This is a genomic window from Streptomyces sp. NPDC096310, from assembly GCF_044763125.1.
In the GTDB taxonomy this organism is placed as follows: Bacteria; Actinomycetota; Actinomycetes; order Streptomycetales; family Streptomycetaceae; genus Streptomyces.
The window spans coordinates 57672-115342 of sequence record NZ_JBIWFO010000003.1 but is presented as its reverse complement, the minus strand read 5'-3'; the positions used below and the strand labels follow the sequence as shown (position 1 = coordinate 115342).

The following is a 57671-nucleotide window of genomic DNA, read 5'->3' as shown; positions in this document are numbered from 1 at the left end:
CGAGCAGCAGGACGACCGCGCGCTCGAAATTCGGGTCCGCCAGGGAGGGTGTCGCGACAAGCAGCCGCCCTGTGAGCGAGGACACCTCGGTCATGCGAGACATGATCCCGCATATTCGCCGTCCGCGGGGCGCGCCCGGCACAGTGGGCGTGCGCGCAGCTCAGGGCGCACGGCGGCAACGGGAGCGCACGGGCGGCGGGGAGCCGTGGCGGTGACCCTGCGCGAGGGACGTTCCACCGTACGTATCAAGGGTGTTCCCTTACGTGTCCATTACGTATCCGCCGCCGCCCGGGCCTTACGGCACAGGGGGTGCGGAGCCGTACCCTTTTCCTTGGCCACCCGCCCGCCCACTCCGGAACGCGAGATTCATGACCGGCACTGACGATGTAATGCTTGTTCACGGCGGCACCCCGCTGGAGGGCGAGATCCGGGTCCGCGGCGCGAAGAACCTGGTGCCGAAGGCCATGGTCGCCGCCCTTCTCGGCAGCGGCCCGAGCCGGCTGCGCAATGTGCCCGACATCCGCGACGTGCGGGTGGTGCGGGGACTGCTCCAGCTCCACGGTGTGACCGTGCGCCCGGGCGACGAACCGGGCGAGCTGATCCTCGACCCGACGCATGTCGAGAGTGCCAACGTCGCCGACATCGACGCGCACGCGGGTTCGTCCCGTATCCCGATCCTCTTCTGCGGACCGCTGCTGCACCGGCTCGGTCACGCGTTCATCCCCGGTCTCGGCGGCTGCGACATCGGCGGCCGGCCGATCGACTTCCACTTCGACGTGCTGCGCCAGTTCGGCGCGACGATCGAGAAGCGCGCGGACGGACAGTATCTGGAGGCCCCGCAGCGGCTGCGCGGCACGAAGATCCGGCTGCCGTACCCGTCGGTCGGCTCGACGGAGCAGGTGCTGCTGACGGCCGTGCTGGCCGAGGGCGTCACGGAGCTGTCGAACGCCGCGGTGGAGCCGGAGATCGAGGATCTGATCTGCGTGCTCCAGAAGATGGGCGCGATCATCTCGATGGACACCGACCGGACGATCCGGATCACCGGGGTCGACCGGCTGGACGGTTACACGCACCGGGCGCTGCCGGACCGTCTGGAGGCCGCGTCCTGGGCGTCGGCCGCGCTGGCCACCGAGGGGAACATCTACGTACGCGGCGCGCAGCAGCGGTCGATGATGACGTTCCTCAACACCTACCGCAAGGTGGGCGGCGCGTTCGAGATCGACGACGAGGGCATCCGCTTCTGGCATCCGGGCGGCTCGCTCAACGCGATCGCGCTGGAGACGGACGTGCACCCCGGTTTCCAGACCGACTGGCAGCAGCCGCTGGTGGTGGCGCTGACGCAGGCGTCGGGGCTCTCCATCGTCCACGAGACGGTGTACGAGTCGCGGCTCGGGTTCACCTCGGCGCTCAACCAGATGGGCGCGCACATCCAGCTCTACCGGGAGTGCCTGGGCGGCTCGGACTGCCGCTTCGGGCAGCGGAACTTCCTGCACTCCGCGGTCGTGTCGGGCCCCACGCGGCTCCAGGGCGCCGATCTGGTCATCCCCGACCTGCGGGGCGGTTTCTCGTATCTGATCGCGGCTCTGGCGGCACAGGGCACGTCCCGGGTGCACGGGATCGATCTGATCAACCGCGGTTACGAGAACTTCATGGACAAGCTGGTGGAGCTGGGCGCGAAGGTCGAGCTGCCGGGCGGCGCGCTCGTCTGACCGTCCCGTCCCGCGCCGCTGTGGCCCCCGCTCCCCGGAGCGGGGGCCACCGGCGTTCGCGGGTGGCGCCCGGGGCCCTCTGACGGGAGACCAGGGCCCGGGGGCGGCCGCGGGGGCCGGGAGGACGGACACAACACAGCGGAGGCGGCTCCCCGGTCGGGGAGCCGCCTCCGTGCGTCGCCTGGGGCCGGGGTGCCGTTACGTGCTCCCCGTGGCGCTTACTTGCCCTTGGCGGCTTCCTTGAGCTTGGAGCCCGCGGAGACCTTCACGCTGTAGCCGGCCGGGATCTGGATCGGGTCGCCGGTCTGCGGGTTACGAGCGGTGCGAGCGGCACGGTGGGTGCGCTCGAAGGTCAGGAAGCCGGGGATGGTGACCTTCTCGTCGCCCTTGGCGACGACCTCGCCGACCGTCTCGGCGAGAGCGGCCAGCACAGCGTCGGCGTCCTTGCGGGTCACCTCGGCGCGGTCGGCCAGGGCGGCCACCAGCTCACTGCGGTTCATGTTTGTACTCCCGTGTTCTTCTTGCCTGTGAGGCGTGAGATCGAAGCCGATGCTGCCAGGGCCCTCGGACAGTCCCCGGACCCGGGTCTGCTGACAGACCCTCGCGCCCGAATACGCATCCTGCCCCCACCAGCGGCGGGAAAGCCAATCCGGCACCCTCCGGAGCCGGACGAAGAGCGCCACTGCCTCGTCGTCGTGACGTTCCGTCGACTCTGTGGAGACTCCTTGGAGCCTTGGGGGCCCATGAGCCCGCCGGAGGCCCTGAAACCTCCCTGGAGCCGCGGGGCTCATGGTCCGCCACCCTAGAGGGGCCCGCCTGGCCCGGCGAATCGCGACGCGCCGGGCACCGGACGGACGTGAGATGTACCGCAGTGGCCGCTACCGTGACCGGCCCGGGGTGGGCATGGTCACACCGACGGGGCCGCGCCGGCCTCGGCGGTCTTCGCCGCCGCGTCACGCACCGCGCCCGCGACCGCACCGGCGACCTTGTCGTTGAAGACGGACGGCACGATGTAGTTCGGGTTCAGCTCGTCCTCGGTGACGACGTCCGCGAGGGCGGTCGCCGCGGCGAGCATCATCTCCGTGTTGACCGTACGGGACTGGGCGTCCAGGAGGCCGCGGAAGACGCCGGGGAAGACCAGCACGTTGTTGATCTGGTTGGGGAAGTCGGAGCGGCCCGTGGCCACCACGGCCGCGGTCTCGCGGGCGATCGCCGGGTCGACCTCGGGGTCCGGGTTGGCCAGCGCGAAGACGACCGCGTCGTCCGCCATGGCGGCGACGTCGGCGCCGTCCAGGACGTTCGGGGCGGAGACGCCGATGAAGACGTCGGCGCCGACCACGGCCTCCTTGAGGGTGCCCGTGACGGCCTCGGGGTTGGTGTTGTCGGCGATCCAGCGCAGCGGCGACTCGGGGGCCGCCTCGACCAGGTCCGCGCGGCCCGCGTGCACCACGCCGTGGATGTCGGCGACGACCGCGTGCTTGACGCCGGCCGCGATCAGCAGCTTGAGGATGGCCGTACCGGCGGCGCCGGCCCCGGACATGACGACCCGTACGTCGCCGACGGACTTGCCGACGACGCGCAGCGCGTTGGTCAGCGCGGCGAGCACCACGATCGCGGTGCCGTGCTGGTCGTCGTGGAAGACCGGGATGTCCAGCGCCTCGCGCAGCCGCGCCTCGATCTCGAAGCAGCGGGGCGCGGAGATGTCCTCCAGGTTGATGCCCGCGAAGCCGGGGGCGATCGCCTTGACGATCGCGACGATCTCGTCGGTGTCCTGGGTGTCCAGGCAGAGCGGCCAGGCGTCGATGCCGGCGAAGCGCTTGAACAGGGCCGCCTTGCCCTCCATGACCGGCAGCGCGGCCTTGGGGCCGATGTTGCCGAGCCCGAGCACGGCGGAGCCGTCCGTGACGACCGCCACGGAGTTGCGCTTGATGGTGAGCCTGCGGGCGTCCTCGGGGTTCTCCGCGATCGCCATGCAGACCCGGGCCACGCCCGGCGTGTAGATCATCGAGAGATCGTCACGGTTACGGATGGGGTGCTTCGACTGCATCTCGATCTTGCCGCCGAGGTGCATCAGGAACGTACGGTCGGAGACCTTGCCGAGGGTCACCCCCTCGATCCCCCGCAGTTCCTCCACGATCTGGTCCGCGTGGCCCGTGGAGGTCGCGGCGATGGTGACATCGATCCGCAGCTTCTCGTGGCCGGAGGCGGTCACGTCCAGGCCGGTCACCGAGCCACCGGAGGACTCCACGGCCGTGGTGAGCTGGGAGACCGCGGTACCGCTCGCGGGGACCTCCAGCCGGACCGTCATCGAGTACGAGACGCTGGGCGCCGTTGCCATGACCGAGTTCCTCTTCTTTCCCTAGCCGCATTGCCGCCCCGCGGGAACGCACGTTCCGACGCGGCCTACAGATGGTCGCACCTACCCGCAGGTAACGGGTAAAGACCTTTATCTACGGAACCCGCGCCCCCGGCCCGCGACAGGGTCCCGGGACACCGTGGGGCCGGGTCCGCCGCACGGCGGCGCGAAAGACCTTAACAGTGGGCGCGCCCAACAGAAGCAGGCCCCCACCGTTCGCCGGTGAAGGCCTGCTGACACGCGGGTGAAACTCCAGGGTGTACTCCACGATGTAAGTGACACCGGCCCGCCATGCTCGCCTCGCGGCAAGTGGTCGCTCGAAGCGACGAAGGTTGGGCCCGGGGGCTTGGATCGGGCCGGTGTCACACCCAGGCTAACAAACCACCCCGGTAAGCGATTCCCTCCGTACGAGTTGACCGGAAGTCAATGCGTACGGTCACTCCCTGAGCAGGTCGGGAACGCCCTCGGCGTCCGGCTCGTCGCGGGCCGCCGAGACCACCGTGAGCTGCTGCGTCGCCCGGGTCAGCGCCACGTACAGGACCCGCAGGCCGGCCGGGGACTCGTCGGCGATCTCCGCGGGCGAGACCACCACCGTCGCGTCGTACTCCAGCCCCTTGGCCTCCAGACTGCCCAGCGCGACCACCCGGTCCCCGAGCGCGGCCAGCCAGCGCGCCGCCTGCTCGCGCCGGTGCATCGCGACGACGACGCCCACCGTGCCGTCGACCCGGTCCAGCAGCGCCTGGGCCTCCGCCCGCACGACGCGGGCGAGGTCCCCGTCCTCGACGACCGCGAAGCGCGGCCGGACGCCCGTGGAGCGCACCGCGCGCGGCGCCTCCATCCCGGGCATCGCGAGCGCCAGGACCTTGGTGGCCAGTTCGGCGATCTCGGCCGGGTTGCGGTAGTTGACCGTCAGGGTGAAGCGGCGGCGCGGCCGGGTGCCGAGGGCCTCGTCCCTGGCCTCCGCCGCCTCGTCCGGGTCCGACCAGGAGGACTGGGCGGCGTCGCCGACGACCGTCCAGGTGGCGTGCCGGCCGCGGCGGCCGACCATCCGCCACTGGAGGGGGGTCAGGTCCTGCGCCTCGTCGACGATGACATGCGCGTACTCGGTACGTTCCGCCGCCAGCCGCTCGGCGCGCTCGCGCTGCGACTCCTCGCGCTGCGGCATCAGCTCCTGAAGACCGGTGAGCTGGTCCAGCGGGTCGAGTTCACGGCGCCTGCGCTGCCGCGGCGGCGCGCCGAGCAGGGTCTCCAGCTCGTCCAGGAGGGCCACGTCGTGCACGGAGAGCGGGCCCGTGCCGTCCGGGCCCAGCCGCTTCAGCGAGCGGGCCAGGCGCCGGGTCTCGCCCGGGTTGAGGACACGGCGGGACCAGCGGCCGAGGCGGCGCTCGTCGGCCATCGCGGCGAGCACCCCGCGCGGGGTCAGCTCGGGCCACCAGGCGTCCAGGAAGGCGGTGAAGGAGTCCTCCGAGGTGATGTCCTCGTCGAAGGACGAACGCAGTTCGGCCGCCAGTTCGGGGTCGGTGTGGCGGCCGGCGGAGCCGGAGCGCGACCAGAGGGCGTCCAGCAGGAGTCTTCGGGCCCTGGGTCTGAGCAGGTTGACGGGCGCGGTGCCGCCGAGCACGGTGTGCCGGATGCGCCGCAGCTCGTCCGCCTCCAGTTCGAGGCGGCGGCCGAAGGCGACGACCCGCAGCAGATCGGTCCGTACCGCCACGCCGGGCGTGTCGTCCTCGTCGGCGGCCTCCTCCCCCTCCGGGTCACCGAACGCGAGCTGGCCCACCGGACCGCCCGCCCGGGGCCGGGGTGCCGGGGCGGGCCCCGTACCGCCTTCCAGCGCCCCTCTGGCGGCCTTGTGCAGCACCTTCAGCATCCGCGCCGAGCCTTTGACGCGGGCGACGGCCGGTTCGTCGTACGCCGTGGCCTCCGCGCCGTCCACCAGCGAGCCGACCGCGCGGATCGCGACCTGCCCCTCCTCGCCCAGCGACGGCAGCACGCCCTCGGTGTACGCGACGAGCAGCGGCGTCGGCGAGACGATCAGGATGCCGCCCGCGTACCGCCGCCGGTCCTGGTAGAGCAGGTAGGCGGCGCGGTGCAGCGCCACGGCGGTCTTGCCGGTGCCGGGGCCGCCGGAGACCTCGGTGACGGAGGCGGCTGGCGCCCGGATCACCAGGTCCTGTTCGGCCTGGATGGACGAGACGATGTCCCGCATGGTGTGGCTGCGGGCCTGCCCGAGGGCCGCCATCAGCGCGCCGTCGCCGATCACGGCCAGCGTGTCGCCGCCGAGCGAGGCGGTCAGCTCGGGGCGCATCAGGTCGTCCTCGACCCCGAGGACCTGGCGGCCCTTGGAGCGGATGACCCGGCGCCGTACCACCCGGCCGGGGTCGACCGGGGTGGCGCGGTAGAACGGCGCGGCGGCGGGCGCGCGCCAGTCGATGACCAGCGGCGAGTAGTCGGAGTCGAGCACCCCGATCCGGCCGATGTGCAGGGTCTCGGCGATCGCGGCCGTACGGTCGGGCCCGATGGCGTCGTCGGCGGGCTCGACCGAGGTGTAGGCGCCGTCCGGGCCCTTCCGGCCGTCCTTGCCCTGGAGGAGGTCGATCCGGCCGAAGAGGAAATCCTCGAACTCGTTGTTGAGCCGGTTGAGGTGGATCCCGGCCCGGAAGACCTGGGCGTCCCGTTCGGCGAGGGCTCCCGGCGTACCGACCTGCCCCCGTTTGGCGGCGTCGTTCATCAGGAACTCCGCCTCGTGGATCTTCTCCTCCAGGCGTCGGTACACCTGGTCGAGATGGTGCTGTTCGACGCCGATCTCACGGGCGCGTACGGAGTCGTGCCCCGTGTCGCGTCCGGGATCGACGGCGGGTCCAGCGGATTCAACAGCGGCATCCTGCGCGGCCACCGAGGCCCCCTTCATGACGTGCGTCGGGCAGCCGTCAACCGTACGCGAAGGGGGCACGTATGTCAGGCGTCGATGTCCAGCAGTCGCTTGCCGTCGAAGCTCCGTACCTCGAAGTGATCGAACTCGCTGGGGCTCATGGACGTGCTGCCCTGGATGTAGAGCGGCTTCCTGGCGTCCTCGTTCGTGCTGTCGGGGATGCCGTACCCCCACTTGGGCACGGACCAGGACGTCGCGACCTCCTGCTCACCCGTCTTGGAGACGGCGATCAGGCTGCACTTCAGCGGCCCCTTGATGTTCTTCAGCTCCAGGGTCATCAGCGTGCCGTAGAGCTTCTCCTCCATGGCGACGGTCCCGCTGATCTTCGTGGTCGGGTCCGTGGCCCCGACCCTGTGGGTCATCTGGCCGAATTCCTTCGCCGGGGTGGAGCGCGCCTCGATGTTGGTGCTGCCGCTGCCGCCGCCCTGCGTGGCGACCCCGACCGCGACGGGACCGCCGACGATCAGCGCGGCCGCGGCAGCGACGAGGTAGAGCCCGCGGCGCTTGCGCTTGACGCGTTTCGCGGCCACCTCGTCGACCAGCTTGTCGAGAAGCTGGGGGCTGGGCCGTACGGAGACGGACGGTGTCGGGAGCTGGGAGAGCGGGACCGGCGGCGGGGCCTGCGGGCTGATGGAGGACACGGAGGCGAGGGAGCCCGGTGGCCCCATGGAGCCGAACGGGTCCGGGTTGTCCGCCAGCATGGCCAGCATCGGTTCCATCCCGGAGAACTCCTCCAGATGGACCGCGCAGATCCGGCACCCGGCCAGATGCGCTTCGAAGATGGAGGCGTCGACATCGTCCAGAATGCCGAGAACATACGCGCCGACGGTTTCATGCACAGTACTTTCGTCGCCCAGTCCGTACTGCTCGTGCGTGGTCATGCCGAGACCCCCCTTTCCTCCAACGCGAGCTTCATCGAACGCAGTGCGTAGAACACACGGGAACGCACGGTCCCGCTGGGTATGCCGAGTGTTTCGGCCGCCTCGTTGACGGTACGCCCCTTGAAGTACGTCTCCACGAGTACTTCCCGGTGGGCGGGGGTCAAATCCTCAAGGGCATCTGAGAGCGTCATAAGCCACAACGCCTTGTCGATCTCGTCCTCCGCGGGCATGACCTCCAGCGGCGACGGATCGACTTCCTGCGGCCGGGCCTGCCGGCTGCGGTGTCCGTCGATGACGATGCGCCGGGCGACCGTCACCAGCCAAGGTCGGACAGAGCCGGTCGCCCGGTTGAGCTGACCGGCGTTCTTCCAGGCACGGATGAGCGTCTCTTGCACGACGTCCTCGGCTCGCTGGCGGTCGCCCGCCACGAGACGCATGACGTAGGCGAGCAGCGGTCCGGCATGTTCCCGGTAGAGGGCTCGCATCAACTCCTCGTCTGGTGCGGGAGTGTTGGTGCGCGGTGTCGCGCTCCGGTGTCGGGCCCGGTGAGGGCGGTCATCGGCCACGGCCGCATCCTTGCGCACCTAAACCTCCCGGTCGATACCTTCATGGCTGCTTCTCCCTCATCACTACGGAAGCCCGACCAGCGGTGCTCAACCGTTCCGAAAAATCTTTCAAGATCTTTTGGGCGCGCTCCCACGCCCTCTGGGCGGCTCGCACACCGATCGTTGCCGCACCCCGGGATTCGTGCAGAACTCGTGGAGGAGATGTCCATGACTCGCAAAGAGGGCGCGCAGAGTTGGCTTGAAATAGCGCAAGAACCCTATGGAATCGGCCGGAGAGGCCCCCTTGTCCGGCCACCCGGAGTGTGCCGAACCGCCGTCTGTGCCGCCTTTGGGCGTTACGGGGCTCCCGGGGACACCGGGATGCTCATGCCTCGGTCAGGGCCGTCCTGCGCCGGTGCCGGGCGACCCGTTCGCGGTTCCCGCAGACCTCGCTGGAGCACCAGCGGCGGCGCCGCCCCCGCGAGGTGTCGAGATAGACGCGCCGGCAGCGGTCGCCCTCGCACCGCCGCAGCCGGGCCCGCGCCTCCTGGTCGGTGAGGAGTTCCACGGCGTCCCTGGCCACGGCGGCGAGCAGCGCGGCACACTCCGGCTCGGGGATCGGGGCGCGTACGAGGACGCCCGCGTCGTTCCGTACGGCCCTGATGCCCGGCGGCGCCCCGGCCGCCAGCGCGTTGACCCGCTCCAGGGCGGCGGGCGCCTGCCGGCCGTCGAGCTCGGCTCGTACCAACCGCCCTATGCCGTCGCGGAGTTCGGTGAAGGAGCGGACCCAGCGGGCGTCGATCCCGGCGAGCGGGGTGCCGGGCGGCAGCAGTCCGGCGCCGAGCAGCCACCGGCCGAGGGGTACGGCGCCGTCGAGCCGCCCCCGGCCTCCCGGGGGCGGTTCCGCGGTGGCCACCAGGTCCAGGCAGACCCGCCCGGAGTCGTACCGCCAGCCGTACGCGCCCGTGCCCGCCCTGCCCGCTGTCCTGCCCGCCGCCATGCGCCTGTCACCGCCTCGGATGTCACCGTGGGTGCCGCCCCGGGTGCCGCCCTTCCCAGAGTGCCCGCAAGGCGGCGCCGCCGGAACCCCCGCCACCGCCGCTGTCCGAGCCGGTGTCAGGGGGCGGTGTTCGGCGGGCCGTTGTGCAGGATGCGCTGGAAGAGATGGTGGTCGCGCCAGGCGCCGTCGATGTGCAGGTAGTCCGGGGCGGTGCCGATCATTTCGAAGCCGCACTTGCGGAGCACGCGCTGGGAGGCGACGTTGGCCAGAACGGTCGCCGCCTCGACGCGGTGCAGCCCCAGATCGTCCCGGGCCGCCCGGCAGACCTCCTCGACCAGTCGCGTCGCCAGGCCGCGTCCGGTGTACCCGGCGTCCACCCAGTAGCCGAGGCTCGCGCTGCGGAAGGGCCCGAGCACGATGGTGGAGAGGACCGCCTGGCCGACGACGAGGTCACCGTCCCTGAGGTGCCAGATCCGGACGGAAGGGTCGGCGATCCGGTGGGCCTGGGCCTGCGCGGTGAAGAAGTCGGCGGGACGTATGGGGCCCCAGGGGCGCATGTGGTCACGGTTGCGCAGCAGCGCCTCCACCACCTGCTGGGCGTCGCCCGGGGCGGCGGGACGGATGAGGATCGGGGAGTCAGAGGCCATCTCCGTACGGTACCCAGGCAGGTCCGGACCTCACGGCCCGCTTTTCCGGAGGTCCGGCGCGCGGGCCTCCGGCGCGCGGCCATCCGTTGTACGGACCCTCCGTTGTACGGACCTCCGTCGCGCGGGCCTCCGTTGTACGGACCTCCGTCGCGCGGGCCTCGGGCGCCGGGGCAGCCGCCGCCGCTCGGACGCGGCCGCCGCTCAGACGTCGGCGTACTTGGAGTCCGCCGACGGGTCCAGCGCCAGCCGGTAGCCGCGCTTGACCACGGTGTGGATCAGTTTCGGGGCGCCCAGCGCCGTCCTGAGACGGGCCATCGCCGTCTCGACGGCGTGCTCGTCACGGCCCGCGCCGGGCAGCGCGCGCAGCAGCTCCGCCCGCGACACCACCCAGCCCGGCCGCCGCGTCAGCACCTTCAGCAGCGCCATACCGGCGGGCGGCACCGGCCGCAACTCGCCGTCGACGAGGACCGCGTGGCCGCGGATCTCCACCCGGTGGCCCGCGACCGGCAGCGTACGGGCGCGTCCCGGCAGCTCCGTGCAGAGCACCTGGACGAGCGGGCCGAGCCGGAAGCGCTCCGGCTGGACGGTGTCGATGCCCCGCGCCTGGAGCGGCAGCGCGGTGACCGGCCCCACGCACGCCGCCAGCACATCGTGGTGGAGGGCGTCGAGCAGTTCGGGGAGCCGGCCGCGCTCCTCGGCGCGGGAGAGCAGCGAGGCGGCGGCGGGCGCGCTGGTGAAGGTGACGGCGTCCACGGAGCGGGCCACGGTCGCGTCGATCAGCCGGTCGACCGGGGCGAGGTCCTCCGGCGGCATCCAGCGGTAGACGGGGACGACCACGACATCGGCGCCGCCCGCCCGCAGCGCCTCCACGAAGCCGGGCAGGGGTTCGCCGTGGAGCTGGAGGGCGATACGGCGCCCCTCGACGCCCTCGCCGAGGAGGCGGTCCAGGACCTCGGCCATGGACTCGGAGGCGGGCGACCACGCCTCGGTGAGCCCGGCGGCCCGGATGGCGCCCTTCACCTTGGGCCCGCGGGCCAGCAGCTCGACGCCGCGCAGGCAGGAGAGCAGGTCCTCGCCGTGACCCCAGCCGTCGGCCGCGCCGATCCAGCCGCGGAATCCGATCGCGGTCGTGGCGACGACCACGTCGGGCACCTGCCCGATCAGCTCCTTCGTCGCGGTCAGCAGCTCCGCGTCATCGGCGAGCTGCACGATGCGCAGGGCGGGCGCGTGCACGACGGAGCCGCCGCGGCGCTGGAGCAGCGCCCCCAGTTCGTCGGCGCGCCGGGCCGCGGTGACCCCGATGGTGAATCCCGCGAGCGGGCCGTGCCCCTGATCGTCCACGTATCTCCTCCCGCCGTTCTCCCGCTTGCGCCACCTTCGCACTCGCACGCGAATCTGTCGCACCGGGCAAGACGACCGAGCCTGTCAACCGTGCGTGACAGGCCCGGTACGCCACCATTTCGCCGGTGTTACGTCCGGCTCCGGTCTACACCTCCGCGTAGCTGAGCCTGGGCTCGCTCTCCGCCTTTACGGAGCTGACGGGCGCCCTGCGAAGGTATACCGCCCAGGTGAGGACGAAGCAGCAGGCGTAGAAGACCAGGAAGGCGACGAACGCCGAGGTGCCGGTCCCCGCCGTCTGGAAGGACTGCCGGAAGGCGAGGTTGATCGCCAGCCCGCCGAGTGCGCCGACTGCTCCGATCAGTCCCATGGAAGCCCCGGAGAGCCGGCGTCCGTACGCGGCGGCGGCTTCCCCTGACATCCCCTGCTCCAGCGCCCTGGCCTGGAAGATGCCGGGGATCATCTTGTACGTGGAGCCGTTGCCGAGCCCGGTGAGCAGGAACAGCGCGACGAATCCGACGAGGAAGACGGTCAGCGACTCGATCACGGAGGCGAAGATCACGACACCGGTCGCCGCGGCCATCGCGGCGAAGTTCCACAGGGTGATACGGGCGCCGCCGTGCCGGTCGGCGAGCGTCCCGCCGACCGGCCGGACCAGCGAGCCGAGCAGCGGCCCGATGAAGGTGATCGAGGCGGCCTGGAGAGGGGTGCGGCCGAACTGGGTCTGGAGGACGAGCCCGAACGCGAAGCTGTACCCGATGAACGACCCGAACGTCCCGATGTAGAGGAACGCCATGATCCAGGTGTGCCGGTCGCGTACGGCCTCCTTGGCGGCGCCGGTGTCGTTCTTGACGGGCGCGAGGTTGTCCATGAACAGCGCGGCGCAGACGGCGGCGCCGATGATCAGGGGGATGTAGACACCCAGCACGATCCGGGGGTGCGCGGCGCCCGCGACCCCGATCACCAGCAGCCCGACGAGCTGTACGACCGGTACCCCGATGTTCCCGCCGCCCGCGTTGAGGCCGAGGGCCCAGCCCTTCTTGCGCAGCGGGAAGAAGGAGTTGATGTTCGTCATGGAGGAGGCGAAGTTGCCGCCGCCGACCCCGGTGAGCGCGGAGACCACCATGAAGGTGGTGTACGAGGTCCCGGGCTCCATGACGACGAACGCGGCGACGGTCGGCAGGAGCAGCAGCAGCGCGCTGAAGACTGTCCAGTTCCGCCCGCCGAACCGTGCGACGGCGAAGGTGTAGGGGACCCGGGCGATCGAGCCGACCAGGGTGGCGGTCCCGATCAGGAAGAACTTCCCGGCCGGGTCGACGCCGTACTCCGGCCCCATGAACAGCACCATCACGGACCACAGGGTCCAGATGGAGAAGCCGATGTGCTCGGAGAGCACGGAGAAGAGCAGATTGCGCCGGGCTGTCCGCTCCCCCGTCCCGCGCCAGAAGGTCTCGTCCTCCGGATCCCAGTGCTCGATCCAGCGGCCCCCTTTACGTGCTGCGACGGTGGTGATCGGGGCAGTCATCACGCCTCCACGGACGGGTTCGGTAGGTGATTCCGACCGTAGATACGCCGCGTTTCGCCCCCGTGCCGCAAAATGACCGCCGCGCAACCTTGCTCTCACCCGGGGCGGGGGACCGCTGTGAGCGGGACCCCGAGAGAGGGCTCGGGCGGACCGGGGCCCCGGTGACCGGCGAAAATCCGCGTCCCTCTCCCTCGCGCGCCGATTACTGTTCCAACTCGGGGTGACTCAGCGTGCGTTGGAGCGGCCGGCGCGCGCCCCGACGCGAAGGGGACCGCATGGCGCGTACGACGACGAGAGCCACCGGCCGGGGCGACCGGCCCCCAACCCTGGCCCAGGTCGCCCAGCGGGCGGGGGTGTCGCCGCAGACCGTGTCCAACGCGCTCAACGCCCCCGAACTTCTCGCGCCGCCGACCCTGGAGCGGGTCCGCAGGGCGATAGCCGAGCTGGACTACCGGCCGCACCAGGCCGCGCGCGCCCTGCGGACGCGGTCCAGCAAGCTGATCGGATACGGGGTCCACCCCATGACCCACGGGGACTCGGGGCCGGTGATGGACCACTTCCTGCACGCGTTCTCGCGCTCGGCCAACGAGGCCGGGTACCGGGTGCTGCTCTTCACCGCGCCCGCCGGGGCCGAGCACGAGCCGGACTGCTACGCCGAGCTGCTGCGGGAGCAGCCGGTCGACGGTTTCGTCCTCACCCACACCTTCCGGGGCGACCGCCGCCCTGACTGGCTGCGGGGCCGTGGTGTCCCCTTCGTCGCCTTCGGCCGCCCGTGGTCGGCACGGCCCGCCGGGGACTGGGTGGACGTGGACGGCGCCCACGGCACCTCGGCCGCCGTCGACCACCTCGTCGCGCTCGGCCACCGCAGGATCGCCCTGCTCGGCTGGCCGAAGGGCTCCGGCGTGGGCGACGACCGGGCCGGGGGCTGGCGGGAGGCGATGCGCCGCCACGGGCTCCCCGTACGCGGTCTGCGGGCGTCCGCGGCGAACGAGGTCGGCGCGGCGCGGGACGCGGTGGCCCCGCTCCTCTCCGCCGGTACGACGGCCGTGGTGGCGGTCAGCGACACCCTCGCCCTCGGCTGCTACCGGGCGCTGCTGGAGAGCGGCCGTACGCCGGGGCGCGATGTCGCCGTCGTCGGCTTCGACGACTCCTCCGCCGCCGGGCTGCTCACCCCCGGCCTGACCAGCCTGCGCCAGCCGCTGCCCGAGGTGGGCCGCGCCTGCACCCGGCTGCTGCTCGCCCGGATCAAGGAGCCGCGGGGCGCGCCGGAGCAGGTGTTGCTGACGCCCTCGCTGGTCGTCCGGGAGAGTTCGGCGTACGCGGGCTGAGGGGCCGAGGGGCCATCGGATCAGCGTCCGCGGGTGCCCCTGGTCCGCTTCTCCCCGTTCGGCCACAGCCTGGGCCGGCGCTGTGCCGCCAGGTCCTCGACCCATCCGACGGCCAGGATCATCAGCCCGATCATCGGCCACACCATGACCAGCGGCAGCACGTTGTACAACGAGTCCAGCTCCGTGGCGAAGGATTCGGACCCCGGGATGTTCCAGAGCTGGTCGATGAGCGGGTACGTCATCATGATCAGCAGGTTGTGCCAGAGGTAGATCGTCACGGCCCGGTTGTTGGCCAGGGTGATGGTCGAGTCGAACTGCTTGAGCTTTCCCGGCAGTTCGTGCCAGGACGGCGAGTACTGGAGCAGGATCACCACGAACCCCAGCGACCAGGTCGCCTGGGCGAGCGGGATCTCGTCCAGGTTCCAGCCCTCGGCGGTGAGATGGCCCGAGGCCCACCACAGGCCGAACGCCATCGTCATGGCCGCCAGGGAGACGGTCAGATAGCGCGGCACCTTCTGGAACATGCCGTCGTTGTGCGCGAAGCCGAGCACCCAGCAGGCGCCGTACACCGCGAAGTCCGTGAGCGCCATCCCGAACTCGCCGGGGACCTCGACCAGTCCGGTGCCGATGACGGCCGTCAGGGCGACGGGGAGGAGCAGCGTCACCCACGGCGCCCGGCGGAACGCCCGTACCAGCAGCGGCGAGAGCAGGACGAACCACAGGTAGGCACGGATGTACCAGAGCGGGCCCGCCGAGTCCTGGGCCCATGTCGTGTCGAGGATGCCACTGCCGTCACCGCTCTCGAAGGGGTACGGCGGGGCGCCGATCGGCACGAGGTAGTTGAGCAGTCTGACGATGCCCCACAGCCCCTCCTCGCGCACCGGCTTCCAGCCCATCAGGAACATCACCGGCACGATGATCAGCGCCAGCGCCCACATCGGCGGCAGCAGCCTGCGCAGCCTGCCGCGCAGAACGCTCCACGGGGGGCGCTTCGCGAGCGACCTGGCCATCAGGGACCCGGCCAGCGCGAACATCACGCCCATGGAAGGGAAGAGGATCGTCAGCCAGGCCCAGCCGAAGATGTGGAAGACCACGACGCGGACCAGTGCCACCGCGCGCAGCAGGTCGAGATAGCGGTCCCGGCCGGGCGGCTTGGGGAGCGGGGCGGTGGGCGGTGCGGCGGCGGGCCCGGCCGGGCCCGGGGTCAGGGCCGGGTGGCCGTACGCGGGGGTCGCGTCCGTACCGCCCATGCCTCCGCCGCCCCCGAACCCTCCCGTACCTCCCCTGCCGCCCGTACCCGCGTTCACGGAGTGGTGGCTCACGCGACCGGCCTCCGCTCCGCGTCCCGTGCGGCCCGGCCCGGGATCGATCCTGGCGCCTCCACCACACCGGTGCGGCGCAGCTTCTGCCAGCGCAGCCGGCCGCCGGTGAGTGCGGTGATCCAGGACTGGAGCAGCACCACGTACATGAGCTGCCGGTACAGGATCTGCTGGAGGGGCAGTGAGATCAGGTGTGTCATACGTTCCCTGTCGAGCCGGAAGGCGTAGGCGGCGCACACGGCCTGGACGAGCAGGACGCCCAGCCACGCGCCGACGGTCTTCTGTGTGGGGCCGAAGACCAGGCCGTACACGAGGAAGACGTCGATCAGCGGGGCCAGCAGCGGCGCGAGCACCATGAAGAGGGAGACCAGCGGCAGTCCGACGCGGCCGAAGCGGCCGGAGGGGCCGCGTTCGACGAGGGCGCGGCGGTGCTTCCAGATCGCCTGCATCGTGCCGTAGCTCCAGCGGTAGCGCTGGGACCAGAGCTGCTGCACGGACTCCGGGGCCTCGGTCCAGGCGCGGGCGCGCTCGGCGTAGACGACGCGCCAGCCGTCCCGGTGCATGGCCATGGTGATGTCGGTGTCCTCGGCGAGCGTGTCGTCGCTCATGCCGCCGACGCGGTCCAGCGCCTGGCGGCGGAAGGCACCGATCGCGCCGGGGATGGTGGGCATGCAGCCGAGGACGTCGTACATACGGCGGTCGAGGTTGAAGCCCATCACGTACTCGATGTGCTGCCAGGCCCCGATCAGGGTGTCGCGGTTGCCGACCTTGGCGTTGCCCGCGACGGCGCCGACCCGCGGGTCGCCGAAGGGCTGCACCAACTCCCGTACGGTGGACGGTTCGAAGACGGTGTCGCCGTCCATCATCACGACGATGTCGTGGCCGGCGTGCGCGATGCCGTTGTTGAGTGCGGCCGGTTTGCCGCCGTTGTGCTGGCGTACGACATGGACATTGGGCAGCCAGAGCGCCTCGACGATGTCGGCGGTCCCGTCGGTCGAGCCGTCGTCGATGACGATCACCTCGATCGGATGGTCGCTCACCATCAGGGAGTTGACCGTATTGGCGATGCACTCACGTTCGTTGTACGCGGGGACCAGGACGGTGACCGGTTCGGTGACCTCCGGGCCCCAGCGGAAGTCGCGCCGGCGCACCTTGCGGGCGTGCGCGAAGGAGAGCACCAGCATCAGCCCGAACCGCGAGATGACCAGGAAGCCGATCACGGCCAGCCCGGCGACCAGGACGCCGGTGAGGTTGTCCGAGAGGGCCACGGCGGCGACCCACGCCTTGCCCTTCCACAACTCGACGCCGGTGACCGGGGTATGGGCGCTGGGCGCGCCGAGCGCCTCGGTGAGGTTGGCGAAGGTGAAGCCGCGCTTCCGCATCTCGGGCAGATAGCGGCCGAGCGCCTCGACGGTCTGGGAGCGGTCGCCGCCGGAGTCGTGCATCAGGACGATGGAGCCCTCGTGGCCCTTGGGGGTGACGCCCTTGATGATCGCGTCGACGCCGGGGCGCTTCCAGTCCTCGCTGTCGAGGCTGTCGAGGACGGTGATGTAGCCGCGGCTGCCGATGTACTGGGTGACCGGCCACGACTTGTTGTCCATGGCGTCGGCGAAGGAGGAGTACGGGGGCCGGAAGAGCGAGGAGCGGATCCCGGCGGCGCCCGCCAGCGCGAGCTGGTTCTGGGTCAGCTCCCAGTCGATCCGGGACCGGGTCTGGTAGGAGAGGTCGGGGTGGTTGAAGGTGTGCAGCCCGATCTCGTGGCCCTCGTCGACCATGCGCTTGACGAGCTCGGGGTAGCGGGAGGCCATGGTGCCGGTGACGAAGAAGACGCCGTGGGCGTTGTACCTCTTGAGTTCGTCGAGGACCTTGGGGGTCCACTCGGGGTCCGGGCCGTCGTCGAAGGTGAGGACGAGCTTGCGGTCGGGGATGTCGATCGACCGGGCGGCCTCGGAGCCGCGCGCGTCGATGACGGGGCCGCCTTCGAGGATGTGGCGGGGGACCTCGTCGGTGGCGGCCGGGGGGCGGACGCGGTGGTCGGCGAGGATCTCGCTGTGGACGTAGCCGCGGAGCATGAGCATGGCGGCGAGCGCGACGAGGACGAGCGAGGGCAGCAGATAGCGCATGGGCAGCCTGCGCCGCCGGGCGGGCCCGGCGCTTCTTCGGGGCTTGGTGCCGCGGTGGTGCTGGGCCCGCCTGCCTGAGGAGGTCATCTACCGCGCGCCTTCCGCTGCCAGTTGGCCGCCGTCGTCGACGGACGGTGTCTCGACGGGAGGGCTGGGATCGGCGGGCGGCGAGCTGATGTCGCTGGTGGTGGGGGTCGGGTCCTGGCCCCCGGCGCCGGCGGAGCCCGCGCCGCCGGAGGTGCCGGTCCCGGTGTCGTCGCTCTTGCCGGGGCCGGGGTCGGGATCGGTGTCGCCGGGGGCCCCGGAGGCCGCGGGGGGCAGGACGGAGTTCGACGCGCCCGGGGCGGGGACGACCGAGTCGCCGGTGGTCACGGTCCCTGAAGTACGGGGGGCGGTGGCGCCGCCGGTGTCCGTCGCCGCGGGTGAGGCGGTCGGACCGGCGCCGCTGGACACCGCGGTCGGGGAGGTCGTGGGGGCCGGCTGTATCCGTACGACGTCCGGCTCCTTCTTGTCCGCGAGGCCGGGTATCTGGAGCCAGGGGGCGGAGGAGTCGCCGCCGAGGAGCGCGGCCACCACGGTGACGGCGTAGCAGGCGCAGGCGATCGCGACGACCCAGCCGGCCCGGCGGAGCTTCTTGCTCCGACGGCCGCTCTCGTCGACGAAGACGGGGCCCTCGGGGGGATCGGCCGGGTCGGTGCCTATGGGGGTGCCGGTGCCTATGGAGGTGCCGGTGCCTATGGAGGTGCCCATGGTCGTGCCGGTGCCGGGCTGCGTCACGGGACGGGTCCCGGGGGGCAGTTCGGAGAGCTGACGGCCCAGACCGTCCAGTTCCACGGTCACATCGTTCGGCTCATAGGTGTGCCCGGTCCGGGCATCTTCGCGCCACTGTTCCACTGAAGTACGCACATCCCCCACCACTGACTGATTTAGGTGCATACATAAGCTGGCTGAATTTGTCGGCCGAGACCCCACTCGCACCGCGCGCCCCTACCACACCGCACCCGGGCAACGAATGTAGCGCACCGAGAGAGTGTGTGGATCCGGTTCACAAGTTGTGATGTATCAATGCAAGAACAGTGGTAGGAGGAGATCGGCAGGGTCCGGATCGAGCCATCCCTCGTCGGCTGCGAGCTCGGCAGCGGCAGCTCGCAGCGCCTCCAGCCCCGGATGACGCGACTCTTTGCGCCACACCAGCGAGAGCGGCGACAGAGGGACGGGATCGATGAGCGGACGCAGCACTGTGTCCGGCATCACCGGGAAATCTATGACGGTCAGGACCGGTTGGCGATGCTTGGCCATGACTCGGCGGAACTCCTCCACACCGACGGCCATCGGCGCGGGCGGGGCGACCTCGATGGAGCGGCCCGCGAAGAGCCGTCGCGCCAGCTCGGTCCACTCCTCGGTCCCCGGGTTGCCGGCGCCCGCGTACACCCGCTCCCCCGCGAGCGCGTCGAGCGGCACCCCGGGGAGCCGGGCCAGCGGATGGTCGTACGGCAGGAGCACGGCCATCGGCTCGTACCGGACGAGCTGGTGGCCGAGCGCGTCGCGCAGGACGGGCGCGAGCCCTCCCACATAGCCGAAGGAGGCGTCGAGCCGCCCCGCGAGAATGTCCGCGGCGGCGCCGGTCAGGCCGCTGCGGAAGCGGGCCATCAGCTCGTGCCGCGGGACGAGTTCACGGGCCCGCGCCAGCACCCGCCCGGAGACCATGCCCTCGCTGTTGAGGTCCACGAGCAGCGGCGCCACCTCGCCCGTGCGGGCGGCCAGCAGCTCGTTCTGGGCCGCGAGCACCCGGCGGGCGTACGGAAGCAGTCGCTCGCCGTCCGCCGTCAGGGCCACCCGGCGGGTCGTCCGTACGAACAGCTCCACGCCCAGCTCCCGTTCCAGCCGGCGGACATCGCGGCTGAGGGCCTGCTGGGCGAGGTGGAGACGGGCGGCGGCGCGGGTGAAGTGCAGCTCTTCGGCGGTGACGGTGAAGGCGCGCAGCAGCCGGGGGTCGATGTCCTTGGGCACACGGCATTGAACAGCCCACGCCCGCCATTGACAACGGGATTGCGTGAACGGCCTCCCATCAGGTGTTGGACCGGGAGCGGGGCGGGCCGTGAGGGTGAGGCCATGCCGTACTCCCGCTCCCCGCTCCCCCGCTCCCGTCCGTTCACCGCGCCGCGCCCCGAACCCGTCCGACCGAACACACCGCTGTTGGCGGTGACCGGCTCCACGCTGGTCCTGGCCGCGCGCGAGGAGGGGTACGGAAGCGCACACCACGGGGTGCGTCAGGGCGCCGCACGCCGGAGCGCGCGGCGGCGTGTGCATCCGTACGCCCGTCTCTTCGCGCCCCCGGGCGCCCGCGCGTTCACCGCCGGGAATCTGCTCGCGCGCCTCCCGATGGGGATGTTCAGCGTGGCCGCCGTGATCATGATCGCCGGGTCGCGCGGGTCGTACGCCCTGGCGGGCGCCGTCACCGCCACCGGTCTCGCGGCCACGGCCCTGGCCGGCCCCTGGACGGCGCGCCTCGTCGACCGGTACGGGCAGGCCCGTGTCGCCGTCCCCGCCACCGCGATCGCCGTGCTCGGCTCGCTGGCCCTGCTGCTCTGCGTACGGTACGGGGCCCCCGACTGGACGCTCTTCGCCGCCTACACGGCGACCGCCACCACCCCCAACACGGGCGGCATGTCCCGGGCACGCTGGGCGCATCTGCACCGGGGCGACGCGGCGGCCCTGCACACCGCCAACGCCTTCGAACAGGCCGCCGACGAGCTGTGCTTCATGCTGGGCCCGGTGCTGGCCGCCTTCCTGTGCACCGCGCTCTTCCCGGAGGCGGGCACCCTGACCGGTGCGGTCCTGCTGCTGACCGGTGTCCTGGTCTTCGCGGCCCAGCGCGCCACCGAACCGCCCGCCGCCGGGCGTACGGCCGCCTCCCTGGCCCCGCTGCACTCCCCCGCGCTGACCGGGCTGCTCGCCGTCTTCCTCGCCACGGGCGTGGTCTTCGGCGCCACGGAGGTCGTCACCCTCGCCTTCGCGGACGACCGGGGACACGGCGCGTGGGCGGGCGCGGTGCTCGCGCTCCAGGCGGCCGGATCGGGGGTCTCGGGGCTGCTGCTGGGCTCCCTGGCCCCGGCGCGCCGTCCGCGTGTCCGGCTGCTCCTGTGTGTCGCCGCGATGGCGGCGCTGCTGACCCTGCCGGCGCTCGCGGCGCGCACGGGCTCGCTGCCGCTGCTGGCGGGGGCGCTGCTGCTGGCGGGCGCGGCGACCGCGCCGACGATGGTGACGGGGATGACCCTCGTCCAGCGCCTCACCCCGGAGGCCCGGCTGAACGAGTCGATGACCCTGGCGGTGACCGCGCTGCTCGCGGGGATCGCGGCGGGCGCGGCCCTGGGCGGCTGGGCGGCGGAACACACCACCGCGGCCCGGGCGTACGCCGTACCGCCGGCGGCGGCGTCGCTCGCGCTGCTCCTCGCGGCCTTCGGCGCGTACCGGCCCGGGAAGCGCCGCGAGGCCGGAACGGCACGGTGACGGGAGCCGGGCACCTCACCGGGTGCGGCCCCCGCCACGGGCGGAGTCCTACTCCTTGGGGACCTCGGGCCGGTCCATGATCCGCAGCCAGGAGCCGTCCGGCTGCTGACGCGCGACCTGCACCCGGCCGCCCGTGTTGTCGGAGTCACGGGTGGAGGTGAGGGCGAGGTCGCCGTGGCGCACCGTCGGCAGCGGCTCCTCGACCGGGAACGGGAGCGGCGCGTGTTCGAGCATCCGCTCCCAGACCGCGCGGATCGCCTCCCGGCCTACCGTCGAGCCACCCGGCGGATAGGCGAGCACCGCGTCGGGCGCGTACAGCTCGGCCAGTCCTTCGGCGTCACGGGCGTTGGCCCTCTCCACGAACAGCCGAGCCAGTTCCTCGGGCGTCGCGGCGCGTTGACGGGTTTCGGACATGATCAACTCCTATCTCTCTCACCTGCAACCCTCGCGTAACAACTGTCAGAAGTCCAAGACTTAGTAAATCTCATTGCTAGAATCACTGCTTATGGAACTTCGGCAGCTCGCATACTTCGTGGCCGTGGTCGAGGAGCGGAATTTCACCCGCGCCGCCGCCAGGATGAACGTGGCCCAGCCCGGGGTGAGCGCTCAGGTACGCCAACTGGAGCGCGAACTCGGGCAGGAGCTGCTGGACCGCTCCGGCCGCTCGATCCAGCTGACGGAGGCGGGCACGGCCGTCCTGCCGTACGCGCGCGCCGCGCTCGCCGCGGTGGAAGGCGTCCGGCTCACCGTCGACGAACTGACCGGGCTGCTCCGGGGCCGGGTCGCCATCGGGACGGTGACCTCCCACCAGGTGGATCTGCCCGGTCTGCTCGCCGGATTCCACAACGACCACCCGGGGGTCGAGATCTCACTCTGCGAGGAGACCTCCGACCAGCTCCTGGACGGGCTGCGTACGGGACGGCTCGACGCGGCGATCATCAGCGTGGGGGACACGGCCCCGGACGACATCGAGATGCATGTGGTCGACGACCAGGAGCTGGTCGCCGCGGTCAGCAAGGACCACGAACTCGCCGTCCAACCCGCCATCTCGCTGGACACGCTGCGCGGCCGGGCGCTGATCAGCCTGCCCGGCGGCACAGGGCTGCGCGCCCGGCTCGACGACGCGTGCGCCGGCCTCGGCTTCGTACCCCAGATCGCGTTCGAGGCCGGCGACCTGAACGTGCTGGCCCAACTCGCCGCCCGCGGGCTGGGGATCGCGATCCTGCCCTGCGCGTTCGCCGCGACGCGGGCGGCGAGGCTGCGGGCGATCCCGATCACGCGGCCGGCCCTGCGCGGGCGTCTGGCCTTCGCCTGGCGGCCCGGCGGGCCCACCAGCCCGGCCGGCCGCGCGCTGATCGCCCGGGCCCGCCGCAGGCTGCCCGTCGTCGACCGGACCGTCCGGACTCCCCGCGCCTGAAGGGGTGTTCACCCGCTCGCGGGGCTCCGGCGGATCCCCGGCCCCGGCTCAGGAGGAGAGCCGCGCCTGACAGCGGCCGACGGCCGTCCCGCCCATCGACGCGAACCGCTCGGGCATTTCCAGGGCGGCCATCCAGACCAGACTGGAGAAGGAATAGGTCAGGTTTCCCTTCTCGTCCACTCCACAGGCACTGAGCACATTGTGTTCGACGAGGTGTTCCAGAATGTCCTCGGCCTCGACCTTGCTCACCTCAAGGGGGAGCGCCGCGGTGACGGCGGATATCTGGCCTGAGGGCAGGAGGGCCAGCCAGGCGAGCGCCGATCTCGTGTCCTCGGAGAGCTGGCCGAAGCTCTGCTGGATTTTCGAGCGGACGTCGAAATCGGCGATCCGTAATTCGTCGAGACGGTTCCGTGAGGGGTCGACCATCCGGCCCACGAGATGGGATATCGGCCAGTGGGGTTTGGCCGCCAGCCTCGCCGCGGCCACCCGTACCGCCAGCGGAAGCCGGTCGCAGAGCTCGACCAGCGCTTCCGTGGACACCGGCTCCGCCGAGACCCGGCCGTCGCCGACGATCCGGCTCACCAGCTCGACGGCCTCGGCACGGTCGAAGGCGCCGACCCGGGTGATACGGGCCCCCTCCAGCGGGGCCAGGCAGGACCGGCTCGTCACGATGACCCGCGACGCGCCGACCCCCGGCAGGAACGGGCGCACCTGCTTCTCGTCCATCACGTTGTCCAGGAGTACGAGCATCTTCCGGCTGGCGATGTTGCTCCGGTACAGCCAGATCCGCTCGATCAGGGAACTGGGCAGCGCCACGTCCGGGTCGACCGCGCGGATGAGTTCGCCCAGGACGCCGTAGGTCCCGCGCATACGGTTCCCCTCCTGGGTGAAGTCCACGTGCAACTGCCCGTCGGGGAAATGCGCGGCGTTCTCGTGGGCCGCCCGTACGGCCAGCGCGCTCTTCCCCGATCCGACCATCCCGGTGATCACCAGGGGCCGGGCGGGGCTCGCCGGGGAGAGCCGGTCGGCCAGTTCCCGCAGTTCGGCCCTGCGGCCGGTGAAGTCCGCGATGTCCGGCGGGATCCTGGCGGGGACCTCGGCCGCGGGGCGGTGCCGTACGGTGTGCAGCCGCAGGCGCGGCGCGTCCAGCTCCGGGTCGCCGTTGAGGATGCCCTGGAAGACGGCGTTCAGCGAAGGGCTCGGGTAGACGCCGAGATCTTCGGCGAGCACCTTGCGCGCGGAGTAGTAGACGGCCAGCGCGTCCGCCTGCCGGCCGCTGCGGTACAGGGCCTTCATGAGCAGGGAGCGCAGCCGCTCCCGTACGGGGAACTCCTCCACCAGATCGGTGAGGGCGGTGAGGAGTTCGACATGGCGCCCGAGCCCCAGATCCGCCTCCGCCTTCTGCTCGAACACGGTGATCCTCGACTCGTTGAGCCGGGGCAGTTCGGTGTCGGCCAGATGGGAGGTCACTCCCCCGAGGGCGCATCCGCGCCATTGCGCCAGAGCCTCGGACAGATAGGCGGAAGCCCCTTCGTACCGCTGGTTCAGCAGCGCCGCCTGGCCGAGGGACGACAGCCGCAGGAATTCCGCGTAGTCCAGCTTCACCGGGCCGATCGGCAGTACGTACCCGGTCGACCGGCGCACGATGGTGACATCAGGGCCGACCGCCTTGCGCAGCCGGGACACATAGGTGTGAATCTGCGCCTGTACGGTCGTGGGCGGCGAAACTCCCCATAACGCCTCACTGATCTCGCTGTTCGAGATGGTTTTTCCATTCGCCAGAAGCAGAGCAGCAAGAATCGACTTCGGCTTGCTTCCCCCCAGCGACACCAAGCGTTCCTCGTACGAAATCTCAACCGGCCCCAGAATACGGAACTCCATATTCCCACCGGCCCCCTTCTTCAATGAGATAACCAATGGAAGAGGTCGCGCAGTCGAGCAAAGCGGGACCTTGTCACGCGAAAGCAGACCAACGCGACCCCCCCGAGTCCGCTTGAAGCCCTGATGACAGCGTTGTCACCGGCGCCGTTTCAACTTAATCATCAAATACCTTCTCCGATCCAGAGGGACACGCGCGGCGCGAGGCCGCCAGAACCTGTCCGGGAATCCCCAACGCCGCCCGCCCGCCGGGGATTCCCGGAAACGCATCATTCCGGTCACGGAACAGATGTCCGGAAACAGTGGCCGGGAGCCCCGCTCGCGCACCCCCCGGCCACGGCCGGCCGCACCGATCGGTCACGGTACGTCCCGGCCTCGTCGCGTACCGTGCGCGACGCCGGTCCGGTCAGCTCAACCGGCGGCGGCCGGGGCGATGTTGTGGTTGAAGCGGAACAGGTTGGCCGGGTCGTGAACGCTCTTGAGTTCGGCGAGCCGGCGACGGTCGTCGGACGAATAGACCTCGCCCGTCTGGTCGGGCATGTCCTCGTCGCTGTAGACGAAATTCAGCGAACGGCCCGTGGTCCACGGCCGCAACGCGTCGAAAAGCCTCTGGTGCACGGGCTTGGCCACATCGAGATCGGAGGCCGCCAGGGGCGTCAGCACCCGCAGGATGAATTGCGCGTCCCGATTGCCGACGGCGCTGGGAACAGCGGGCGGCCGGGAAAGGGCGCCACCGAGATGACGCAGATCGATGACGCACAGCGCGGGCGCCTCCGGGCCGGCCACATCGAGCACCGTCTTGACCAGCACCGAGGAATCCACTTCGCCCAGCAGCACATTGTTCCCGTAGTACGCGTGCGGGAAAGCCGGGTCGTTGTAAATGGTGCCGCAGGCCGTGTACGGCATTTCCTGCACGCTGTCGATCAGCCGCGGGCCGATCGCGCGCAGGGGCGCCACCAGACGCTCCCCGGAATCCGCGTCACCGGTGTAGGCGATCCGCACATGGGCCACGTAACGGCCCCGCAGCGGGGCGGGGATCATCGGAAGGTCCGGGTAGGCCATCAGCGAGACGGAGGAGGTCAGTTCCTCCGGCACGGTCGCGGTCCACGCCAGATAGGCGGTGAGCACGTCCGTCACCGATTCGGCGGGGAAGAACAGCCCGCCGCCGTAGAGCCGGCTGACCGGGAAGAGGTCGACCTCCATGCTCGTCACGACACCGAAGTTGTCCCGCCCGCCGCGCAGCGCCCAGAACAGGTCGGGATCGCTCTCGGCGGTGACCCGGCGCTCCGTCCCGTCCGCGGTGACGACCTCGATGGCGCGCACATGGTCGGCCGCGTACCCGAACTGGCGGGCCAGCAGCCCCAGTCCACCGCCGAGCGTGTAGGCGACCGCGCCCACGTGCGGGGCGGAGCCGTTGAGCGGCGCGAGCCCGTGCGGGGCCGCGTCCGCGACGACCTGCTCCCAGCGCACACCGGCCTCGAACCGGGCGGTGCGGGCCTCGGGGTCGATCTGGACGCCGTCCATCCGGCCGGTGCTGATGAGCAGCCCCTCGCCGTCGGCGGCGGCGGACAGCCCGTGCCCGGTGGCCTGCACGGCGACCGGCAGTCCGTGCTCGGCCGCGAAGGCCACGGCGGCGCTCACGTCGGCCGCCCCGGCCGCGCCGACGATCACCGCGGGGCGGTGGCGGAAGGCGGTCTGGAATCCGGAGCGCTCCTCGTCGTAACCGGGCCGGCCCGGCCGGAACACCGGGCCTTCCACCCGCTCGGAAAGCTCCTGGAACGCTGCTGCCGGGAGATCACTCATGACTGTGCTTTTCCTTTCGCCGGGCGCGGAGGACACGGGCGGGAGAGCAAGCCCATGTGTCCACAGCCTGGGGCACCGGTCACTAGTAGTCCAAGATCTGGTTCGTCTCGCTGCTAGCATCATCAGTTATGGAGCTGAGGCAGTTGGAGTACTTCATAGCCGTGGCCGAGGAGGCGAGTTTCACCAAAGCGGCTGTACGGGTGCGGGTGGCCCAGCCCGGGGTGAGCGCACAGATCCGCCGCCTCGAACGAGAACTCGGTGAAGACCTGCTGGACCGCTCCGGCCGCGCGGTCCGGCTCACCGAGGTGGGCGCGGCGGTGCTGCCGTACGCGAGGGCCGCCCTGGCGGCGGTCGTGGACACGCGTCTCGCCGTCGACGAACTCACCGGACTGGTCCGCGGCCAGGTCGCACTGGGCGTGGTGCCCTCCTGCGGAGCCATCGACCTGCCCGCGCTGCTCGCCGGTTTCCACCAGGGCCACCCCTCGGTGGAGATCACCCTCTCGGAGGCCAACTCCGAAGAGCTCGTCGCCTCGCTGCGGGCGGGCCGGCTCGACGCGGCGATCATCGGCCTGTCCGCCACCCGGTCGCCGGGCGTCCTGACCCAGGTCATCGCCGACGAGGCGCTCGTCGGCGCCGTGTGCCAGGGGGACCCCCTCGCCGGGCGCGCGGAGATCACCCCGGACGACCTCAGGGACCGTACGCTGATCAGCCTCCCGCGCGGCACCGGGCTGCGCGCGAGTCTCGACGAGGCGTGCTCCGCCGCCGGCTTCGCCCCGCGGATCGGCTTCGAGGCCGGAAACCCCAACACCCTGGCGGAACTCGCCGGTGGCGGGCTGGGGCTGGCGATCCTGCCCGAACGCCTCGCGCGCGTTCACCCGGCCCGGCTGTGGGTGCTGCCCTTCGCGCCTCCCGTGCCCCGCGGGCGGCTCGCGCTCGGCTGGCGCGGCGGCGAACCGGGCAGCCCGGCGGCGCGGGCGTTCCTCGGCCACGCCCGGCTGGCCATGGCCGAGGAGCCTGCGGGGCGGCCGGAGTTCGCGGGGGACGCGCCGGGGTAGCGGGACGGCCCCGGGCGCCACGGGCGCCACGCGCCACCGTGCTCGCAGAGGCAGAGGCAGCAGAACACAACGCGGCCGCCGTCTTCGGCCAGGCGCTGCACCAACGTGCCCTGGACGACGCCCGCAGTCCCGCCCGCGCGCTGACCTGGCGCATCCGCCGCCTCGGCGAACGCCACGTTCCCGGTCCTTGGGCCCAGGCGGCCAGGGCCCACAGTGCCATGCAACGGCCCAGCGTGCCGGTCCGCCCCTCGGCAGCCATTGGTCGGCCACCGCAAGGGTCCCCGACGCGGCGGCGCTGATCAGGCCGGGGCGGACAGCCTGGGAGCGAGCAGTTCCAGCGCTTCCTCCCAGCGGTAGCGGTCGGCCCCGCCGCCGGCCTTCGGCCGGTGCGGTTCGTACGAGCCGATCAGGGCGCCCATCTCGCGTAGCCGTTCCAGGCTCTGGCGGTACGCGGGGTGGGCGGCCTGGGCCGAGTTCAGGTACGGCAGCACGGCGACCGGGATGTCCATGGCAGGTGCTTCGCACAGGACTCCCAGGGCGAGATTGTCGGAGATCCCGGCGGCCCACTTGTTGACGGTGTTGAAGCTGGCCGGGGCGACCGCGATCGCATCCGCGGGCCGGGTTGGGCGCGGTTCGCCCGGTGATCGCCAGGCCGAGCGGGTGGGGCGGCCGGTCTGGGCCTCGACCGCCTCCGCATCGAGGAAGCCGAGTCCTTGCGGGGTGGCGATGACGCCGACGTCCCAACGCCGTTCCTGTGCCGCGGTGATCAACTTGCCGACGTCGGCTGCGACCCCGGCCGCGCAGACCACGATCTGGAGGAACGGCTTGTCGGGCTGATCACTCACGCGGGCACTCCCAGTTGGCGGCTGAAGTGGTGCAGCTCGGGCAGTGCCCGGCGGCGGTCGCGGGCTGCCATGTCGGCGACCAGTTCGCGTACGGCCGGGCGGCGGATGTCCTGAGCCGCGCAGCTCTCGGCGATGCGCAGGGCCTGGTAGCCGTCGGCGAGCCTGCCCTGCTGACTGTAGGCGCGGGCGGTCTCCACCCACAGCGCGGCCCGGCGCTCGGGGACAGGAATGTGCCGCCGCATGAGCGGCCGTGCGGTTTCCAGAGCGATACCGGCGTCACCGAAGGAGACAGCTGCGCTGATCTCGTGGAGTGCGACGTTGGTGGGGCTGAAGTTCGCCCAGGCGTCCGGCCGGTCGAAGGAGACGTAGCGAGCGACTTCCTTGGCTTCGGTGAGGAAGTCCTGGGTGGTGTCGCGGTCGCCATTTCTGCTGGCGGCGGTCGCTCCACGGAGCAACAGCAGACCGACCGCTGCCAGGTACCGGGGCGAGCGCTGGTCGTAGGAGCCGGTGAGCTGGTCGGCAGTGTGGCGGACCATGTTCACGGCCTGGGCCGTGTGCTTCTCCCGCACAAGGACGTGAGCGTGGACGCGGACACTGGCGGCGAGGACGACAGGATCCCCGGACCGTTCCGCCTCGGCCATGGCCCGACCGGCCGCGAGCCAGGCGTTGCCCTGATCGGCCCGCTTCAGCAACAGGCTCACCGACGTCTGGTAGGCGGTCGCGAGCAGCCCGGACACCTCCGCCGAGCCGGACGAGCCTCCGGCGGCCTGACGCAGGTCGGCGATCAGACCCGGCAAGGTCTGCTCCAGTTCGGCGTAGTCGCACGTGCAGAACATCCGGCGTACGGCCCGTGCCCGGTCCCGCAGTTCGTCGAGGCCCAGGGCTTGACCGGTCGCCGCGGGGCTCGTGCCTGGCAACAGGACTTGGATCAGGTCGTGGTGTGCCGCGCTCGACGACGGCGGAGCCGCGAGCGCGGCGACGCTCGCGGCAAGGAAGGTACGGCGGTGCATGTCCTCCGTTCCGGGCTCGGCGGGGCTGGCATCAGAAGCGGCGGCGAGGCCGAGACATTGCGGCGGAATCTCCAGTACTTGCGCGATCTCGCGCAGCACTCGCACGTCCTCGGTACCCCTGCCGCTCTCCAGGCGGCTCACCTTCGCCTGGTGATACCCAAGCGCGGCGGCAACGTCCCGCTGCGAGCGCCGCTGAAACACGCGTGCCTGACGGATCACTTCGCCGATCCGTCTCGCCTCACTCTGTGCCTCGGCCATCTGTGCCACGGCCCCTTCTGCCGTCGCCGATCCTGCCTGCTCAACCGAGAGTAACCGAGCGGCATATGGCAGTGATGCAGCTCCTGCATAAGTGATGCAGCCCCGGCACACCGACTGGTTCGGCTTACCTCTGGAGCGGTTGCGTGGAGTGGCCGAACCGACCACGAGGCCGCTCATGGAAGCGCATCACATCCGGATTCCCGTCTCCCGCACGCCAGCTGCCGCAGCGTCCGCGCGCCAGCAGCTCGCGGACGGGATACGGACTTTCGGCGCCTTCCTCGGCCCCGAACTCCTGGACGCGGCAGAGCTGGTGGCCGCAGAGCTCATCGCGAACGCGGTCCGGCACGCAAACGGCGGCCCGATCACGGCCAGCGTCTGCCTGAGCGACAAGGGACTGCGGATCGAGGTGAACGACGCCAACCCCGCCGTCCCACAGGTCAGCCTGTCGGATGTGGACGAGGAAGGCGGACGCGGGCTGTTTCTCGTCGCAGCACTCGCGGACCGCCACGGCTTCGATCCGCTGCCGCCCGGCAAACGCTGCTGGGCCGAGTTCAAGGTCAGCACCCCACTACCCACCACATCACACCTTCCCCTGCAGAGGAGTTGACCGTTGACAGCCGTACGCATTCCCCCCGTCGCCGCAGAAGTGGTCGCCGTGCGACCCGGCAGCCCACTCGCCGGCTCCATCACCGTCGACGGCTCCAAGAACGCGGCCCTGCCCCTGCTGGCCGCCGCCGCGGCCCTGCACCGCCCGGTGCATCTGAGCAACGTCCCGTCGAACACGGACGTCGAGACCATGCTCACCCTGCTCCAACAGGCCGGCTGGCACACGGCCCGTCCGGTCAGCGACCCGCACACCACCGTGATCCTGCCGAGCGACAAGCCCCAGCCAGGCCCCGATCCCGAGGTCGCCGCCGGGGGGGCATCCGGGCCTCGTACTACCTCGTACCGGCCCTGCTCGGCACGTCCGGGCGAGCCCGGCTGCCCTGGCCGGGAGGCTGCCGGATCGGGGAACGCGGGATGGAGCAGCACTTCAACGTCTACGAGCGCTTCGGTGACCGCACAACGGTCGATGGACGCGGCTACCTCGTGGAAGCAGCCACCGGTGGGACCGGAACCGTGTCCATGGTGCTGCCATTCCGCTCTCGTGGGGCGAGCGTCGCTGCCCTCCTGCGCGCGGTCGTAGCCGACCGGCCCCTGTGCCTTGGCCACCCCAATCTCTCGCCTGAAGTGATCAGCGTCGTAGAGGCGTTGCAGGTGGCGGGATGGGAGTGCCGGGTCAGTGAGTCGGTCCTGACGCTGTCACCACCCACTTCCGTCCCGACGGAGACCACCGTCTGGTCGGTGCCCGGCGACAAGGTCGAAGCCGGGACCCTGGCCTGTGCGGTCGCGGCGACCGGCGGGGACGCACGCATCTGTGGCGTACGCGGCGACGACGTCGTTCCCCTGGTCTCCGCCTTGAACTGGCTCGGAGTCCCCGCCGACGCCGAGGACGATGCTCTCGCCGTCCGGGCTCACGACGCCGAGCCGACCGGGCGATCGCTGCGCGCCATCGCCTCGCTCTCCCCCGACGGCTTGGACGCCGACTTCGAACCACCGCTGATGGCCCTCGCCCTCGGTCTGCCCGGCACTCACCTGTTCGCCGACAACATCAACCCCGGCCGTCACGGCAACCTGCTCCCCCAGCTCACCCGCCTCGGCGCCGAGATCCACGAGCTCTCGCCCACCGAATGCCGCCTCACCGGACCGCAGCAGCTGACCGGCGCCGGCGTGGAGGCCACCGACATCCGCACGGGCTCGGCCCTGCTCATCGCCGGCCTCACCGCGAGCGGCGTCACCACCCTCGGCGGCCTCGAACAGCTCCGGCGCGGCCACGCCGACCTGCCCACCAAGCTGCACGCCCTGGGCGCCGACATCTGTGAGGTCACTCCATGACCCGGCAGCTCCAGCGGATCACGGCCACGACGGACGTCCACTCCTCCTTCGACCAGGCCACGCCAATGCTCGCCTACCTTCACGCCGCCGGGGCCGAGAGCCTGATCGTGGACTGCGGCGACTTCTTCGAAGGCACCGGCTTCTACCGCTTCGGCCAGGGGCAGATCGAGCGCGAGATCCTCACCAGCCTGTACGACCTGCTCGCCCCCGGAAACCACGGCTGGCCGCACTACTTCGAACCGCGGCTGCACGAGATGACCGTGTGCGCGAACGCAGACGATAGCAGTGGCAAGCCGCTCTTCGACCGCGTGCGCATCGAGCACATCGGCGGCCGGAAAATCGCCATCACCGCAGTGATCGGCCCGCAAGCCTTCAACGCGATCCCCGCCGAGCAGCGCACCGGCCACCACGTCATCGACCCGGCCCTGGCCCTGTGCGAGGTGATGCTGGAGCACCATCACCGTGCCGACGCCTGGATGGTGCTGTCCCACTCGGGCTTCGACGAGGACCTGAAACTGGCCGCCGCCTGCCCGTTCGCGGACGTCATCTTCGCCGGGCACTGCCACAGCAACACCTACGGCCCCGTGCCCGTCGGCGACACCCTCGTCGTCAAGGGCCACGAACTCGGCGTCGGGTACGCCACCGCCGAGCCGGCCGGGGCCGGCTGGGCCGCCCGCGTAGGCGCCTTCCCCGACACCTCCGTAATCCCCGAGGACCTCGCCGTACTGCAGGAGAAAATCGCGCTCATCAGCAGCACCCTGGGAAGCCGGCTCGGCATCGTGAACGAGCCATATCTCAATACCCTGTTGGACCGACGCCTCCTCTTGGACGAGATCGCCACCCGCCTGCACACCGGCCTCGGAGCGGACGCGGTCATCCTCAACGAGACCGCTCTACGCCCCGTACCGCTCGGCGATGTCCTCACTCTCGGCGACTTGCTCGCCATCGAGCCCTTCGGCAACCAGCTCGTCCACGCCTTCTTCCCCGACGATCAGTCCGAGGACCACGCCAAGCTGCTCGCTCATCTCGTCGAACGCGTCGGCCCCTTGACAGTCGCGCCTACGCCCCTTCCACCCACAGCGCGCATAGTGCTGACCACCGACTACATCGCCGGCACCTATCTCGGCGGCCGCACTCATCAAGCCGGACTTCGTCTGGGCCAGGCGGTGCGCAGCGTCCTGGCGACCACGTTCGCTGACTCTGGCGACGCTCTTCAAGGGGGCGCTCAATGATCCTCACCGGGCCCGAGATCAACACGGCCGTTGCCGACGGACGCCTTCGCATCACCCCGTTCGACCCGAAGCAGACGAACCCCAACAGCTACAACGTCCGCCTGGGCGCCACCCTGCTGACGTACGCCACCAAGGTCATCGACGCCCACCACGCCAACCCCACGCACACGATCCGAATCGACACGGCCGGATACGTCCTCCAGCCCGGCGAGCTGTACCTCGGCCACACCGTCGAGGAGGTCGGTTCGGACGTCTTCGTCCCACTGCTCTTCGGCCGCTCCTCTGTCGGGCGCCTCGTGCTATTCGTCGAGATCACCGCGCCCATCGGCGACATCGGCTTCCACGGACAGTGGACGCTGATGCTCTCCCCCATCCGCCCGCTGCGGGTGTACGCGGGCATGAAGATTGGGCAGATCATGTTCTTCGTCGCCACCGGGGACGTCGACCGGTACCGAGGCAAGTACCAGGGCGCCGCCGGCCCCCAGCCCTCCCGCTACTGGCGGGACGCGGCACCCGCGCAGGCGGTCGCCTCGTGATCCTCACCGGCCCCGCAATCGCCGCCGCCGTCAGCGCGGGCGAAATCACCATCGCGCCCTACGACCCGGCACGCCTGTCCCCCAACGCCTACGACTGGCGGCTGGGCGACACGATCCGCATCTGCGACGGCGACCTGGACGCCGCCACCCTCACCGCCTTCACCGAACTGGCCATCCCCGCCTCCGGCTTGGTCCTACAGCCCGACGTGCTCTACCTCGGCGTCACGCTGGAGAAGACCGGTTCCGAGACCTACGCCCAACTCCTCAACGGCAACCGCACCATCGGCGCCCTCGGCATCTGGGTCCACGTCTCCGCCCCACTCGGGCACCAGGGCCACGCGATCCGCTGGACCTTGGAAATCCGCGCCGCCAAACCCGCCCGCGTCTATCCGGGAATGACCTTCGGCAAGCTCGTCTTCCTCACCACTGTCGGCGCCCCGGCCAGCTACCAGCAACAGCGCGCCAAGTACGCCGCCACGCAGGGCATCGACATCTCCCGCCTGTACGAAGAGATCCCCCAAGGAGCGCTGTGAGCCCCCTCGTCCGCCCGACCGCGGGGCCGCTGGCCGCCACCTTCCTCGACCTCCCAGCCGGAAGCCCCGGCGGCAGCGTCGAACTCTTCCTCGACCTCTACACCGGCGACAAGCCCCTCATCCCCGCACGGGCCTTCATGCTGGCCCCCACTCGCCCCGACCCCCACCTCCCCGCCGGGCTCGACCTGCTGACGGTCGCCGGCAAGTGCCTGGACGGCGCCTCCTTCAGCCGCTACGTCGCAGCCCTGCGCCGGGCGCTGGTGACCGCGATCGACCCAGCCCAGATCGGCGTACTGCACCTGCAACACCTCACCTTCGGCGCCACCCCCGCCCTGCTCCGGGCCCTGCCGGCCCACCCCAGGATCGCCTTGGTCCACGGCACCGACCTGATCTTCGCCGAGTCCCACCGCGACCAGCTCCAAGTCCTGCGCGAGACAGCGAGGGCCGCCGACGTGATCGTGGTCCCCACCGGCGCGATGGCCGACCACCTTCTCAAGCTCGCCCCGCAGATCGACCGCCGCAAGGTCGCCGGCGGTGAATTGACATGGCCACCGACGAACTCCCTTTCGGACCTGACGAGATCCGGAGTTATCTCAAGGTCACCGGCTGGTCCACGGTTTCCGGCGGCGACGTAGCGGAGCTCTGGCGCTTGCCGGGACCGACTGAGGAAATCGTGCTCGTGCCCATGAAGCCGGGCGCTCCGGACTTCGCCAAACGCGCGCGCATCCTCGTCGCAGACCTGGCGCGCATCAGCTCCGAGGGCACACGGACCGTTCAGGACTCCATCGCGTCCGTGTTCCACGATGTCACAGACCTCAGGGCCTCCCACCCATCCCTTCGAGACGGCTCCATCCCGCTGGACGCCGGATTCGAGCTGTTTCAGTCCGCCAAACGACTCCGCGTGGCCTCAGCCGCATCCACCATCCGCCGCCAAGGTCACTTCCGTAACTTCCCCACCCGAGCACGGGAACAAGCCCGCGATGTACGGCTCGGACAGACCCGTAAGGGCTCGTACATCGTGCCCATCATCAGCCAGGCCCGCTCACCTCTGGACGTGTACGAGCGAGGACAGAACCAGATCGACATCGAAGTCGAGGAAACCCTCTTCGATCGACGGGTCACCGCCACCATGTCGCGAGCGCTAGGCGTACTGGAGGAAATAGCGAGCACCGACCGGATCCCCACCCCCAGCGAGATCACCGACTCCATTGGGGAAGGCGTCTCCTATGAGTTGTGCCAGGCGCTGTCGAAGGTCGTGAACAGCGAGGCAGTTGACAGCTTGGACGTCACGTTCAACTGGTCTCGTGTGGCGGCGGCGCCGGCTGGTACTCCGCTTGAGGTCGAATTCAATCGCGATGCCATCGCCATCGTGGAACTGGTGTCCGACCAACTCAAGACGAGCGTCTACAGCCGAGAGCATGTGATCTACGGTCTGGTGACGGACCTCAGGCGGCACCCGGACGACGAAACGGGCAAGGTAGGCGTCCAGGCCCTCCTTCAGCGACGCAGCCGCACCATCTGGATGGATCTTCCCGACGACGACTACCACACAGCAGTCCACTGCCATGACACCGGCACCGCAGTTCGGGTACGCGGCGTGCTGACCAGCCCTCCCGGAGGCACCGCGACAATGATGGTCGTCGACTTCGGTCCTGATCCGTCTCTCGGCCAGTGAGCCCTCTAGGAACGCCTACCTCGATGACGCTGATGCCCTCCGCGCCCAGGTTGATCCCCGACCGGTCCACGCAACCGGTGATCACTCCCTCGTCCCCGCGTCCCTCGACCAGCACCACGGCATGGGCGAAGAAGCCCTCTGCCAGGGCACCTCCCAGCGTCCCCTCGGTCCTGCCCCTGATCACCTTCTTGGCGACCAGCCCGTCGAGGGTCCTGCACAGATCCCCCTCCGTGGGGCACCCGGGCACCCCGGGGGTGCCGTCAGCCGGCACCCGCGACGCGGTGCCACTCCAGCACCCGGCGCTGCGGCCGGCCGACCAGCGCGTCGCCGTACAGCGTGAGCCGGTCGCCGTCCAGCGTCAGGTCCCGGACCTGGTCCGTGCCGATCCACGCGGGGTCAGGGGCCACCGTGATGGTGTGGACGACCTGGTCCCCGAGCCGCCGCCAGGTCCCCGCGTAGCTCATGTAGCTCCGCGCCGGCCGCTCCACCGGTGCCTCGCCGGGCCCCCCGCGCTCCACCGCGCGCATCATGGTCACCGACACATGCCCGTCGGCGGAGTAGAAGAGCAGCCCCGTCGGGTCCGGGCCCAACGGCCCCTCCCGGGTGCTCCCTTCCGGGTCGACGTCGTGGAACGAGGCCAGCCGCCACACCCCGGCGAGTTCGCTCACCGACGGGCCGCCCCCGCTCGCCCGCTCCTGCGGCCCCGGCATCAGGCGGCCGGGGTGGCGGGCCGCTCCACCCGCCCTCCGGCCCCGCCGAGCACCGGGTCCAGGGCGAGCGCGTTCACCTCGTGGGGCGCACCGAGCGGTACGGCGCTCACCGCGTCCAGCCGGGCCACCTGCTCCTCGGTGAGGGTGATGTCCAGGGCCTCCAGATAGTCCGCGAGCTGGGCCGCGTTCCGCGGTCCGATGACGGGGACGAAGCCGGTGCCGGCCCGCCGGGCGCGGGCCCGCACCCAGGCGACGGCGATCCGCGCCGGGGGTTCCCCGGTCTCCTTCGCGACGGCCAGCACCTCGTCGAGGATCGCCTCCCGCTGGTCGGCGTCGCCGCCGCGTATCACCCGTTTACCCTCACTGGTCCAGCCGTCGGTGCCGCGCCGGTACAGCCCGGTGAGCAGCCCGCCGCCGAGCGGCGACCACAGGGCCGCGCCGAGGCCGAGACTGTCGGCCATGGGCAGCAGCTCCCGGTCGGGGGTGCGCTGCGCCAGGCTGTACTCGCTCTGGATGCCGGTGACCGGCGCCCAGCCGCGCGCCTCGGCGATGGCGGCGGCCCGGGAGACCCGCCAGGCGGGGAAGTTGGAGAGCCCGGCGTAGAGGATCTTCCCGGCGCGTACGAGGTCGTCGAAGGCCGCCAGGATCTCCTCGACGGGGGTGACCGTGTCGGGGAAGTGCGCCCAGTACAGGTCGATGTAGTCGGTGCCCAGGCGTCTGAGGCTGGCCTCGACGGAACGGACCATGTTCTTGCGGCTGTTGCCCGTGCCGGAGACATGGGGTTGCGGCGAGGCCCCGTTGGTGAACTTGGTCGCGAGGACGAAGTGGTCACGGTCGGCGGCGATGAACTCCCCCACCAGTTCCTCCGACTCGCCGAACTGGTAGCAGTCCGCGGTGTCGATGAAGGTGCCGCCCGCCTCGGCGAACCGCTCGAAGACCGTACGCGACCCGTCCCGGTCGGCGCCCGGGCCGCGTCTGCCCCACAGCAGGTCGGAGCCGGGCCCGTCGCTTCTCGCGCGGGTGCCGAAGTTGCCCGTGCCGAGGGCGTACTCCGACACCCGCAGACCGGTGTCACGGCCGAAGGTGGTGTAGCGCATGGCGACTCCCGTCAGTGCTTCACATGTCCATGGGCTCCGCGTGTCCCGTTCCGTTTCCGTGTCCTGGTGCGTGTTACGTGGCGGACGCGGCGCCCGGCAGTCTCTCGGAGACCCGGCGCAGCAGCTCGCGCTGCTCGGCGCGGAGGTAGAAGTGGCCCCCCGGGAGGAAGTGGAGGTCGACCGGTCCCCGGGTGTGGGTGCCCCAGTCCTCGAAACGGAAGTCGTCCCGTTCCTCGGTGCCGGCGAAGACCGTGACCGGCAGGTCGAGCGGCGGCCCCGGGACGTACGCGTACGTCTCGAACACCGCGACGTCGGACCGGGTGCAGCCGAGCACGATCGCCAGGAGTTCGGGGTGCGAGCGGACCGCGTCCGGCAGCGGACCCCACCGGCGCTCCGTCTCGGCCAGCAGTTCGGCGTCGGGGAGCGTGTGCATCGGCGTCCCGCGGTCGGACACGGGGACGGGCGGCGGCGGGCAGGACGACAGGAACAGCCGCTCCGGCTGCCGCCGGCCGAGATCGCGCAGCGCTCTGGCGACCTCGAAGGCGACCAGCCCGCCGAGGCTGTGGCCGAAGAACGCGAACGGCCGGTCGAAGGACACCGCCCCCACCAGCGCGTCGACCAGCGGCCTCATCCTGGTGTAGGGCGGCTCGGCCCGGCGTGACGCCCGGCCGGGCAACTGGACCGCCCAGACCTGCGCGTCGGGCAGATGGTCGGACCAGCGGACGTACTCACCGGGCGATCCCCCGGCGTGCGTGAAGCAGTACAGATCGACCGGGGCGTCCGGCCTGCGCTGCCGGCGGATCAGCCAGGGCGTGCCCGGGGCCGCGCCGGGCACGCCGGTCCTGGGGGCGGTCGCTTCCACGATGGTGACTCCTCACGGGACGGCCGGTCATCGGCTGCTGTCGCCGTCGGCCGTCGACTTGTCGATGAGTTCGGCGAGTTGGGCCGCCGTCTCGGCCTCGTACAGCGACAGGACGTCGAGGTCCACCGCGAAGAGTTCGCGGGTACGGGTCAGGAGCTGGACGGCGATGAGCGAGTCACCGCCGAGGTCGAAGAAGCTGTCGTCGGGGCCGACTTCGGGGAGTCCGAGGATCTCCGCGTACAGCCGGGCCACCACGAGCGAGGTCTCCTCACGAACCGGTCCGCCGCCGCTGCCACTGCCGCCTTCCGCCGCCGGAAGGGACCCGGGCTCGGCCGGCAGGGGGTCGGGCTCGGCCAGTTCGACGAGGTGGCGCTGCCGCTCGAAGGGGTACGCGGGCAGGGGGACCCGCAGCCGGCGCCGGTCGCCGTGGACCGCGTCCCAGGAGACCGCCGCGCCGGCCAGCCAGAGGTCCCCCAGGGCGGTGAGCAGCGACGGGGGTTCGTCGGTACCGCCGGTGCCGGTCAGCGTGGGGATGAGGACGTGTGTGTCCGTACGGCCGGGGCTCCGGCGGGCCAGGGAGGTCAGCGTGGCACCGGCCCCGATCTCGACCAGGACGGCGTGGGGCTCGGCCAGCAGCGCGGCGAGCGCGGCCTCCGTGTTCCGCTCCTCCGCCGGGGTGACGGACCAGCGGGCGCGCTCCACCACCTCGTCGGGGGCGAGCAGCCGTCCGGACACCGCGCAGGCGACGGGGATACGGGGCGCCCGGGGGCCGGCCTCGCGGACCAGTTCCTGGAAGCGGTCCGCCGATTCCGTACCCGGTGCGCTCGGTCCGTCGGGTGCGCTCGCCGCGTCGGCGCCGTTCAGCAGCCGGGCCCGGCCGAGCACCAGCCGGAGCGCGCCGTCGAGGTCCAGCGCCCCGGCCACGGTGGCCGCCGTCAGCGCCCCGACCCCCGTACCGAGCACCGTCGCGGGCCGGATGCCCCAGGTGCTCCACAGATGCGCCAGCGCGTACTCCTCGGCGAAGGCGGTCAGATCGGCGAGGAGCGGATCGCCGTGCCCCTCGCCCCGGCGCAGGGCTTCGGTCGCCGAGGCCCCCAGATGGGGCGCCGCGGCGGCGTGGCATTCCTCGACCGCCCGGCAGAACGCCTGCTCCGCCGCGTACAGCCGGTGCACCTCGCCCAAGGCACCGGTGCCGGGGAACAGGAAGGTCACCGGCCGGGCCCCGGAGGTTCCCGGGGAGCCGGCCAGGCGGGCGCCGTCCTCGCCGGAGAGCACCCGCAGGGTGTCCTCCCTGCCGCTGACGACCGCGTACGCACGGTGGGCGTGGACCCGCCGCCCGCTCTGGAGCGTCCACGCGATGTCCGCGACCGGCAGCTCCGGGTGGGCCCGCAGATGGGCGGCGAGGTTCTCCGTCACGGCGCCGAGCGCGGCCGGGGTGCGCGCCGAGAGGACCAGCAGCTGCCAGGGGTCGGCCGGATCGGCCGCGACCGGGGCGGGGGCCTCCTCCAGGACGACATGGGCGTTGGTGCCGCCGATGCCGAACGAACTCACCCCGGCCCGCCGGGGCATCCCCCGGGGGCGCCACTCCTCGGTGCGGGTCGCCACCCGGAAGGGCCCCGCCCCGAAGTCGATCCGCGGGTTCGGCTCGTCGAAGTGGAGGCTGCGGGGGATGGTGGCGTGCTCCAGGGCGAGGACCGTCTTGATGAGCCCGGCCGCGCCGGCGGCGGCGTCCGTGTGGCCGATGTTGGTCTTCACCGATCCGATCCGGCAGACCTCCCGCCCCTCGGCGCCCTTCCCGAACGCCTTGGTCAGCGCGGCTATCTCGATGGGGTCGCCGAGCGGTGTGGCCGTGCCGTGCGCCTCCACGTAGGTGACGGTGCCGGGGTCCACGCCCGCCACGTACTGGGCGTCCCGGATCACGGCGGCCTGTCCTTCGACGCTCGGCGCGGTGAAGCCGATCCGGTCCGAGCCGTCGTTGTTGACCGCGGTCCCCCGGAGCACGGCGTGCACATGGTCGCCGTCGGCCAGGGCCTCCGCGAGGCGCTTGAGCACCACGATGCCCGCGCCGTCGCCGCCCACGGTTCCGCCCGCGGCGGCGTCGAAGGTCCGGCAGACCCCGTCGGCGGCGATGATGCCGCCCTCGACGTACGGGCTCGTCTTCGCCGGCGCGTGCACGGCGACACCGCCCGCGAGGGCCAGGTCGCAGTCGCCGGCCAGCAGCGCCTGGACCGCGGTGTGGACGGCCGCCAGCGAGGTGGCGCACGCGGCCTGGACCGTGACGGCGGGGCCGCGCAGCCCCAGCTTGTACGCGACCCGGGTGGCCAGGTAGTCCACGGCGTTGCCGAGCAGGATCTCCATGTCGGTCGCCGCCGGTACGCTGCCCGGCCGCCGCAGGAGCTGGGCGTACGACGTGTCGGTGCCTCCGCCGTAGACGCCGATGGAGCCGGGATGCCGCTCGGGGTCGTACCCGGCGTGGTCCAGCGCCTCGACCGCGCACTCCAGGAAGACCCGGTGCTGGGGGCCGATGATGCGGGCTTCCCGGGGGGAGTAGCCGAAGTACCCCGCGTCGAACCACTCGGGGTCCTTCAGCAGACCGCGCGCCGGGACGTACTCCCGGGCGGGACCGGTGGAGCCGGTGGAGCCGGTGGAGCCGCCCTGCACCGGCCGGGGGGCTGAGCGGGTGACGGTGTCCACGCCGTCGGTCAGATTCCGCCAGAACGCGTCGAGGCCGTCGGCGCCGGGGAACCGGCAGGCCATGCCGATGACCGCGATGTGCGCGCCGGTGTCCTCGCCGTCGCCCTCGCCGTCTCCGTACGGTCCGTCACTCACGTGTCCCACCCCGTTCGTCCGAGGCCGGCCGGGTCCGCTGGACCCGCCGCCGTTCCAGCCGGGCACGGCCGCCGGTGGCCTCCCGCGCCGCGCGGGACGGCGGCCGGGTGTCGTCCGGTGCGCCGCCGTCGAGACGGCGGGCGAGCGCCCGGACCGTCGGGTACGTGAACAGTTCGACGAGCGGCGGGTTCTTCCCCAGCTCCCGGCCGATCCGGTCCTGGACCATGTGCAGCAGCACCGAATGCCCGCCCAGGTCGAAGAAGTTGTCCTCGACACTCACCTGGGAGACCTCCAGGACCTCGGACCAGATCGCGGCGATCGCCCGTTCCGTCGCCGTGACCGGTGGCTCGGTCACGCCCCGGTCGGGAGGGTCGGGTGAGGAACCCCGCGCATGCTGGTGAGAATCCACGTTTTTCTCCCATGGCTTTTCGAAGGGCCGGCCCAGCCTTTCTATTTGTCCGCGCGAAGGCGTGTCAACGCACCGCGGATGGACGGCTGGACGGACCGTCCAACCGTGGGAAGTGCGCACTTGGACCCCTTTTCCGGAGGCCGGCCGGGCCGCCCGCCTCGGCCGACGGGCGCCGCCGCCCGAACTGAGTACCGGCCGCTCATGGCCCGCTCCCCCGGGGCGTGTTGTTCTCGTTGGGTCCTCACATTCCTCGTGCCCGCCGTCGGCAGACGCGGCCGCACAGGTATTCCCCGCCGCCGTGCGGTTCCCATGTCAGGAGAGGAAGCAGCCCTATGAGTTCCACCCCGGCACAGCATTACTTCGAGACCCAGGTCGAGCTGTCGCAGGAACCGCTGCTCCTGGCGGCCCGGCTCGCCGGTTCGGGGGCGCACACGGACCATGTGGTCTACGAGCACGCCGGCGACTGGTCGTACGCGGGCGGCGCCCTCGTGGAGATCACCGTGGACCGGACCGGCGCCCGGATGCGCCGGGGTGACGAACCGGAGGTCCATCTGCCCTGGGACGGCCGGCCGCTGCGCCAGGTGCAGGGCCTGCTCGACTCGGTGACCGTGGCCGGCTGGCGCGCCTACGGCTGGGCGGCCTTCGAGCTGTCGTACGCCAAGGACGGCGACCTCGGCCACCTGGGGGACGAGCGCCTGCTGCACCTGGTGATCCCCCGTGCGGAGGTACGGTTCACGGAGGGACACGCCCGGCTGCGCGCCGCCGACCAGGAGACCCTGAGCGGGCTCGTCGGCCTGCTCACGGGCCCGGCCGCCGAGGTGAGCCGCCCGCCGAGGCCGATGGAGGTCCGCGGGGTCGGCCGGCAGGGCTACCAGGACGCCGTCAAGTTCGCGGTCGAGGAGATCGAGCAGCGGGAGCTGCACAAGGTGATCCTCTCCCGCGTCGTGGACGTCCCGGGCGACACCGACCTGATCAGCACCTACACCGTGGGACGCCGGGCGAACAACCCCGCCAGGTCCTTCCTGCTCGACCTCGGCGGCCTGGAGGCCGCCGGCTTCAGCCCGGAGATCGTCGTCCAGGTGTCGGCGGACGGCCGGGTGGTGAGCCAGCCGCTCGCCGGCACCCGCGCGCTCACCGCCGACCTCCTCGCCAACGAGCGGCTGCGGGCCGATCTGCTCGCCTCCTCCAAGGAGGTGTACGAGCACGCGATATCGGTGAAGACGGGCGTCGACGAGCTGACGGACGTCTGCGAACCCGGCTCGGTGGAGGTCCCCGAGTTCATGGCCGTACGCGAACGGGGCAGCGTCCAGCACCTGGCGTCCCGGGTGTCGGGCCGGCTGGCCACCGGCTGCCGGGCCTGGGACGCCTTCGGCGCGGTCTTCCCCGCCGTCACGGCGTCCGGCGTGCCCAAGGAGGCCGCGTACCACTCGATCCGCCGGCACGAGGAGGAGCCGCGCGGCCTGTACAGCGGGGCGGTCCTCACCGTGGACCAGGACGGATCGATGGACGCCGCCCTGGTGCTGCGCAGCGTCTACCGGCAGAACGGCCGCACCTGGCTGCGGGCCGGCGCCGGAATCGTGGAGCAGTCGATTCCCGAGCGGGAATTCGAGGAGACCTGCGAAAAGCTCGACAGCGTGGCACGCCACCTGGTGCCCGCGGAGAATCCGGACGCCTGGGAACTGTCAATTGGATCTTCTGGGTCCCCGCGTCATCCCTGATTCGAGAAAGCGAATTCATGACATGCGCTCTTTCCTCAAGGACATTCCCACGAACGGGTCGGCCCCTGCCCCCAGGGACACCTGGCGCTCCTATCCGGCCGCCCAGCAACCGGGCTGGCCCGACCGGGCCGCTCTGCGCGCCGTCACCGACGAGCTGGAGGCGGCCCCGCCCCTGGTCTTCGCGGGCGAGTGCGACCTGCTGAAGGAACGGCTCGCCGCCGTGGCGCGCGGTGAGGCGTTCCTGCTCCAGGGCGGCGACTGCGCGGAGACCTTCGAGGGGGTCGGGGCGGACGCCATCCGCGACAAGCTCAGCACCCTTCTCCAGATGGCGGTGGTCCTCACCTACGCCGGGTCGCTCCCCGTCGTGAAGCTCGGCAGGCTCGCCGGGCAGTACGCCAAGCCGCGCTCGAAGCCGACCGAGACCCGGGACGGCACCGAACTGCCGGTCTACCGGGGCGACGCGGTGAACGGCTTCGACTTCACCGACACCGCACGCGTCCCCGACCCGGACCGGCTGCTGCGCATGTACCGGTCGTCGGCCACCACCCTGAACCTGGTCCGCGCCTTCACCACCGGCGGGTACGCCAGCCTCCGCCAGGTGCACAACTGGAACCAGGACTTCGTCTCCGGCTCGCCCTCCGGACGCCGTTACGAGGCCCTCGCCGACGAGATCGACCAGGCGCTGCACTTCATGCACGCCACCGGCAACGATCCGCACGGCGTCGACACCGTCGAGTTCTTCGTCTCGCACGAGGGGCTGCTCCTGGACTACGAGGCCGCCCTGACCCGCGTCGACGAGTTCAGCGGGAAGCCGTACGCGACCTCCGGGCATCTGCTGTGGATCGGTGAGCGGACCCGGGACCTGGACGGCGCGCACGTCGAGTACTTCTCCCGGATCAACAACCCGATCGCGGTGAAGCTCGGCCCGACGACCGAGCCCGACACGGCACTCCGGCTGATCGACCGGCTCGACCCGGACCGCGAGCCTGGCCGGCTCACCTTCGTCGTACGGATGGGCGCGGGCAAGGTCCAGGACATCCTGCCCCCGCTGGTGGAGAAGGTCGCCGCCTCGGGCGCGCCGGTCGCCTGGGTGTGCGACCCCATGCACGGCAACACCGTCGAGGCTCCGTCCGGTCACAAGACCCGCCGGTTCGACGATGTGCTCGACGAGATCAGGGGCTTCTTCGAGGTCCACCGGAGCCTCGGCACCCATCCCGGCGGCATCCATGTGGAGTTCACCGGCAACGACGTCACCGAGTGCACGGGAGGCGGGCACGAGGTGCTCCTGGAGGACCTGGCCTCGCGGTACGAGTCCGTCTGCGACCCCCGGCTGAACCGGTCCCAGTCCCTGGACCTCGGGTTCCTGGTCGCCGAGTTCCTCCGTACCCGCGAGAGCGCCCCCGACTCCCCGCTCGTGGGGACGAGCGGCTCCGCGGTCTGACCCTCGACCACCGCTGACACCTCTGACACCCCTGACACCTCTGACAACCCTGGTACGGCCCCGCTGTGGAGCCGGGAGGAGAACGCTGTTGAGCAGGTTGCGCTGGCTGACCGCGGGCGAGTCGCACGGCCCCGCGCTCGTCGCGACGCTGGAGGGGCTGCCCGCCGGCGTACCGGTCACCACCGGAGTGGTGGCGGACGCGCTGGCGCGGCGGCGGCTGGGGTACGGCCGCGGTGCCCGGATGAAGTTCGAGCGGGACGAGGTCACCTTCCTGGGAGGTGTCCGGCACGGGCTGACCATGGGGTCCCCGGTGGCCGTCATGATCGGCAACACCGAGTGGCCCAAGTGGGACCAGGTCATGGCGGCCGACCCGGTGGCCCCGGAGACCCTGGCCGGGCTGGCGCGCGGCGCGCCGCTGACCCGGCCGCGCCCCGGCCACGCCGATCTGGCGGGGATGCAGAAGTACGGGTTCGGCGAGGCCAGGCCCGTACTGGAGCGGGCCAGTGCGCGCGAGACGGCGGCCCGGGTCGCGCTGGGGGCGGTGGCCCGCTCGTATCTCAGGGAGACCACCGGTGTCGAGATCGTCTCCCATGTGGTTGAGCTGGCGGCGGCGAAGGCCCCGTACGGACTCCTGCCCGCCCCGGACGACACGGCCAGGCTGGACGGGGACCCCGTGCGCTGTCTGGACCCGGAAGCCGCCGGGGAGATGGTGGCGGAGATCGACCGGGCCCACCGGGACGGCGACACCCTCGGCGGTGTGGTGGAGGTCCTGGCGTACGGGGTGCCGGTGGGGCTCGGCAGCCATGTGCACTGGGACCGCCGGCTCGACGCCCGGCTGGCGGCGGCGCTCATGGGCATCCAGGCCATCAAGGGCGTCGAGGTCGGTGACGGCTTCGCGCTGGCCCGGGTGCCCGGTTCGCGGGCGCACGACGAGATCCACCCGACGCCCGCCGGGATCCGCCGCGCCACCGGGCGCTCCGGTGGCACCGAGGGCGGGGTGAGCACCGGTGAGCTGGTACGGGTGCGGGCGGCGATGAAGCCGATCGCCACCGTGCCGCACGCGCTCGCCACCGTCGACGTCGCGACCGGCGAGGCCGCCCCCGCGCACCACCAGCGCTCGGACGTGTGCGCGGTGCCGGCCGCCGGGATCGTCGCCGAGGCGATGGTGGCGCTGGTCCTGGCGGACGCGGTCGCGGAGAAGTTCGGCGGCGACTCGGTGGCCGAGACCCGCGCCAACGTCACCGGTTACCTCGACCGTCTGCCCGTCCGGTGAGCGCTGAAGCGCCGGGTCCGGCGGTCGTCCTGGTGGGGCCGATGGGCGTGGGCAAGACAACGGTCGGCGAACTGATCGCCGCCCGGCTCGGGGTGGGGTGCCGGGACACCGACGCGGACATCGTGGCCGCGCAGGGCAGACCGGTCTCCGCGATCTTCGCCGAGGACGGCGAGGGGTACTTCCGGGGCCTGGAGTCCGCCGCCGTGCGTACGGCCCTCGCCGAGCACACCGGTGTGCTGGCGCTGGGCGGCGGCGCGGTCCTGGACCCCGGGGTGCGCGGGCTGCTGGCCGGGGGTCCCGTGGCCTTCCTGGACCTGGGCCCCGACGAGGCCGTCGCGCGGCTCGGCGCGGACACCAGCCGCCCGCTGCTGGCCGCGGACCCCGCGCGGCGGTGGCGCGAACTGGCCGACGCCCGCAGGCCCCTGTACGCCGAGGCCGCCCGCGTCGTCGTGCACACCGGGGGCCGTACCCCCGAGCAGGTCGCGGACGCCGTGCTCGCCGCCCTGGCGGCGGACCCAGGACGGATCCCGTACGCGAGAAGTGAGTAACGCCCACTCAGGAAGCGGCCCTGTGCGCCGTGCTCTGCTGAGCACGGCCGGTCGTCGGAGACCGACACGTGCGTGGAAAGGCAGTCCAATGAAGGTCGAGAACGTCTATCTGGCGGGGGTGGGCACCTACATCCCCGCGCTGATGCCGCTCGAACAGGCCGTGGAGTCCGGGGCGTTCGGCGCGGACGAGTACAAGGACTCCGGCATGGAGTCGGTGTCCGTCGAGGACACCCTGTCCGCACCGGACATGGCGGTACGGGCCGCCGAGACCGCGATACGGCGGTCCGGGCACAGCCCGGACGACTTCGCCGCGCTGCTGCACAGCAACACGTTCCTCCAGGGCCCGGACGGCTGGTCGCCCGCGCACTACATCCTGCTGCACACACTGGACCGGCCGATCACGGCGACCGTGATCCAGCAGGGCTGCAACGGTGTGCTGACCAGCCTGGAGATGGCCGCCCACCGGCTCATCGCCGCACCCGAGAAGGACGCCGTCCTGCTGACGGCCGCCGACAACTTCAACACCCCGCTGGTGGACCGCTTCCACTCCTCCGCGCTGTTCCTGCTCGCGGACGGCGCCTCGTCCCTCGTGGTCTCCCGGCGGGGCGGGTTCGCCAAGGTGCTCGCGATCCGCTCCGTGTCGGACCCGAAGCTGGAGTGGCGGCACCGTACCGACGACTCGCTGCTGCCGCCGCGCGAACCGGTGGGCCGGCTCCTGGACTTCGAGACGCGGGTGAAGTACTGGCAGCGGAAGTGGGCCGACGGCGCCAAGCCGCCCGGCGGCAACTTCATCGACCTGCTCTCGGTGGTCGCGGAGCGCACCCTGGCCGAGGCGGGTCTCTCCCTGGACGACGTGGCCCGGGTCACGCACGTCGGCTTCAACGAGGATCCCCTGCACGCGCTCTACTTCGAGCCGCTGGGCATCGACGCGGCGCGCGGCACCTGGGAGCAGAGCCGGCGGATCGGTCACGCCGGGATGTCCGATGTCGTCATCGGGCTCGAACACCTGTGGCTCACGGGCCAGGTGGTCCCGGGCGACAAGGTGCTGATGGTCGGCACCACGCCCGGCATGGAGGTCGGCTGCGCGGTCGTCGAGATCACCCAGGGGCCGGACGAGGCCTGACGCCCGTACGGGCCCCGGTGCCCGGCCCCGCTCTCTCCCACCCACCCAGACATCAGTGACCCATCGTAAGGAGACGGCCGATGCTCGACGGTTGCACACCCTGGCCGAAGGAGTTCGCCGAGCGGTACCGCGCGGAGGACCTCTGGCGCGGCGAGACCCTGGTGGACATGCTGGCGGCCTCGGCCCGACGGCACGGCGGGAAGACGGCGCTGGCGCAGGGCGACCGCCGGCTGTCCTACGAGGAACTGGAGGACCGGTCCCGCCGGATGGCGGCGGGTTTCCGGGCCCAGGGCATCGCTCCGGCCGACCGGGTCGTGGTCCAGCTCCCCAATGTGGCGGAGTTCGTGGTGGTCTGCTTCGCCCTGTTCCGGCTGGGCGCCCACCCGGTGTTCGCGCTCCCGGCGCACCGGGCCAGTGAGATCCGGCATCTGTGCGAGCTGTCCGGGGCGGTCGGTTACGTCTTCCCGGGCGTCCACCGCGGCTTCGACCATCCGGCGCTCGCCCGCCGGATCCGCGACGAGGTCGGCACCCTGCGCAAGCTGTTCACCCTCGCGGAGGCCGTGGAAACCTCGGAGACCGCGGAGGCCGTGGAGACCTCGGAAGCCGGGACCGGCGGGGCCGGGGGGATCGTCCCGCTCTCCGCCGTGGAGGCCGCGGTGGACCCGGCCGCGGCCGACGCGTCGCCGGCGTCACCCGCGCCCGACCCGTCCGACGTGGCGTTCTTCCTGCTCTCCGGCGGGACCACCGCCCTGCCCAAGCTCATACCGCGTACCCATGACGACTACGGGTACATGGCACGCGCCGCCGTCGAGGCGATCGGGCTCACCGAGGACGACACGTATCTCGCGGTGCTGCCCGTCGAGTTCAACTTCACCTGGGGCTGCCCCGGAGTGATCGGCACCCTGCTGGCGGGCGGCACGGTGGTGCTCGCGGAGGACCCGACGCCGGAGCGCTGCTTCCCCGTCATCGAGCGGGAAGGGGTGACGATCACCGCGGTCGGCCCCAGCGTCGTCCAGCTCTGGCTGGAGGCCGCCGAGTGGCTGAAGCCGGACCTGACCAGCCTGCGTACGCTCCAGGTCGGCGGGTCCACCTTCCACCCGGAGCTGGCGGCGCGGGTCGCGCCCGAGCTGGGCTGCCGGGTGCAACAGGTCTTCGGGATGGCCGAGGGCCTGATCACCTTCACCCGCGACGGCGACCCCGACGAGACCGTACTCACCACGCAGGGGCGGCCCATCTCCCCCGCCGACGAGATCCGGATCGTCGACGCCGAGGGCCAGGACGTACCGGCCGGCACGGTCGGCGAGCTGCTGACCCGTGGCCCCTACACGCTGCGCGGCTACTACCGCGCCCCGGAGCACAACGCCGGGGCCTTCACCGACGACGGCTTCTACCACAGCGGCGACCTGGCCCGGCTGACGCCCGACGGGAACCTGAGGATCGAGGGCCGGATCAAGGACATGATCAACCGGGGCGGGGACAAGGTCTCCGCCGGCGAGGTGGAGGGCCATCTGCTCGCCCACCCCGCGATCGCCCGGGCGGCCGTGGTCCCCGTACCGGACGACTACCTCGGTGAGCGCGTCTGCGCCTTCGTGGTCCCCGTGGGCGACCCCCCGTCCCTGCCCGAGCTGAAGGCCGCGCTGACCGAACGGGGGCTGGCCGGCTACAAGCTGCCGGACCGCCTGGAGATCGTCGCCGAGCTGCCGCTCACGGGCCTGGGCAAGACCGACAAGAAGATCCTCGCGGCGATCGCCCGGGGCGAACCCGCCCCCGCCGCAGCGGACTTCGCCCCTTCCCCTCCCGGCCTGCCGGACACGGAACGTCCCGCCGGGTGAAAGCAGAGAGGCACACCACCATGGACCAGCAGCCGACCAGCACCGCCGACGAGATCCGCACCGCCGTCGCGGCGCTGCTCGACACCGACCCGCTGACCATCGCGGGCGACGACAACCTCGTCTTCCTCGGCCTCGGCTCCCTGGACGTCATGCGGCTGAGCAGCCGCTGGCGCCGCGAAGGGCTGCCGGTGGAGTTCGAGGTCCTGGTCGCCGACCCGACCGTAGACGGCTGGGCACGCCACATCGACGCGATCCGCCGCGATTCCGGCTCCTCCGGCGACACCACCGCCTGAACGGCGCTCCCCCCGCGGCCGGCCACACCCCTGGACCGGCCGGCCGCGCCCCCGCCCGGCCCCCTCGCCCCGCCCCCGCCCCTCGCCCCCGGTCCGCCCGCGCCGCCCCGGGACGGTCCGAGGCATCACGGAAGGAGAACGGACATGGCAGCTCCGGCCATCCCCCGGATCACCCCCTACCCCATGCCCAGCGCCGCCGCCCTGCCGGAGAACACGGCCGACTGGACGGTCGATCCGCGCCGTGCCGTCCTGCTCGTCCACGACATGCAGCACTTCTTCCTCCGGCCCTTCCCCGCCGGGCAGTCCCCGGTGACGGAGCTGGTCGGCCAGGTGGCCGCGCTCCGGGAGGCGGCGGTGGCGGCCGGTGTCCCGGTGGCGTACACCGCGCAGCCCGGCGGTATGACCGAGGAACAGCGCGGTCTGCTCAAGGACTTCTGGGGCCCTGGCATGAGTACCGCCCCCGAGCACCGGGGCGTGCCCGACCGGCTGGCGCCCGGTCCTGACGACATCGTCCTGGACAAGTGGCGGCCCAGCGCGTTCTTCCGTACGCCGCTGCTGGAGCTGCTGCGCGAGCGGGGGCGCGACCAGTTGGTGCTGTGCGGTGTCTACGCCCATGTCGGGATCCTCCAGACCGCCTGCGAGGGGTTCGCGCACGACATCCAGACGTTCTTCGTCGCCGACGCCGTCGCGGACTTCTCCGAGAACCACCACCGGATGGCCGTCGACTACGCGGCCACCCGGTGCTCGATGGTCGTGCCGACGGCGACCGTACTGGCCGCCCTGGGCGGCCCCCGCCCGGGGGAGCCGAGTTGACCGCGTACGAGGACGGCCCCGGCCTGCTCCGCGCGGTGACGGGCCCGACGCCGCCGGCGTCGTTCGCCCTGCTGCACCGGCCGGAGGCGGACGGCGCCGGCCTGATCGACCTGCTCGCCGGTGAGGTGGCGGAGGTCGCCACCACCGCCGATCTGCCGCTTCCCCCGGAGGGCGGGCGCGACCGGCACGAGCTGCTGGCGCTGCTGCCCTACCGGCAGATCGGGGAGCGGGGGTACGAGCACTACGACGACGGCGAACCGCTCCTCGTCATGACCGTCACCGACCAGGCGGCCCTGCCGGTCGACGAGGTGCTGGCCCACCTCCCCGATGTGCCCATCGACGTCCGGGACAGCGGTTTCACCACCGGGGACGAGGAGTACGCCGACACCGTCCGGCAGATCATCGCCAACGAGATCGGCACGGGCGCCGGATCCAACTTCGTCATCAAGCGCGCGTTCACCGCCACGATCGGCGGCTGGTCCGCGCGGACCGCGCTCACCCTCTTCGGCCGGCTGCTGCGGCACACGTCCGGCGCGTACTGGACCTTCCTGATCTACGTGGACGGCCGTACGTTCGTCGGCGCGAGCCCCGAGCGCCATCTCACGCTGGACGACGGCACCGCGGTGATGAACCCGATCAGCGGCACCTACCGCTATCCGCCGTCCGGCCCCTCCCGCGACGGGGTGCTGGACTTCCTGGCCGACCGCAAGGAGGCCAACGAGCTGTACATGGTCGTGGACGAAGAGCTGAAGATGATGAGCCGGGTGTGCGACGGCGGCGCCCAGGTCGTCGGCCCGCGGCTGCGCGAGATGGCCCATCTCGCGCACACCGAGTACTTCATCGAGGGCCGCTTCGACGGCGACGTACGGGACGCCGTCCGCGAGACGCTCTTCGCGCCGACCGTCACCGGCAGCCCGCTGGAGAGCGCCTGCCGGGTCATCGCCAAGTACGAGACGGAGGGCCGGGGTTACTACGCCGGGATGGCCGCGCTGCTGGGCCGTGACGCGCGGGGCGGCCGGCGGCTCGACTCGGCCATCCTCATCAGGACCGCCGACATCGACCGCACCGGCCGGCTGCGACTGGGCGTGGGGTCGACGCTGGTACGCGACTCCGACCCGCGCGCCGAGGCCGCCGAGACCCGGGCGAAGGCCGCCGGGCTGATCGCCGCCCTGCACGCGGACCCGGTCGCCCCCGCCCCCGTTCCCGCGCCGGGGCCCGCCCCCGGTGTGCCGCGCCTGGGCGCGCTGCCCGAGGTCGCCCACGCGCTGGCGGCCAGGAACATGCCGCTGGCCCCGTTCTGGCGGGAGCCGCCGGCCTCCCGGAGCAGGCATCTGCCGCATCTGGCCGGGCGTAAGGCCCTGCTCATCGACGCGGAGGACACCTTCACCGCGATGGGCGCCGCCCTGATGCGGGAACTGGGGCTGGAGGTGACCGTACGCCGCTTCGACGAGGGCTACCGCCTGGCGGGCAACGACCTGGTCGTCGTCGGCCCTGGACCGGGAGACCCGCGCGACATCCGCGACCCCAAGGTCACCCATCTGCGCGAGGTGACTGGTCAACTGATCGCCCTGGGAACGCCGTTCCTGTCCGTCTGCCTCGGGCACCAGGCGCTGAGCGGGGTGCTCGGGCTGGAGCTCGTCCGCAAAGAGGTGCCCAACCAGGGGGCGCAGCGGGAGATCGACCTCTTCGGGCAGCGGGAGGCCGTGTACTTCTACAACACCTTCGCCGCTGTCAGCGCCCGGGACTCCTTCCCCGGTCCTCCCGCGCGCCCCGCGGCCGTCGAGGTGTGCCGCGACCCCGTGAACGGGGAGGTGCACGCGCTGCGCGGCCAGGGGTTCGCCTCGGTGCAGTTCCACCCGGCGTCGGTGATGACCCGGGACGGGTCGGCCGTACTCGACCGGCTGATCACCGACCTCTTCCTCACCGTCTGACCCCTCACTTCCTGACCCCCCGCCGTCTGACCTCTTCTGTGTCAGGCCCCCGCTCAATGACAAGGAATCACCATGCGCGTCGTCGAAGACTTCCTCACGTCCCACGAAGCGGCACGTCTGAACTCACTGAATCTGATCGTGAGCGAGAACCGTATGACCGACCGGGCCAGGGCCCCGCTCGGTTCGGACATCTCGCAGCGCTACGCGGCCGACTTCTACTCCGGTACGGAACCGTCCCGCAAGATGACCGAGTACGTGGCGGGCCTGGCGCGCGAGGTGTTCGGCGCCGAGTACGCCAACCTGTCGCCGATATCGGGCAACATGAGCCTGCTGGCCGTCGTCTTCGCGCTCTCCGGGGTCGACGACCACGTCGGACGGATCCCTCCCTTCTTCCCCGGCGGCGGATACCCGCTCGACTACGCGGTCTTCAACCGCCGGCCGCTGCCGCTGCCCTTCTCGGACGAGAACTGGCAGGTCGACCTGGCGGCGACCACCGAACTCCTGCTGGAGGCGAAGCCGCCTCTGGTGGTGCTGGGTTCGTCGATCGTGACGTACCCCATGCCGGTCCGCGAGATCAGCGAGGTCGTCCACTCGTACGGGGGGATCGTCGCGTACGACGGGTCCCACAGCCTGGGCCTGATCGCCGGCGGCGAGTACCAGGACCCGCTGCGCGAGGGCGCCGATCTGCTGCTGGGGTCGACGCACAAGACCTTCCCCGGCCCGCAGGGCGGCATCGTCCTCACCAACAGCGAGGAGATCAACCGGCGGGTGGAGGCCCTGTCCAACTTCACCCCGCTCAACGGCCCCACCCTCATCTGCAACCCGCATCTCGCCCGGATCGCCTCGACCGGGATCGTCCTCGAAGAGACCCCGTGGCGGGAGTACGCGCGGCAGGTGGTCGTGAACGCGCGCGCCATCGCCCGGTCGCTGCACGAGGAGGGCATCGCGCTGCGCGGCGTGAGCGCGGAGAACTTTTCCGAACTCACCTACTGCCACCAGGTGTTGATCGATGTCCCGCTGGACGACGCGAAGCGGCTCCGGGACCACCTCGGGCGTCACCGGATCAACGTCGACGGTTTCCTGCGGCTGGGTGTCTCCGAGATCACCCGGCTGGGCTTCACCGCCGAGGAGAGCGCGGAGCTCGGGCGCCTCATCGCCGTACTGCTGCGGAACGAGGAGAACGTTCCCGAGGCCACCGACCGCCGCATCGACGAACTGATCGGATCGCACCAGAAGATCGTGCTCTGACGAAGAGCCCCAGGGCCTCTCGTCATGCCTGACCCCGCTGCGGGGCGGGCCCGGGATCCAGCCGGTGCGCGAGGTCGGCCCGGGCCGTGACGCCCAGCTTTCCGTACACGCGGTGGAGATGGTTCTCCACCGTGCGTACGGAGACGACCAGCCGGTCGGCGATCTCCTGGTTGGAGAGCAGGGACGCGGCCAGCGCCGCCACCTCGCGCTCCCGGCTGGTGAGGCTGGTGAGCGGCGCCGGACCCGGTCCGTACAGCGCCGCCCACGGGGGCAGGGTCCCGCCGGTGCCCTCCAGCAGTTCTACGCTCCTGGCCCGGGCCGCCCGGCTCCTGCGATGGCGTCCGGCCGTGGCATGGGCCCGGGCGGCCTGCGCGCACAGCTCGGCGGCCAGCGGGACCAGCCCCATCGCGTCGGCCCGGGAGGCCAGTTCGAGGAGGTCGTTCCCGTCGTCGGCGGCGAGCGCGCGCACCTGCCCGGCCTGGAGTCCGGCCAGCTCGGAGTCGGTTTCGCGGGCCAGTGCCGAGACCCGCTCGGTGACGGCCCGCGCCTCGCCCAGCCGGGCCGCCAGGTGCAGCGCGGCCAGCGCCTGGAACCGGCGGCCCGCCGTGGCCGCCCGCCCGGCGATCTCCATCGCCCGCTGTGTCGCGCCGGCGAAGTCCCCGACATGGGCGATCACCAGGGCCCGTTCCAGGGCCACCCCGTCCGAGGCGACGGGGTAGGGCACCGTACCGGCCTCCTCCGAGCGGACCTCGACGAGGGTGCGCAGCGCCTCCGCGTGCTCCCCCGACTCGGCCAGCGCCCCGGCCAACTGGGCCAGGCACCAGGCCTTCGTGGTGAGCCAGTCCCAGGTGTTCTCCAGCGCGCCGGCCTGGCGGAGCAGGACCACCGCCTCGGGCAGTCGCCCCGAGGCGCGGTACAGGCGGGCCCGGACCGTCGCGATCCGCAGGGCGTGGGAGCGGTCGTCGACGGCGTCGTGGTCCGGCAGACCGTCCAGCACGGCGGCTGCCTCCGCCATCGCGCCGCCCCGCATCGCGGCCCACGCCGTCACCAGCTGACGGGTCAGCCCGTCCTGGTCGTCCCGGGGTTCCGGTCCGGGGCCCCGGTGGCCGAGGAGGGCGAGCGCGCCCGCCGCGTCGCCCAGTTCGTTGCGGGCGAAGGCCGCGGGCGGGAGTACGGCCGGGGCGCCGGCCCCGCCGGGACGCCCGGCCGGGGCGGCCCGAGCGGTCCGAGCGGCCTGGGCGGCCTGGGCGGCTTCCCCCATCGCGGCGGCCTCCGCCAGCCGGTCCGCCAGCAGGCTCATCACCGTCCGGGTCTCCTGGAGCGGCCCCTGGTCGGCCGCCGGGGTCACCGCGACCGCCGCGTCCAGGACCGCCGCCGCGTCCTCGACGCGCCCCAGCCCCCACGCCATGTTGATCGCGCGGGCCCGTACCGCGGGCACGAATTCGGCCGACTGCGCGGCGGCGGCCGGGGTGCCGGGGGCGCACACCGCGTCGAAGACGGCCTCGGCCTCCACGTGGCGCCGCTGGCCCGCGAGGGCGTGCCCGCGCAGATGCGCCAGCACGGTGGTGTCGCCCCCGGGCGCCCGGAGGGCGAGAAGGCAGAGCCGTTCGGCGCGTACGAACTCCTGGCGCCGCAGCGCGATCCGGGCTGCGGACTGGAGATGCTCGGCATCGGGGAGCTGGCCCGCGTCGATCCGCAGGACGACCATCCGCAGCCGGTCGTCGTCGCTCTGCGCTCCGGCGCCGTCGAGGGCGTCGGCGATCCGGCGCCGTAACCGCACACCGGTCAGTTCGGGCAGGGCGGCGGAGAGCACCGGCGCGTACAGCGGGAAGGCCAGCCGCAGACGCAGCCGGGGTCCGCCGCGCTCCGCGACGACGATGCCCCGCCGGTTGAGGGATTCCGCGGCGCGGGCGAGTCCGGCGACGACCGGCAGTCCGGCGTCGAGCGGTTCGGCGAGCGCGATCATCTCGACCAGTTCGCGTTCGTCCGGCGCGAGCGGGCCGAGGCGCAGATTGACCAGATCGGTCAGGCGGCGGCTCGGCGGGAGGTCCGGGCCCGCCCAGTGCCAGACCCCGTCCTCACGGCGGAGGCCGCCCGCGGCCACCGCGGAGTCGACCACCTCCGTCACCAGGAGGGGGTTACCGAGGGTGAATCTCCACAGGCTCTCCAGCGCCGCGGCGACGACATGGCCGCCGAGCCGGGCGTGGACGGCCTCGGCCATCGCCGAGCGGTCGAACGCGCCGATCTCCAGCCGCTCCACGGACCGTTCCACCCAGAGTCTGCTGATCCCGTCGGGCGCGTGGGCGCCGGCCTCCGTGGCGGCCACCAGGGTCACCCGGCCGTCCGTCACCAGCCCGCGGAGCCGGGCGGCGGGCGCCGCGGCGAGGAGGTGCGCGTCGTCCAGGCCGAGCACGAGCCGCCCGCCGGGGTAGGCGGTGTCGAGGAAGTGCGCGGGGATGCCCAGCGATTCGCCCACGTATCCGTCGGCCCAGTCGGCCAGCAGCGCCGACGTCTCCTCCTCGCCCCGCCCCGCGCCGCTCAGCCACCGCACCTCGGCGCCGTCCTCCGCCGCCCGGCGCAGCGCCGCCCGCAGGAGCCGGCTCTTGCCGACGCCGGCGCCTCCGTCGAGCAGGACGCCGCGCCCCCTGCCGACCGCTGACCCGATCCTCTTCAGTTCGGTGTCCCGGCCCACCAGGGGCCACTCGGTCACGGTCTCTTCCGCCATCTCTCTGCGCCCGCCCCCACCAGGCCCCCTCCGGGGCCTCTTGTTCCGGTCCCGAAGGGGATGTCACACCTGCAAGGTCCCCCGGGCGACGATGACGGCGGCCCCGCCCACCTCGACGGTTCCGATCCGCTCCACGGTGCCCTGGGCGGTGGCGATCATCGTCGCGGGCCGTCCCATCTCGACGCCTTGCAGAATCTCGACCCGCCGTCCGAAGTCGCTCTGTCCGTGGCGCGCGAGATGGATCGCGAGCGGTCCTGCGGCCGATCCCGTCGCAGCGTCCTCGGCCACGCCGTAGGCGGGCGAGAACATCCGGCTGCGCCAGTGCGGGCCGGCCGGGGCGAAGCAGTTGGCCGCCATGTCGGGGAACTTGGCGAGGGCGAGGAGGTCGGGCCGTACCGCCGAGAGCGCCGCGACGTCGGGCAGCCCCACGAAGACATGCCGGGGCCCGTTGCGGTAGGCCTCCACCGGCAGCGTGGAGGAGTCCAGGCCGAGCGCGGCGAGCAGTTCGCCGGCGTACTCGTACGGTTCCCAGGTGGGGATCGGCTGCCGCATGCGTACGGCGGTGACCCGGCCGTCGGCCCGGTCCAGCTCGAAGGGGATCACGCCCATGGCGGTCTCCAGCAGCAGCCGGTCACCGGTGCGGTTCTCGCCGAGCACGGCGGCCGTGCCCAGCAGCGGATGGCCCGCGAAGGGCAGTTCGTTCACCGGGGTGAAGATCCGTATACGGGCGTCCCCGCCCTTCTCCGCCGGGAGTACGAACGTGACTTCCGAAAGGTTCATCTCCCGGGCGATTTTCTGCATGCGTTCGGCCGGAATATCGAAAGCGTCGAAGAAGACGGCGACCGGATTGCCTTCCAATGGAGTTTCCGTGAACGCGTCGGCAACTACGTAGGGATGCATTTCGGTGAAGCTACCAGCGGGCATCCGCCGCGCCAAGCAATCCCTGCCGCGGCGCCGACCGGTCCGCCGGTGTCCAACTGCCGGTTTCCCACAGTCGTGCAGGCTGCTCGGGGACGCTGTCCTGAGTGGCGGGCGCCTTCTCCGGACGCCGGGCCGGCGCCGTTCCGCCCACGAAGGACGGGAGAGTATAGGAAAAGTATAGTCTGCCGCCGCCTGCGTATAGAAGCAAAACGGATGATGGCCCGGAAAGGTGAGCCCGACAGCCGCTCAGAAGACTGAAGGGAGAATGTGCATCGATGCCCGCCGCTGACGCCACAAAACTCTTACTCAGGGACTTTTCGCACACTGCGGATCCGGACACACCGGTGACCGAGATGGTGCCGGTGGAACTACTGCTCCCGGCGGATTCCCCTCGGATCGGCGGCGAGATAAGCAGCCACGTACAGACGCTCACGGAGACGGCGGGAATACTGCCGCCGATCACCGTCCACCGGTCCACCATGCGGATCATCGACGGTATGCACCGGGTGCG

The 57671-nt window shown here is 71.8% G+C and carries 47 protein-coding genes and 3 pseudogenes (2 of these 50 cut by a window edge); 23 read left to right on the top strand and 27 right to left on the bottom strand.

What is annotated here, in order from left to right; genetic code table 11:
* A protein-coding gene (locus tag ACIQ7D_RS08795; protein WP_403935291.1) for a YqgE/AlgH family protein crosses the window boundary here: on the bottom strand, positions 1-94 show its 5' end (the start). It extends 467 nt beyond the left edge of the window; only the first 94 of its 561 coding nucleotides appear in the window; it begins with the start codon at positions 92-94; its stop codon lies off the left edge, out of view.
* Between the two features lie 274 nt (positions 95-368).
* Here ACIQ7D_RS08795 and murA point away from each other — a divergent pair, with 274 nt between their 5' ends.
* The gene (gene murA, locus ACIQ7D_RS08790) at positions 369-1709 is read left to right on the top strand and encodes a UDP-N-acetylglucosamine 1-carboxyvinyltransferase (RefSeq protein ID WP_030355122.1); all 1341 of its coding nucleotides are present in this window, start codon (positions 369-371) and stop codon (positions 1707-1709) included.
* Positions 1710-1927: 218 nt separating this feature from the next.
* Here murA and ACIQ7D_RS08785 read toward each other — a convergent pair whose 3' ends face one another.
* The 9 genes from ACIQ7D_RS08785 to ACIQ7D_RS08745 form a co-directional block, all read right to left on the bottom strand.
* Positions 1928-2209 (bottom strand): HU family DNA-binding protein, encoded by a 282-nt coding sequence (locus ACIQ7D_RS08785; protein WP_004571953.1) that lies wholly within the window; start codon positions 2207-2209, stop codon positions 1928-1930.
* A gap of 407 nt (positions 2210-2616) precedes the next feature.
* Positions 2617-4047, bottom strand: coding sequence for an NAD-dependent malic enzyme (locus ACIQ7D_RS08780; RefSeq protein WP_403935289.1), 1431 nt, complete (start codon positions 4045-4047; stop codon positions 2617-2619).
* A 454-nt stretch (positions 4048-4501) separates the two neighbouring features.
* A complete protein-coding gene (locus ACIQ7D_RS08775; protein WP_403935287.1) occupies positions 4502-6958 on the bottom strand; it encodes a HelD family protein in 2457 nt (818 codons plus the stop codon).
* Between the two features lie 62 nt (positions 6959-7020).
* Positions 7021-7875, bottom strand: a complete 855-nt coding sequence (locus tag ACIQ7D_RS08770) for an anti-sigma factor family protein (protein ID WP_403935285.1) — start codon at positions 7873-7875, stop codon at positions 7021-7023.
* Positions 7872-8459 carry a sigma-70 family RNA polymerase sigma factor gene (locus tag ACIQ7D_RS08765; protein ID WP_114624088.1) on the bottom strand — a complete coding sequence of 196 codons (588 nt, stop codon included), beginning with the start codon at positions 8457-8459 and terminating at the stop codon, positions 7872-7874. Before ACIQ7D_RS08765 ends, ACIQ7D_RS08770 begins: the two co-directional genes overlap by 4 nt.
* Before the next feature lie 346 nt (positions 8460-8805).
* Positions 8806-9420: a CGNR zinc finger domain-containing protein gene (locus ACIQ7D_RS08760; protein ID WP_403935283.1), complete on the bottom strand. Its 615-nt coding sequence runs from the start codon at positions 9418-9420 to the stop codon at positions 8806-8808.
* A gap of 116 nt (positions 9421-9536) precedes the next feature.
* Positions 9537-10067, bottom strand: a complete 531-nt coding sequence (locus ACIQ7D_RS08755; protein WP_403935281.1) for a GNAT family N-acetyltransferase — start codon at positions 10065-10067, stop codon at positions 9537-9539.
* Positions 10068-10268: 201 nt separating this feature from the next.
* On the bottom strand, positions 10269-11408 hold the full coding sequence (locus ACIQ7D_RS08750) for a uroporphyrinogen-III synthase (protein WP_403935279.1): 1140 nt from the start codon (positions 11406-11408) through the stop codon (positions 10269-10271).
* A 145-nt stretch (positions 11409-11553) separates the two neighbouring features.
* Positions 11554-12930 (bottom strand): nitrate/nitrite transporter, encoded by a 1377-nt coding sequence (locus ACIQ7D_RS08745; protein ID WP_403935277.1) that lies wholly within the window; start codon positions 12928-12930, stop codon positions 11554-11556.
* A gap of 275 nt (positions 12931-13205) precedes the next feature.
* On the opposite strand from ACIQ7D_RS08745, the gene ACIQ7D_RS08740 reads away from it, so the two are divergent.
* Positions 13206-14258 carry a LacI family DNA-binding transcriptional regulator gene (locus ACIQ7D_RS08740; RefSeq protein WP_403935275.1) on the top strand — a complete coding sequence of 351 codons (1053 nt, stop codon included), beginning with the start codon at positions 13206-13208 and terminating at the stop codon, positions 14256-14258.
* 20 nt (positions 14259-14278) lie between these two features.
* Here ACIQ7D_RS08740 and ACIQ7D_RS08735 read toward each other — a convergent pair whose 3' ends face one another.
* From ACIQ7D_RS08735 to ACIQ7D_RS08720, 4 genes are all read right to left on the bottom strand, one after another.
* Positions 14279-15508: an acyltransferase gene (locus ACIQ7D_RS08735; protein ID WP_403936058.1), complete on the bottom strand. Its 1230-nt coding sequence runs from the start codon at positions 15506-15508 to the stop codon at positions 14279-14281.
* A gap of 68 nt (positions 15509-15576) precedes the next feature.
* Positions 15577-17700 carry a bifunctional polysaccharide deacetylase/glycosyltransferase family 2 protein gene (locus ACIQ7D_RS08730; RefSeq protein ID WP_403936056.1) on the bottom strand — a complete coding sequence of 708 codons (2124 nt, stop codon included), beginning with the start codon at positions 17698-17700 and terminating at the stop codon, positions 15577-15579.
* 87 nt (positions 17701-17787) lie between these two features.
* A complete protein-coding gene (locus ACIQ7D_RS08725; RefSeq protein ID WP_403935273.1) occupies positions 17788-18606 on the bottom strand; it encodes a hypothetical protein in 819 nt (272 codons plus the stop codon).
* 156 nt (positions 18607-18762) lie between these two features.
* Entirely contained in the window at positions 18763-19710 is a 948-nt protein-coding gene (locus tag ACIQ7D_RS08720) for a LysR family transcriptional regulator (protein ID WP_403935271.1), read from the bottom strand.
* A 102-nt stretch (positions 19711-19812) separates the two neighbouring features.
* On the opposite strand from ACIQ7D_RS08720, the gene ACIQ7D_RS08715 reads away from it, so the two are divergent.
* Entirely contained in the window at positions 19813-21210 is a 1398-nt protein-coding gene (locus ACIQ7D_RS08715; protein ID WP_403935270.1) for an MFS transporter, read from the top strand.
* A 48-nt stretch (positions 21211-21258) separates the two neighbouring features.
* Here the strand turns inward: ACIQ7D_RS08715 and ACIQ7D_RS08710 are convergent, their stop codons facing one another.
* Positions 21259-21624, bottom strand: a complete 366-nt coding sequence (locus tag ACIQ7D_RS08710; protein ID WP_403935268.1) for a YybH family protein — start codon at positions 21622-21624, stop codon at positions 21259-21261.
* 91 nt (positions 21625-21715) lie between these two features.
* Here ACIQ7D_RS08710 and ACIQ7D_RS08705 point away from each other — a divergent pair, with 91 nt between their 5' ends.
* Positions 21716-22627, top strand: a complete 912-nt coding sequence (locus ACIQ7D_RS08705) for a LysR family transcriptional regulator (protein WP_403935266.1) — start codon at positions 21716-21718, stop codon at positions 22625-22627.
* 48 nt (positions 22628-22675) lie between these two features.
* Here the strand turns inward: ACIQ7D_RS08705 and ACIQ7D_RS08700 are convergent, their stop codons facing one another.
* Entirely contained in the window at positions 22676-24457 is a 1782-nt protein-coding gene (locus ACIQ7D_RS08700) for a BTAD domain-containing putative transcriptional regulator (protein WP_403935264.1), read from the bottom strand.
* Between the two features lie 459 nt (positions 24458-24916).
* Positions 24917-26308, bottom strand: a complete 1392-nt coding sequence (locus tag ACIQ7D_RS08695) for an FAD-binding oxidoreductase (protein WP_403935262.1) — start codon at positions 26306-26308, stop codon at positions 24917-24919.
* Positions 26309-26436: 128 nt separating this feature from the next.
* Here ACIQ7D_RS08695 and ACIQ7D_RS08690 point away from each other — a divergent pair, with 128 nt between their 5' ends.
* A complete protein-coding gene (locus ACIQ7D_RS08690) occupies positions 26437-27363 on the top strand; it encodes a LysR family transcriptional regulator (RefSeq protein WP_403935261.1) in 927 nt (308 codons plus the stop codon).
* Positions 27364-27662: 299 nt separating this feature from the next.
* Here the strand turns inward: ACIQ7D_RS08690 and ACIQ7D_RS08685 are convergent, their stop codons facing one another.
* Both ACIQ7D_RS08685 and ACIQ7D_RS08680 read right to left on the bottom strand, forming a co-directional pair.
* Complete coding sequence (locus tag ACIQ7D_RS08685) at positions 27663-28208, bottom strand: flavoprotein (protein ID WP_403935259.1); 546 nt, start codon at positions 28206-28208, stop codon at positions 27663-27665.
* On the bottom strand, positions 28205-29476 hold the full coding sequence (locus ACIQ7D_RS08680; RefSeq protein ID WP_403936054.1) for a helix-turn-helix domain-containing protein: 1272 nt from the start codon (positions 29474-29476) through the stop codon (positions 28205-28207). The genes ACIQ7D_RS08685 and ACIQ7D_RS08680 overlap by 4 nt, the downstream gene beginning before the upstream one ends.
* A gap of 175 nt (positions 29477-29651) precedes the next feature.
* On the opposite strand from ACIQ7D_RS08680, the gene ACIQ7D_RS08675 reads away from it, so the two are divergent.
* The 7 genes and pseudogenes from ACIQ7D_RS08675 to ACIQ7D_RS08645 all read left to right on the top strand — a co-directional run bounded on the left by ACIQ7D_RS08675 (position 29652) and on the right by ACIQ7D_RS08645 (position 35387).
* Positions 29652-30083, top strand: a complete 432-nt coding sequence (locus tag ACIQ7D_RS08675; RefSeq protein WP_403935257.1) for an ATP-binding protein — start codon at positions 29652-29654, stop codon at positions 30081-30083.
* Between the two features lie 39 nt (positions 30084-30122).
* A pseudogene (locus ACIQ7D_RS08670) lies at positions 30123-31411 on the top strand (UDP-N-acetylglucosamine 1-carboxyvinyltransferase).
* Positions 31408-32643 (top strand): metallophosphoesterase, encoded by a 1236-nt coding sequence (locus tag ACIQ7D_RS08665; protein ID WP_403935255.1) that lies wholly within the window; start codon positions 31408-31410, stop codon positions 32641-32643. The pseudogene ACIQ7D_RS08670 and the gene ACIQ7D_RS08665 overlap by 4 nt, the downstream one beginning before the upstream one ends.
* Entirely contained in the window at positions 32640-33179 is a 540-nt protein-coding gene (gene dcd, locus ACIQ7D_RS08660; RefSeq protein ID WP_403935253.1) for a dCTP deaminase, read from the top strand. The genes ACIQ7D_RS08665 and dcd overlap by 4 nt, the downstream gene beginning before the upstream one ends.
* Positions 33176-33712 carry a dCTP deaminase domain-containing protein gene (locus ACIQ7D_RS08655; protein ID WP_403935251.1) on the top strand — a complete coding sequence of 179 codons (537 nt, stop codon included), beginning with the start codon at positions 33176-33178 and terminating at the stop codon, positions 33710-33712. Before dcd ends, ACIQ7D_RS08655 begins: the two co-directional genes overlap by 4 nt.
* A pseudogene (locus tag ACIQ7D_RS08650) lies at positions 33709-34239 on the top strand (glycosyltransferase family 4 protein); the annotation flags it as partial. The gene ACIQ7D_RS08655 and the pseudogene ACIQ7D_RS08650, both read left to right, overlap by 4 nt.
* A gap of 17 nt (positions 34240-34256) precedes the next feature.
* On the top strand, positions 34257-35387 hold the full coding sequence (locus ACIQ7D_RS08645; protein ID WP_403935249.1) for a hypothetical protein: 1131 nt from the start codon (positions 34257-34259) through the stop codon (positions 35385-35387).
* A gap of 25 nt (positions 35388-35412) precedes the next feature.
* Here ACIQ7D_RS08645 and ACIQ7D_RS08640 read toward each other — a convergent pair.
* The 6 genes and pseudogenes from ACIQ7D_RS08640 to ACIQ7D_RS08615 form a co-directional block, all read right to left on the bottom strand.
* Positions 35413-35571: pseudogene (locus ACIQ7D_RS08640) on the bottom strand (TOPRIM nucleotidyl transferase/hydrolase domain-containing protein); the annotation flags it as partial.
* Between the two features lie 76 nt (positions 35572-35647).
* A complete protein-coding gene (locus tag ACIQ7D_RS08635; RefSeq protein ID WP_403935247.1) occupies positions 35648-36055 on the bottom strand; it encodes a lipocalin-like domain-containing protein in 408 nt (135 codons plus the stop codon).
* A gap of 41 nt (positions 36056-36096) precedes the next feature.
* Entirely contained in the window at positions 36097-37194 is a 1098-nt protein-coding gene (locus ACIQ7D_RS08630; RefSeq protein ID WP_403935245.1) for an aldo/keto reductase, read from the bottom strand.
* Between the two features lie 73 nt (positions 37195-37267).
* Positions 37268-38056, bottom strand: a complete 789-nt coding sequence (locus tag ACIQ7D_RS08625; protein ID WP_403935243.1) for a thioesterase II family protein — start codon at positions 38054-38056, stop codon at positions 37268-37270.
* A 27-nt stretch (positions 38057-38083) separates the two neighbouring features.
* A complete protein-coding gene (locus ACIQ7D_RS08620; protein ID WP_403935241.1) occupies positions 38084-40885 on the bottom strand; it encodes a type I polyketide synthase in 2802 nt (933 codons plus the stop codon).
* On the bottom strand, positions 40878-41240 hold the full coding sequence (locus tag ACIQ7D_RS08615) for a phosphopantetheine-binding protein (protein ID WP_403935239.1): 363 nt from the start codon (positions 41238-41240) through the stop codon (positions 40878-40880). The genes ACIQ7D_RS08620 and ACIQ7D_RS08615 overlap by 8 nt, the downstream gene beginning before the upstream one ends.
* A gap of 386 nt (positions 41241-41626) precedes the next feature.
* Between ACIQ7D_RS08615 and ACIQ7D_RS08610 the strand changes: the two genes are divergently transcribed.
* The 10 genes from ACIQ7D_RS08610 (at position 41627) to ACIQ7D_RS08565 (ending at position 53514) form a co-directional block, all read left to right on the top strand.
* On the top strand, positions 41627-43012 hold the full coding sequence (locus tag ACIQ7D_RS08610; protein WP_403935238.1) for a salicylate synthase: 1386 nt from the start codon (positions 41627-41629) through the stop codon (positions 43010-43012).
* 22 nt (positions 43013-43034) lie between these two features.
* Positions 43035-44453, top strand: coding sequence for a class II 3-deoxy-7-phosphoheptulonate synthase (locus ACIQ7D_RS08605; RefSeq protein WP_403935236.1), 1419 nt, complete (start codon positions 43035-43037; stop codon positions 44451-44453).
* 88 nt (positions 44454-44541) lie between these two features.
* Positions 44542-45726, top strand: a complete 1185-nt coding sequence (gene aroC / locus ACIQ7D_RS08600; protein ID WP_403935234.1) for a chorismate synthase — start codon at positions 44542-44544, stop codon at positions 45724-45726.
* A 41-nt stretch (positions 45727-45767) separates the two neighbouring features.
* On the top strand, positions 45768-46274 hold the full coding sequence (locus ACIQ7D_RS08595) for a shikimate kinase (protein ID WP_403936052.1): 507 nt from the start codon (positions 45768-45770) through the stop codon (positions 46272-46274).
* Between the two features lie 88 nt (positions 46275-46362).
* Positions 46363-47397: a ketoacyl-ACP synthase III family protein gene (locus ACIQ7D_RS08590; RefSeq protein ID WP_403935233.1), complete on the top strand. Its 1035-nt coding sequence runs from the start codon at positions 46363-46365 to the stop codon at positions 47395-47397.
* An 80-nt stretch (positions 47398-47477) separates the two neighbouring features.
* A complete protein-coding gene (locus ACIQ7D_RS08585) occupies positions 47478-49229 on the top strand; it encodes a (2,3-dihydroxybenzoyl)adenylate synthase (RefSeq protein ID WP_403935231.1) in 1752 nt (583 codons plus the stop codon).
* On the top strand, positions 49226-49522 hold the full coding sequence (locus ACIQ7D_RS08580) for a phosphopantetheine-binding protein (RefSeq protein ID WP_403935229.1): 297 nt from the start codon (positions 49226-49228) through the stop codon (positions 49520-49522). Before ACIQ7D_RS08585 ends, ACIQ7D_RS08580 begins: the two co-directional genes overlap by 4 nt.
* A gap of 144 nt (positions 49523-49666) precedes the next feature.
* On the top strand, positions 49667-50335 hold the full coding sequence (locus tag ACIQ7D_RS08575) for an isochorismatase family protein (protein WP_403935227.1): 669 nt from the start codon (positions 49667-49669) through the stop codon (positions 50333-50335).
* On the top strand, positions 50332-52266 hold the full coding sequence (locus ACIQ7D_RS08570) for an anthranilate synthase family protein (RefSeq protein WP_403935225.1): 1935 nt from the start codon (positions 50332-50334) through the stop codon (positions 52264-52266). The genes ACIQ7D_RS08575 and ACIQ7D_RS08570 overlap by 4 nt, the downstream gene beginning before the upstream one ends.
* 72 nt (positions 52267-52338) lie before the next feature.
* Positions 52339-53514 (top strand): hypothetical protein, encoded by a 1176-nt coding sequence (locus ACIQ7D_RS08565; RefSeq protein ID WP_403935223.1) that lies wholly within the window; start codon positions 52339-52341, stop codon positions 53512-53514.
* 22 nt (positions 53515-53536) lie between these two features.
* Here ACIQ7D_RS08565 and ACIQ7D_RS08560 read toward each other — a convergent pair whose 3' ends face one another.
* A complete protein-coding gene (locus ACIQ7D_RS08560; protein ID WP_403935221.1) occupies positions 53537-56224 on the bottom strand; it encodes a LuxR C-terminal-related transcriptional regulator in 2688 nt (895 codons plus the stop codon).
* 78 nt (positions 56225-56302) lie between these two features.
* A complete protein-coding gene (locus tag ACIQ7D_RS08555) occupies positions 56303-57139 on the bottom strand; it encodes a PhzF family phenazine biosynthesis protein (RefSeq protein WP_403935219.1) in 837 nt (278 codons plus the stop codon).
* Between the two features lie 374 nt (positions 57140-57513).
* Between ACIQ7D_RS08555 and ACIQ7D_RS08550 the strand changes: the two genes are divergently transcribed.
* Positions 57514-57671: the start of a ParB N-terminal domain-containing protein gene (locus ACIQ7D_RS08550; protein ID WP_403936050.1), read on the top strand. The gene runs 835 nt beyond the window's last position; 158 of the gene's 993 nt are visible here — the first part of the coding sequence; its start codon is at positions 57514-57516; the stop codon falls past the right edge of the window.

What these genes read in the sequence shown, in the direction of transcription:
- ACIQ7D_RS08785 (WP_004571953.1), bottom strand. Translation starts at nt 2,209, where the DNA reads ATGAACCGCAGTGAGCTGGTGGCCGCCCTGGCCGACCGCGCCGAGGTG.
- ACIQ7D_RS08780 (WP_403935289.1), bottom strand. Translation starts at nt 4,047, where the DNA reads ATGGCAACGGCGCCCAGCGTCTCGTACTCGATGACGGTCCGGCTGGAG.
- ACIQ7D_RS08665 (WP_403935255.1), top strand. Translation starts at nt 31,408, where the DNA reads ATGACCCGGCAGCTCCAGCGGATCACGGCCACGACGGACGTCCACTCC.
- ACIQ7D_RS08575 (WP_403935227.1), top strand. Translation starts at nt 49,667, where the DNA reads ATGGCAGCTCCGGCCATCCCCCGGATCACCCCCTACCCCATGCCCAGC.
- ACIQ7D_RS08565 (WP_403935223.1), top strand. Translation starts at nt 52,339, where the DNA reads ATGCGCGTCGTCGAAGACTTCCTCACGTCCCACGAAGCGGCACGTCTG.
- ACIQ7D_RS08645 (WP_403935249.1), top strand. Translation starts at nt 34,257, where the DNA reads ATGGCCACCGACGAACTCCCTTTCGGACCTGACGAGATCCGGAGTTAT.
- dcd (WP_403935253.1), top strand. Translation starts at nt 32,640, where the DNA reads ATGATCCTCACCGGGCCCGAGATCAACACGGCCGTTGCCGACGGACGC.
- ACIQ7D_RS08605 (WP_403935236.1), top strand. Translation starts at nt 43,035, where the DNA reads ATGCGCTCTTTCCTCAAGGACATTCCCACGAACGGGTCGGCCCCTGCC.
- ACIQ7D_RS08715 (WP_403935270.1), top strand. Translation starts at nt 19,813, where the DNA reads ATGCCGTACTCCCGCTCCCCGCTCCCCCGCTCCCGTCCGTTCACCGCG.
- ACIQ7D_RS08675 (WP_403935257.1), top strand. Translation starts at nt 29,652, where the DNA reads ATGGAAGCGCATCACATCCGGATTCCCGTCTCCCGCACGCCAGCTGCC.
- ACIQ7D_RS08695 (WP_403935262.1), bottom strand. Translation starts at nt 26,308, where the DNA reads ATGAGTGATCTCCCGGCAGCAGCGTTCCAGGAGCTTTCCGAGCGGGTG.
- ACIQ7D_RS08610 (WP_403935238.1), top strand. Translation starts at nt 41,627, where the DNA reads ATGAGTTCCACCCCGGCACAGCATTACTTCGAGACCCAGGTCGAGCTG.
- ACIQ7D_RS08755 (WP_403935281.1), bottom strand. Translation starts at nt 10,067, where the DNA reads ATGGCCTCTGACTCCCCGATCCTCATCCGTCCCGCCGCCCCGGGCGAC.
- ACIQ7D_RS08770 (WP_403935285.1), bottom strand. Translation starts at nt 7,875, where the DNA reads ATGACCACGCACGAGCAGTACGGACTGGGCGACGAAAGTACTGTGCAT.
- ACIQ7D_RS08760 (WP_403935283.1), bottom strand. Translation starts at nt 9,420, where the DNA reads ATGGCGGCGGGCAGGACAGCGGGCAGGGCGGGCACGGGCGCGTACGGC.
- ACIQ7D_RS08740 (WP_403935275.1), top strand. Translation starts at nt 13,206, where the DNA reads ATGGCGCGTACGACGACGAGAGCCACCGGCCGGGGCGACCGGCCCCCA.
- ACIQ7D_RS08730 (WP_403936056.1), bottom strand. Translation starts at nt 17,700, where the DNA reads ATGCGCTATCTGCTGCCCTCGCTCGTCCTCGTCGCGCTCGCCGCCATG.
- ACIQ7D_RS08680 (WP_403936054.1), bottom strand. Translation starts at nt 29,476, where the DNA reads ATGGCCGAGGCACAGAGTGAGGCGAGACGGATCGGCGAAGTGATCCGT.
- ACIQ7D_RS08595 (WP_403936052.1), top strand. Translation starts at nt 45,768, where the DNA reads ATGGGCGTGGGCAAGACAACGGTCGGCGAACTGATCGCCGCCCGGCTC.
- ACIQ7D_RS08745 (WP_403935277.1), bottom strand. Translation starts at nt 12,930, where the DNA reads ATGACTGCCCCGATCACCACCGTCGCAGCACGTAAAGGGGGCCGCTGG.
- ACIQ7D_RS08710 (WP_403935268.1), bottom strand. Translation starts at nt 21,624, where the DNA reads ATGTCCGAAACCCGTCAACGCGCCGCGACGCCCGAGGAACTGGCTCGG.
- ACIQ7D_RS08585 (WP_403935231.1), top strand. Translation starts at nt 47,478, where the DNA reads ATGCTCGACGGTTGCACACCCTGGCCGAAGGAGTTCGCCGAGCGGTAC.
- ACIQ7D_RS08735 (WP_403936058.1), bottom strand. Translation starts at nt 15,508, where the DNA reads ATGGGCGGTACGGACGCGACCCCCGCGTACGGCCACCCGGCCCTGACC.
- ACIQ7D_RS08705 (WP_403935266.1), top strand. Translation starts at nt 21,716, where the DNA reads ATGGAACTTCGGCAGCTCGCATACTTCGTGGCCGTGGTCGAGGAGCGG.
- murA (WP_030355122.1), top strand. Translation starts at nt 369, where the DNA reads ATGACCGGCACTGACGATGTAATGCTTGTTCACGGCGGCACCCCGCTG.
- ACIQ7D_RS08630 (WP_403935245.1), bottom strand. Translation starts at nt 37,194, where the DNA reads ATGCGCTACACCACCTTCGGCCGTGACACCGGTCTGCGGGTGTCGGAG.
- ACIQ7D_RS08590 (WP_403935233.1), top strand. Translation starts at nt 46,363, where the DNA reads ATGAAGGTCGAGAACGTCTATCTGGCGGGGGTGGGCACCTACATCCCC.
- ACIQ7D_RS08690 (WP_403935261.1), top strand. Translation starts at nt 26,437, where the DNA reads ATGGAGCTGAGGCAGTTGGAGTACTTCATAGCCGTGGCCGAGGAGGCG.
- ACIQ7D_RS08555 (WP_403935219.1), bottom strand. Translation starts at nt 57,139, where the DNA reads ATGCATCCCTACGTAGTTGCCGACGCGTTCACGGAAACTCCATTGGAA.